The following is a 56881-nucleotide window of genomic DNA, read 5'->3' on the forward strand; positions in this document are numbered from 1 at the left end:
CAGCTTCTCGACGATGGTGCGGCGGCGACGGTCGAAGGCCTCGCGCATGCGTTCGACGGGCTCCGTCGGCCCGGTCAGTGCGGCGATCGCGGCGCGCTGGGCGATGTTGTTGACGTTGGAGGTCAGGTGGGACTGCAGATTGCCGGCCGCGGCGACGACGTCCCGCGGCCCGACCATCCAGCCCACGCGCCAGCCGGTCATCGCGAAGGATTTCGCCACTCCGCCGAGGATCACGGTGGTCTCGGCGAGTTCGGGGACCGCCGCGAGGATCGAGGTGAAGGCGACGCCCTCGTAGGTGAGGTGCTGGTAGATCTCGTCGGTGATCACCCACAGCCCGTGCTCCAGGGCCCAGGTGCCCAGCTCGCGCAGCTGCTGCTGGGTCATGACCGCGCCGGTCGGGTTCGACGGGGAGCACACGACGATCGCGCGGGTGCGCTCGGTGCGGGCCGCCTCGAGCTGAGCGATCGTGGGCACGTAGCCCTGGTCCGCGCCCGCCAGGACCGGCACGTCCGCGGCCCCGGCCAGGCGGATCGCCTCGGGGTAGGTCGTCCAGTACGGGGCCGGCAGCAGCACCTCGTCGCCCGGGTCCAGCAGCGTTGCGAAGGTCTGGTACACGGCCTGCTTGCCGCCGTTGGTCACGAGGGTCTGGGCCGGCTCGACGGTCAGACCGGTGGAGGCGGAGACGCTCTCGGCCAGGGCCTGCCGCAGCGCCGGCAGGCCGACGGCGGGGGAGTAGCGGTGGTTGACCGGATCCGATGCCGCCTCGATGGCCGCGTCGACGATGTGCCGGGGGGTGGGGAAGTCGGGCTCGCCGGCGCCGAAACCGATGACCGGGCGCCCGGCGGCCTTGAGCTCCTTGGCCTTGGCGTCGACCGCGAGGGTGGCCGACGGGGCGATCGCGCCGACCCGCTGCGAGATGCGGGCGCGCTGAGGAGTGCTGGCAGAGGTGGGGACGTCGTCGGTGATCACCCGCCTATCGTGGCAGAGCTCTCCCCGCGGTGCCAGGTCGCCCGAAGTGTGGATCACCGGCGATGGCGGGCTGCGCGAGTCGGCTCTGCGGCCCGGGCGCAGCGGTGCCGAGCCGTGGGCCGATGTGATCTGGCGCGGGCGGATTCGCACAGGGTCGCCCCGGCTTGTATGCTGATCGCTGGTCAGATTCGTGCCCGTTCTTCGAGGCGGTACGGACCAACCTCACGGGGGACTTTTCCCGCGTGGAGGGCAGTGGCGCAATTGGTAGCGCAGCGGTCTCCAAAACCGCAGGTTGCAGGTTCGAGCCCTGTCTGCCCTGCCGGCCCGGTCGGGTCCGCCCGGCCGGATACGGATGACCTCGAGGAGATCGGACAGTCCAGACGTGAATTCCAGCCAGAACGCCCCGTCGGCGCCCACCAGCGGCGACGCCCAGGGCTCCGGGTCCAGCAACCCGTTCGTGGCAATCGGTCTGTTCATCCGCCAGGTCATCGCGGAGCTCAGGAAGGTCGTCGTCCCGACCCGTAAGGAACTGGTCGTGTACTCGATCACGGTCCTGGTGTTCGTGATCGTGATGATCCTGCTGATCTTCGGCCTCGATGCCGGATTCAGCTGGCTGTCCCGGACTGCGTTCTCGTCTCCCGACGCGGGAGTCTGAGCGGGTCCGCGCCGAGCAGCACGCCGCACCGCGCCCGACCATTCCACAGCCGTCAGGAAGGCAGGTTCCCCGCTGATGAGCGACCAGACCTCATCCCCCGAAGAGTCCTACCAGGACGTCGACGACTCCCTGTCGTTCTCGTCGTCTCCCGAGACCGACGCAGCGCCCCAGGCGGCTGACGCCGAGGCGCAGAGCTCCGAGGCCGAGCTCGCCGAGGATGCCTCTGTGGATCAGCAGGCTCCCACCGAGGAGGGTGAGGACGCCGCGGAGACGGCCGCCGACCCGGACGACGGCGACGCCGAGCCGGCCACCGGTGACGAGGCCGCGGAGTCCGAAGCGCCCCAGGAATCCGAGGACTCCGAGGAATCCGAGCAAGAGGACCCGCTGGTCGAGCTGAAGCGTCATCTGCGCTCCGCTCCCGGCGAGTGGTACGTCGTCCATTCCTACTCCGGCCACGAGAACCGCGTGAAGTCCCAGCTCGCGACGCGTACCGAGACCCAGGACATGGAGGACTACATCTTCGAGGTCCAGGTCCCGATGGAGGACGCGACCGAGGTCAAGAACGGCCAGAAGAAGATCGTCCGCCGGGTGCGGGTGCCCGGGTACGTGCTGGTGCGCATGGACCTGACCACCGAATCGTGGCGTGTGGTCCGCGACACCCCGGGCGTGACCGGCTTCGTCGGCAACGCGACCGACCCGACGCCGCTGAGCTTCGACGAGATCTACTCGCTGCTGGAGCCCTCCGTCGGCCTGCCGGAGAAGAAGCGCTCCTCGGGCGGCACTCCGAGCAAGCCCGCCGCCGCGCAGAAGATGCCCGATTTCCACGTGGGCGAGTCCGTCACCGTCATGGACGGTCCGTTCGAGACCATGCCGGCGACGATCTCCGAGATCCACGCGGAGACCCAGAAGCTCCAGGTGCTCGTGTCCATCTTCGGGCGCGAGACCCCGGTCGAGCTCGGCTTCGATCAGGTCACCAAGATCTGATCGGACCCGTTCGGCGCCGCGGCCTGCGCCGCGGCAGTACGACCAGGATCACCCTTGATCCCGGTCGACGCCGACGCGACGTGCAGGTAGCGTCGCACCGGACCTGACGCCGCCCCCGGCGCGCCCAGGTCCTCGCAGTGGGAGGAGCATGATGAGCTCCGCCCGGACCACGACACAGAGAGAAGAGCAATGGCTCCCAAGAAGAAGATCGCGAGCGTCATCAAGCTCCAGATCCAGGCCGGCCAGGCCACACCTGCGCCGCCCGTGGGTCCCGCGCTCGGCGCTGCCGGCGTGAACATGATGGAGTTCGTCAAGGCGTACAACGATGCGACCGCCGATCAGCGCGGCAACATCATCCCGGTCGAGATCACGGTCTACGAGGATCGCTCGTTCACCTTCATCACGAAGACCCCGCCGGCCGCTGAGCTCATCAAGAAGGCCGCCGGCCTCCAGAAGGGCTCGGCCACTCCGCATACGGACAAGGTCGGCACGATCACCCAGGCTCAGGTCCGCGAGATCGCGGAGACCAAGATGCCTGATCTGAACGCGAACGACATGGATACCGCGGCGAAGATCGTCGCCGGGACCGCTCGTTCCATGGGCATCACGGTGGAGGACTGACGAGATGGTATTCCGTAGCAAGGGTTACAAGGACAGCGCGGCCAAGGTCGAAGCGGGCCGCGAGTACTCGCCGCTGGACGCCCTGCGTCTGGCCCAGAAGACCTCCCCGGCGAAGTTCGACGCGTCCGTCGAGGTCGCCATGCGTCTGGGCGTCGACCCGCGCAAGGCCGATCAGATGGTCCGCGGCACGGTCAACCTGCCCAACGGCACCGGTAAGACCTCCCGCGTCATCGTCTTCGCGACCGGTGCGCAGGCCGACGCGGCCCTCGAGGCCGGGGCCGACGAGGTCGGCGACGACGAGCTCATCGAGAAGGTCGCCGGCGGCTGGACCGACTTCGACTCGGCCGTCGCCACGCCGAACCTGATGGGCAAGGTCGGTCGACTGGGCCGCGTGCTCGGCCCCCGCGGCCTCATGCCGAACCCCAAGACCGGCACGGTCACGATGGACACCGCCAAGGCCGTGTCCGACATCAAGGGCGGCAAGATCGAGTTCCGCACCGACCGTGCAGCGAACCTGCACTACCTGATCGGCAAGGTCTCCTTCACCGATCAGCAGCTGGTCGAGAACTACGTCGCCGCCCTCGATGAGATCCTCCGGCTGAAGCCGTCCTCCTCGAAGGGCCGCTACATCTCGAAGATCACCGTGTCCACCACCATGGGCCCGGGCATCCCGGTCGACGTGAACCGCACGCGCAACCTCCTCGAGGACACCGACGAGGCCTGATCCGGCAGTCTGATCGGGCCTGATCGAGCTCCTGCGAGCTTGTGGCCGGTCGGAGATCAGTCAGTCCGGTCCGGCACGGCCGGCCCGTCGCGCCATAGTTCGGCACCTGGGATTCATGCTCACTCGAGCATGCGTCCCAGGTGCCGAACTGCATTCGTGGGGCGGTGCTGTGAGGCACTTCGCTCCACGCGGGGTAGTGGCTCGCGCCGCGTCCCGGTAGTCTGTAGGCACCGAAGACCGCCGGTCGTCGCCCTCGACCCCGAGAGCGACCGAAGAAATCCCGCACGGGATGGCCTGCGCAGGTGTAGAAGCGACCTCGCACGGTCGTGCCCATCCGGTATGTGCCGGAGCCCTCGCGGCGCGGGCATCACGTGCGAATGAGGCCTCGACACCTGCGTGTCGAGGCCTTTTCCGTGCCTGAGGACGACTTCACCCGTCGGCGAGAGACCTCTGGAAGGAGGGCCATGGCGAATCCCGACAAGGTGGACGCCGTCTCGGAGATCGCGGATCTGTTCCGCGAGTCCGATGCCGCCGTCATCACCGAATATCGCGGGCTCAGCGTGGGGGAGCTCCAGGAGCTCCGCCGCTCACTGGGTTCCGAGACGACGTACGCCGTGGTGAAGAACACGCTCACGGAGATCGCCGCCCGCGAGGCCGGCATCACCGCTCTCGATGGCACGCTCAGCGGTCCGACCGCTATCGCCTTCATCAAGGGTGAGCCGGTGGAGCCTGCGAAGGCTCTGCGTGACTTCGCCAAGACGCACGACAGGCTCGTGATCAAGTCCGGTCTCTTCGAGGGCAAGGCGCTCTCGAAGGAGGACGTCCAGAAGCTCGCGGACCTCGAGTCCCGCGAAGCGATGCTGGCCTCGGCCGCCGGCGCCATGAAGGCGTCGCTGTCCAAGGCTGCCGCAACGTTCGCCGCGCCGCTGTCCAAGACGGCACGCGCCGTGGACGCACTGCGCGCCAAGCAGGAGGCCTGAGGCCCTCGGGCCCCACGCTTCCGCAGTCCGCAGCCTCAGGGCTGCACCCGGAGCCCCTGAGCGGGGCACCGGACCGCAAGACCTGGCGCAGTGCGCCGCCTTACACCGCAGGGACCACGTCCCGCTTACAGGAAGGAACGCCACCATGGCGAAGCTCAGCAACGACGAGCTCATCGAGGCTTTCAAGGAAATGTCCCTCATCGAGCTCTCCGAGTTCGTGAAGCAGTTCGAGGACGTCTTCGACGTCACCGCCGCCGCTCCCGCGGCCGTTGCCGCCCCGGCCGGCGGTGGCGGCGAGGCTGCACCCGCCGAGGAGGAGAAGGACGAGTTCGACGTCATTCTCGATTCGGCCGGGTCCGCCAAGATCGCCGTCATCAAGGAGGTGCGCGCCCTGACCTCCCTCGGTCTGAAGGAGGCCAAGGCGCTCGTCGACGAGGCCCCCAAGCCCATCCTCGAGGGCGTCAAGAAGGACGACGCCGAGGCCGCCAAGGAGAAGCTCGAGGAGGCCGGCGCGACCATCAGCCTCAAGTGATCACCGGCGCTCGCCCTGGCGAGCGCCTGGCTTGAGGGCGGTCTCACCGCCTGCAGACTCGCTCTGCTGCCCGAAGGGCCGTCCCGCTTCCGCGGGGCGGCCCTTCGTCGTGCCTGCGGTCCACGCGCTCACGCGCTGCGTCGGCGCGGCCGCGGAGTGCGACCGTGCGCCCGCGTGGCGCGACCGCGCGACACGAGACCCCCGCATCGCGCGCGGCCTGCTTGACTCCGGCGGGATTTGCGTCCATTCTGTCTGCCGTACGGAGCTGTTCCTGCCGCATGCGCCCCGCTGAGCCGAGCTCGCGGAGGCCGGTCGAGCCAGACGGGCAGGAGGCACCGGACGAAAATTTCCGCGCCAGGCATATAGCGGCCGACGCGGATGGACCGGCCACGTCGCGGGCCTTGTGTCCATCCGCGATTTTGTGTATGCTCAGTCCTTGCGCTGCGCGTCGCCCGTAGGTTCTGCTGCTCTGCTCGTCTTCGACGTCATTGTTGGCTGCTCTGCCTGCTCCACTGCCCTGACGGGTGTTCGCCGCGCCTGGGATTCCGTCATCGGCCTGTGGAAGGACCCCCCTTGGCTGCCTCGAGCACCGATCGCACCACCGACATCGCACTTCGCACCGCCTCCCCTCGCGTCACCTTCGCGAAGCTCGGCGACCCCATCGACGTTCCGGATCTGCTGAGTCTGCAGACCACCTCGTTCGACTGGCTGCTGGGCAACGAGCGCTGGCAGGAGCGTGCCGCCGAGGCCGCTGCCGCCGGTCGCGAGGACGTCCCGCAGAGCTCCGGGCTCGCGGACATCCTCGAGGAGATCTCTCCTATCGAGGACTTCGCGGGCAACATGTCCCTCTCCTTCCGGGACCACACCTTCGACGACCCGAAGTACACGGTCGAGGAGTGCAAGGAGAAGGACCTCACCTACGCCGCTCCGCTGTACGTCATCGCGGAGTTCATGAACAACGAGACCGGTGAGATCAAGACCCAGACGGTCTTCATGGGCGAGTTCCCGCTCATGACCGACAAGGGCACCTTCATCATCAACGGCACCGAGCGCGTCGTCGTCTCGCAGCTGGTCCGCTCCCCGGGTGTGTACTTCGAGGAGAACGTCGACAAGACCAGCGACAAGCACGTCTTCAGCGCGAAGGTCATCCCCTCGCGCGGCGCCTGGCTCGATTTCGAGGTCGACAAGCGCGACCAGGTCGGCGTGCGCATCGACCGCAAGCGCAAGCAGTCGGTGACGACCCTGCTGCAGGCACTGGGCATGTCCCACAGCGACATCCTCGAGGAGTTCGGCGAGTTCGAGTCGATGCGCTCGACGCTGGAGAAGGACCGCATCTCCTCGCAGGACGAGGCGCTCATGGACATCTACCGCAAGCAGCGCCCGGGCGAGCCGCCCACGCGCGATGCGGGCGAGGCCATGCTCAACAACCTCTACTTCAACGCCAAGCGCTACGACCTCGCGAAGGTCGGTCGCTACAAGATCGGCAAGAAGCTCGGTCTCGAGGGCAGCCTGTCGGAGTCCACCCTCCGCCTCGAGGACATCGTCGCCACGATCAAGTACATCGTCGCCCTGCACGACGGCGTCGGGGAGTACACCAGCTCCGCCGGGAAGGCCGTGCGCGTCGAGACCGACGACATCGACCACTTCGGCAACCGTCGCATCCGTGCGGTGGGCGAACTGATCCAGAACCAGATCCGCACCGGTCTCTCCCGCATGGAGCGCGTCGTCCGCGAGCGCATGACCACGCAGGACGTCGAGGCGATCACCCCGCTCACGCTGATCAACATCCGGCCCGTCACCGCGGCGATCAAGGAGTTCTTCGGAACCTCCCAGCTCTCGCAGTTCATGGACCAGAACAACCCGCTGTCGGGCCTGACCCACAAGCGTCGCCTCTCGGCGCTCGGCCCGGGCGGCCTCTCCCGTGACCGCGCCGGCATGGAGGTCCGCGACGTCCACCCGTCGCACTACGGCCGCATGTGCCCGATCGAGACCCCTGAGGGCCCGAACATCGGCCTGATCGGCTCGCTGGCGACCTTCGCGCGGATCAACCCGTTCGGCTTCATCGAGACCCCGTACCGCAAGGTCGAGGGCGGCCTGGTCACCGACGAGATCGTCTACCTCACGGCGGACGACGAGGACCGGCACATCATCGCCCAGGCCAACGCCAAGATCGGCGAGGACGGGCGCTTCGTCGAGGACCAGGTGCTGGTGCGTCTGGCCGGCGGCGACCCCGACCTGGTCGATGCGGCCGACGTCGACTACATGGACGTCTCCGCGCGTCAGATGGTCTCCGTCGCCACCGCGATGATCCCGTTCCTCGAGCACGACGATGCCAACCGCGCCCTCATGGGCGCGAACATGCAGCGCCAGGCCGTGCCGCTGCTCCGCGCCGAGATGCCGCTGGTCGGCACCGGTATGGAGCGTCGCGCAGCGGTCGACGCGGGTGACGTGGTCGTCGCCGAGAAGGGCGGTGTCATCGAGGAGCTCTCGGCCGACCTCGTCGTCGTGATGGCCGACGACGGCACCCGGCAGACCTACCCGATCGGGAAGTTCCAGCGCTCCAACGCCGGCAACTCCTACAACCAGCGCGTGCTGTTCGACGAGGGTGACCGCGTCGAGGCCGGCTCGATCCTGGCCGACGGTCCCTCGACCGACCAGGGCGAGCTCTCGATGGGCAAGAACCTGCTGGTCGCCTTCATGTCGTGGGAGGGCCACAACTACGAGGACGGCATCATCCTGTCCTCGCGGCTGGTCCAGGACGACGTGCTCACCTCGATCCACATCGAGGAGCACGAGGTCGACGCCCGCGACACCAAGCTCGGCAAGGAGGAGATCACCCGGGACATCCCGAACGTCGGCGACGACGTGCTGGCCGATCTCGACGAGCGCGGCATCATCCGCATCGGCGCCGAGGTGGAGCCGGGCGACATCCTCGTCGGCAAGGTGACCCCGAAGGGCGAGACCGAGCTGACCCCGGAGGAGCGCCTGCTGCGCGCCATCTTCGGTGAGAAGGCCCGCGAGGTGCGCGACACCTCGCTGCGCGTTCCCCACGGCGAGTCCGGCACGGTCATCGGTGTGCGCGTGTTCACCGATGACGAGGACGGCGACATCCTCCCCACCGGTGTCAACGAGATGGTCCGCGTCTACGTGGCCCAGAAGCGCAAGATCACCGGCGGCGACAAGCTCGCCGGCCGCCACGGCAACAAGGGCGTCATCGCGAAGATCCTGCCGGTCGAGGACATGCCGTTCCTGGAGGACGGCACCCCGGTCGACATCATCCTCAACCCCATGGGCGTGCCCGGCCGCATGAACATCGGCCAGGTCATGGAGACCCACCTGGGCTGGATCGCGAAGTCCGGCTGGGACCTCGACCCCGAGGACGAGGCGTCGGCCGAGCTTCCCGAGGCGGCTCTGCACGGCGAGCCCGGCACCCCTGTGGCCGTCCCGGTCTTCGACGGCCTCTCGGCCGAGGAGGTCACCGGCCTGATCGCCAATCACAGCCCCAACCGGGACGGTGTGCGGATGGTCAAGGAGGACGGCAAGGCGCAGCTGTTCGACGGTCGCTCCGGCGAGCCGTTCCCGGAGCCGATCTCCGTGGGCTACATGTACATCCTGAAGCTCCACCACCTGGTGGACGACAAGCTGCACGCGCGGTCGACGGGCCCGTACTCGATGATCACGCAGCAGCCGCTGGGCGGTAAGGCCCAGTTCGGCGGCCAGCGCTTCGGTGAGATGGAGGTGTGGGCCCTCGAGGCCTACGGCGCCGCGTACGCCCTGCAGGAGCTGCTGACGATCAAGTCCGACGACATCTCCGGCCGCGTCAAGGTCTACGAGGCGATCGTCAAGGGCGAGAACATCCCGGAACCGGGTATCCCGGAGTCCTTCCGCGTGCTGCTGAAGGAAATGCAGTCGCTGTGCCTGAACGTGGAGGTGCTCTCCAGCGACGGCACCGCCCAGGAGGTGCGCGAGAGCGACGAGGAGGTCTTCCGGGCCGCCGAGGAGCTCGGCATCGACCTGTCCCGCCGGCCCCACGAGGGCGTCGGCTCCATCGAAGAGGTCTGAGCGACGGGAACCCGGGAGCGCGCAGCGGTCGCAGGAATCCCCGCACCTGCAGCGCCTCCCGGACCCCTCCCTCGGCCCCCCGTTCCCTCAGACCCCACGACTTCCGATCGAGAGAAGGACACCTGTGCTCGACGTCAACACCTTCGATGAGCTGCGCATCGGCCTCGCCACCGCCGATGACATCCGCGGCTGGTCCCACGGCGAGGTCAAGAAGCCGGAGACCATCAACTACCGCACCCTGAAGCCCGAGATGGACGGCCTGTTCTGCGAGCGCATCTTCGGCCCCACCCGGGACTGGGAGTGCTACTGCGGCAAGTACAAGCGCGTGCGCTTCAAGGGCATCGTCTGCGAGCGCTGCGGCGTGGAGGTCACCAAGTCCTCCGTGCGCCGTGAGCGCATGGGTCACGTGGAGCTCGCCGCTCCCGTCACCCACATCTGGTACTTCAAGGGCGTTCCCAGCCGTCTGGGCTACCTGCTCGATCTCGCGCCGAAGGATCTCGAGAAGATCATCTACTTCGCCGCGTACATGATCACCGCGGTGGACGAGCAGGCCCGCCACGAGGACATGCCGGAGCTGCAGGCCCGTTTCGACCTGGAGATCAAGGAGCTCGAGAACGAGCGCGACTCCGCGATCAACCAGCGTGCCGTCTCCGCCGAGAAGGACCTCGCCCAGCTCGAGGAGGAGGGCGCCAAGGCCGACGCGAAGCGCAAGGTCCGCGACTCCTCCGAGCGCGAGCAGTCCCAGATCCGCAAGAAGTACGACGCCGAGATCGCTCGCGTCACCGCGGTGTGGGAGCGCTTCAAGTCCCTGAAGGTCGCCGACCTCGAGGGTGACGAGCAGCTCTACCGTGCGATGAAGCTGCGCTACGGCACCTACTTCGAGGGCGGCATGGGCGCCGAGGCGCTCCAGAAGCGCCTGCAGGACTTCGACCTCGAGGGGGAGGCCCAGGCTCTCCGCGAGGTCATCGCCAACGGCAAGGGCCAGAAGAAGGCCCGCGCCCTGAAGCGCCTCAAGGTGGTCTCCGCCTTCCGCTCGACCACGAACTCGCCGGCCGGCATGGTCCTGGACTGCGTCCCGGTCATCCCCCCGGATCTGCGTCCGATGGTGCAGCTGGACGGTGGCCGTTTCGCGACCTCCGATCTCAACGATCTGTACCGTCGCGTGATCAACCGCAACAACCGCCTCAAGCGGCTGCTGGACCTCGGGGCTCCCGAGATCATCGTGAACAACGAGAAGCGCATGCTGCAGGAGTCGGTCGACTCGCTGTTCGACAACGGCCGGCGCGGCCGTCCGGTCACCGGACCGGGCAACCGCCCGCTGAAGTCGCTCTCGGACATGCTCAAGGGCAAGCAGGGGCGTTTCCGTCAGAACCTGCTGGGCAAGCGCGTGGACTACTCGGCGCGCTCGGTCATCGTCAACGGCCCGCAGCTGAGCCTGCACCAGTGCGGCCTGCCCAAGGGCATGGCGCTGGAGCTGTTCAAGCCCTTCGTCATGAAGCGCCTGGTCGAGCTCTCGCACGCGCAGAACGTGAAGGCGGCCAAGCGGATGGTCGAGCGGGCGCGTCCGGAGGTCTGGGACGTCCTCGAAGAGGTCATCACCGAGCACCCGGTGCTGCTGAACCGTGCCCCGACCCTGCACCGTCTGGGCATCCAGGCGTTCGAGCCGCAGCTCGTCGAGGGCAAGGCCATCCACCTCCACCCGCTCGTGTGCGCCGCGTTCAACGCGGACTTCGACGGTGACCAGATGGCTGTCCACCTGCCGCTGTCGGCCGAGGCCCAGGCCGAGGCCCGCATCCTGATGCTGTCCTCGAACAACATCCTCAAGCCCTCGGACGGCCGCCCGGTCACCATGCCCGCGCAGGACATGGTCATCGGTCTGTACCACCTCACCACCGTGCGCGAGGACGTCCCGGGCGCCGGGCGCTCCTTCGCCTCGGAGGCCGAGGCGATCATGGCCCATGATCGCGGCGAGCTGCACCTGAACGCCCCGGTGAAGATCCGCTTCACCGACATCGTTCCCGGCAACGACTGGGAGGCCCCGGAGGGGTGGACCGAGGGTGACCCGATCACCCTGGAGACCACTCTGGGCACCGTCTACTTCAACGAGGCGCTGCCGGAGGACTTCCCGTTCGTCCAGGGCCAGGTCGGCAAGAAGCGTCTGGGCGGCATCGTCAACGCGCTGGCCGAGAGCTACGACAAGGGTCAGGTCGCCGCGTCGCTGGACGCGCTGAAGTCCTACGGCTTCTCCTGGTCGACCCGCTCTGGTGCCTCCTTCGCGCTCTCGGACGTCGTCACCCCGCCGAACAAGGCGGAGATCGTCGCCCGCTTCGAGGCCAAGGCCGCCCAGGTCCAGGAGAACCGGGACCTCGGTCTGGTCTCCGAGGCCGAGCGCAACATGGAGCTCATCGACATCTGGACCGAGGCGACCAACGAGGTCGACAACGCCATGCGTGAGAACTTCGAGTCGACCAACACCATCTACCGGATGGTGGACTCGGGCGCCCGCGGCAACTGGATGCAGATCCGCCAGATCGCCGGCATGCGCGGCCTGGTGAACAACCCCAAGGGTGAGATCATCCCGCGCCCGATCCTCTCCAACTACAAGGAGGGGCTCTCGGTCCTGGAGTACTTCATCGCCTCGCACGGCTCCCGCAAGGGCCTGGCGGATACGGCGCTGAAGACGGCACAGTCCGGCTACCTCACCCGTCGTCTGGTCGACGTCTCGCAGGACGTCATCGTCCGCGAGGACGACTGCGGCACCACCAAGGGCCTGGTCATCCCGATCGCGGTCGAGGAGGCCGGCGCGCTGCGCACCCACGAGCACGTGGAGTCCACGGCGTACGGACGCGTCCTGGCCACTGCGGCCATCGGCGCCGACGGCGAGGAGGCGGCCCCGGCCGGCTTCGAGGTGGGCGACGTCCAGATCGAGCAGCTGGTCGCGGCCGGCGTGCGCGAGATCAAGATCCGCTCGGTGCTGACCTGCGATTCGGCAGTGGGCACCTGTGCCCAGTGCTACGGCCGCTCGCTCGCGACCGGCCAGCTGGTCGACATCGGCGAGGCCGTCGGCATCGTCGCGGCCCAGTCCATCGGTGAGCCCGGCACGCAGCTGACCATGCGTACGTTCCACTCCGGTGGTGTGGCCAGCGCCGACGGCGACATCACCCACGGTCTGCCCCGTGTCCAGGAGCTCTTCGAGGCCCGCACCCCGGCCGGCTTCGCGCCGATCACCGAGTTCGCGGGTCGCGCCGAGATCGAGGAGAACGACAAGCAGCGCCGGATCACCGTGACGCCGGACGACGGCTCCGACCCGGTCACCTACACGGTCTCCAAGCGTGTGACCCTGCTGATCGGCGACGGCGACCATGTCGCGGTCGGCCAGCAGCTCACGCAGGGCTCGGTGGACCCGAAGCAGGTCCTGCGCATCCTCGGCCCGCGCGCCGTGCAGCAGCACCTGGTCGACGAGGTGCAGAAGGTGTACATCTCGCAGGGCGTGGACATCCACGCCAAGCACATCGAGGTCATCGTGCGCCAGATGCTGCGTCGCGTGACGATCATCGAGTCCGGTGACACCGACCTGCTGCCCGGCGACTTCGCCGAGCGGGTCGCGTTCGAGCGCGAGAACCGCCGGATGCTCGCCGAGGGCGGGCAGCCCGCCTCCGGTCGTCCGGAGCTGATGGGCATCACCAAGGCGTCCCTCGCGACGGACTCGTGGCTGTCGGCGGCCTCCTTCCAGGAGACCACCCGCGTGCTCACCGAGGCCGCCCTGAACCGCAAGAGCGACTCGCTCATGGGGCTCAAGGAGAACGTCATCATCGGCAAGCTGATCCCCGCCGGGACCGGCCTGTCTCGGTTCCGCCGCATCGCGGTGGAGCCGACCGACGAGGCCAAGGCGCAGATGTACCAGGTGCCCGGATACGACGAGCTGGACTTCTCCGGCTTCGGTCAGACCGGTGCGGTGAACCTGGACGACATCGACTACGCCGATCCGTTCCGCACGGATTTCCGCTGAGTCGCTGACGGCTGCGGCGTCGTTGCGCTGAGGACCCTGCGGGGGTGCCCGGCGGACCGGCCCGCGTGACCGGCATGAGGGGCGGTCCCACTTCGGTGGGGCCGCCCCTCGTCGCGTCCGGGGACCCAGCGGAGCACTGTGCGGGCTGCGCAGTCCCTCCTGAGCCCGGCGTGGGCGTCGACGACGGGAACCGGGTTCGCGGGACCCGTGGGCGGGACCCGTGGGCGGGACCCGTGGGCGGCCCCGTGGGCGGCCCCGTGGGCGGCTCACGTGGGCGGATCCCGTGGGCGGGACGCGTGGGCGGGACCACGCGGCGCAGAGCCGACGGCCCGCCCGGCGTGACCTGTCGGACCCGGAAGTTCACGTGCGGGTAAAGACCTCTTGGGTGGGAGCCCAAACCCTCGTCGAACGCCTTCACAGCAGGCGAAAAGGACGAAACGATGGGTCCTGGCAGTTCCCGTGCGACCTTCCCCCGCTGCGCTTCGCCCCCGAACGCGCGCTCGTGCCGGAACGCCCGTGCCCCGCTCGGGGCACTCGCGCTCAGGCAACGACTGCCGCCCCGCTGTGGCGGCCGAGGAACAGGTGGAACAGTGAAGAAGACTCCGTGGATCATCGCGGCTGCGACCGCGGCCGTCGTCGGCGTCGGCGGCGGCGGAACGGCCTATGCCGTCTCCAACGAAGCCGCCGTGACGGTGTACGGCGAGCAGCAGCAGGTGCGTACGTTCAGCCCCACCGTCGCCGAGCTGCTCGAGGCCCAGGGCATCGAGGTCAAGGACACCGATATGGTCGTGCCCGGTCTCGGTGAGCAGGTCACTGACGGTATCGAGATCCAGATCATCGAGCGCACGCCGGTCACCGTGAGCATCGATGGCGAGGAGCAGGAGCTGCTGACCACCGGTGACACCGTCGCCGACGTGCTCGAGGAGGTCGACTACGACGCCGACGGCGCCGCCGTGACCCCGGCCCCCGAGACCGAGCTGTCCGAGGTGGAGGACGGCATCGACGTCGTCACCGCGAAGACCGTGACCTTCGTCGGCCAGCGCGGCCAGGACACCTTCACGATCGCTGCGAAGACGGTCGGCGAGGCGATGGAGCGTCTGCTCGGAGACATCGAGGACACCGACACGAGCGAGCCCGGCCGGGACACGGCTCTCGAGGACGGGGTGACGGTCCAGGTCACGCGCGTCCGCGAGGAAGAGCGGACCGAGACCGAGGAGATCCCGTTCGAGACCAAGACGGTTGAGGACGACGAGCTGCTCGAGGGCAAGACCAAGGTCACCACCGAGGGCAAGAAGGGCTCCAAGGAGAAGGTCTACGCCGAGAAGACCGTCGACGGGGAGGTCACCGAGTCCGAGCTGGTCTCGGAGGAGGTCGTCACCGAGCCGGTCACCGAGGTCATCGCCGAGGGCACCAAGCCGGCCCCGGAGCCCGAGCCCGAGCCGGAGCCCGAGAGCGACACCGAGGAGAAGTCGAGCAGCTCCGACTCCTCCGACGAGGCGAAGGAGCGCTCCGGCAGCAAGTCCAGCCGCAGCTCGGAGCGCGAGGAGAACGACGGGAACACCGGCGCGTCCGCACCGTCGGTGTCCTCCGGCTCCGTGTGGGACCGTCTCGCCCAGTGCGAGTCCGGTGGTGACTGGTCGATCAACACGGGCAACGGCTTCTACGGAGGCCTGCAGTTCACGAAGTCGACCTGGCGCGCGTTCGGTGGCGGCAAGTACGCCTCCTCGGCGCACCTGGCCACCCGCGAACAGCAGATCGAGATCGCCAAGAAGGTCCAGGCCGGCCAGGGCTGGGGCGCATGGCCGTCCTGCACCTCGAAGCTCGGCATCCGCTGACCCGAGGCGTCACGGCCGGTTCGCCCGAGACCGGCAGCACATCACGAGCGCGCCGCGAACTCCTCGCGGCGCGCTCGTGGTCTGTCGAGGCCGCCCGCGTCGGCGCCCATCTGCTAGGGCGCCCGCGTCGGCGCCCACCTGCTATGGCGCCCGCAAAAAGATGGTCGCCAGCGTCGGGTCACCCCCATTTTCGGACGTGCACCTGCGCTCACGGCCATTTTGTGGTGGGAGAAGCCGAGGCAGGCCGCCGCGCGCGCTGAGGCGTGCCCTCATCCCGGTGCCACCCCCGGGCGCCGGACCCTCCCGCGCCGTCACGAGCCGTGATGTGATCTGCGTCGGAACCAGGCACAAGCTTTGACCGCATGCACGCGGCCTCAGTAGACTGCCGTTGCGTCCGGAGTGCCCTCTGGTCGTGACCCGGGACGAGATCCGCGAAAACCCTTCGGGGCAGCCGCGGATTGGTGTCCCCCGCGAGGAGCGGATCCTTGCGGCGTGCCCGATTTACGGAACCGGCGGCCATGCCCGGCCCCGTCCCGCGGGCGCCGATCACGGTCCTTCCGGACGCCCGTCGGGTGCCATCACTCGTCGGGCGGGTCGAACCGCTGACCATCCTCGGGCATGGGGACGGCGATTCGGGTCGCCGACCGTGCGAGCGGTCGAAGAAGTCGATCCGTCGGTGCGAACAGCGCCGATGGCTGAACAGAAAGAGAAGCTGTGCCCACAATCCAGCAGTTGGTGCGCAAGGGGCGGGACGCCAAGTCCACCGCCTCGAAGACGCCCGCGCTCAAGGGTTCGCCCCAGCGCCGCGGCGTCTGCACGCGCGTCTACACCCAGACTCCCAAGAAGCCGAACTCGGCACTGCGCAAGATCGCGCGTGTGCGCCTCTCGAGCGGCATCGAGGTGACCGCCTACATCCCCGGCGTCGGCCACAACCTGCAGGAGCACTCCATCGTGCTCGTCCGCGGCGGCCGTGTGAAGGACCTGCCGGGCGTGCGCTACAAGATCGTGCGTGGCTCCCTCGACACCCAGGGCGTGCGCGGCCGTCAGCAGGCCCGCTCCCGCTACGGCGCGAAGAAGGAGAAGAAGTAATGCCTCGTAAGGGCCCCGCTCCCAAGCGCCAGCTGGTCGTCGACCCCGTCTACGGCTCGCCGATCGTCACCCAGCTCATCAACAAGATCCTCCTGGACGGCAAGAAGACCGTCGCCGAGGGGATCGTCTACGACGCCCTCGAGGGCTGCCGTGCCAAGAACGACCAGGATCCGGTCGTGACCCTGAAGAAGGCGCTGGACAACATCCGTCCCAGCCTCGAGGTCCGCTCCCGCCGCGTCGGCGGTGCGACCTACCAGGTCCCGATCGAGGTCAAGCCGGGCCGTGCGACCACGCTGGCGCTGCGCTGGCTGGTCAGCTACTCCCGCGCGCGTCGTGAGCACACGATGACCGAGCGTCTGATGAACGAGATCCTCGACGCCTCCAACGGCCTCGGCGCCGCTGTCAAGCGTCGCGAGGACACCCACAAGATGGCCGAGTCCAACCGGGCCTTCGCCCACTACCGCTGGTGAGTTCCGGTGGGGTCCGTCCCGTGCGGGCGGACCCCACCGACTGCCCTCCGGCACGTCGACCAGCTCCCGTTCTGCAGAAAGGCATAGCCCGTGGCACTCGCAGTGCTCAGTGACCTCACAAAGGTCCGAAACATCGGCATCATGGCCCACATCGATGCCGGTAAGACCACCACGACCGAGCGCATCCTGTACTACACCGGGGTCAACTACAAGATCGGTGAGACCCACGACGGCGCCGGCACGATGGACTGGATGGAGCAGGAGAAGGAGCGCGGCATCACCATCACGTCCGCCGCGACCACCTGCTACTGGCACGACAGCCAGATCAACATCATCGACACCCCGGGCCACGTCGACTTCACCGTCGAGGTGGAGCGCTCGCTGCGCGTGCTCGACGGTGCGGTCGCCGTGTTCGACGGCAAGGAGGGCGTGGAGCCCCAGTCGGAGACCGTGTGGCGCCAGGCCGACAAGTACGACGTCCCGCGCATCTGCTTCGTCAACAAGATGGACAAGCTCGGCGCCGACTTCTTCTTCACCGTCCAGACGATCATCGACCGTCTGAAGGCCAAGCCGCTGGTGATGCAGGTGCCGATCGGCTCGGAGAGCGACTTCAACGGCATCGTCGACCTGGTCGAGATGAAGGCCTACGAGTGGCCCGAGGTCTTCCCCGAGGACATGCCCAAGTTCGGCAAGAAGAAGGGCGACGCTGCTCTCGGCCAGTACCAGGTCGAGATCCCGATCCCCGAGGACGTCCAGGACACGGTCGACGAGTACCGCGCCAAGCTGGTCGAGGACGTCGCCGAGAGCTCCGAGGAGCTCATGGACAAGTACCTCGAGGAGGGCAACCTCACCGTCGACGAGCTCAAGTCCGGTATCCGGGCCCTGACCGTCAACTCCGAGGCGTACCCGATCTTCCTGGGCTCCGCGTTCAAGAACAAGGGCGTCCAGCCCATGCTCGACGCGGTCATCGACTACCTGCCCTCCCCGCTGGACGTGCCCCCGATGGTCGGCCACAAGCCGGGCGACGAGGACACCGAGCTGACCCGTAAGCCCGACTGGGACGAGCCCTTCTCCGGCCTCGCCTTCAAGGTCGCCGCGCACCCGTTCTTCGGGACGCTGACTTACGTGCGCGTCTACTCCGGCCAGGTCAAGACCGGCGAGCAGATCCTCAATGCCACCACCGGCAAGAAGGAGCGCGTCGGGAAGCTGTTCCAGATGCACTCGAACCAGGAGAACCCGGTCGAGGAGGCCTTCGCGGGCCACATCTACGCGTTCGTCGGCCTGAAGGACACCACCACCGGTGACACCCTGACCGACTCGTCGAACCCGATCCAGCTCGAGTCCATGAGCTTCCCCGACCCGGTCATCAACGTGGCCATCGAGCCCAAGACCAAGGGCGACCAGGAGAAGCTGGGCGTGGCCATCCAGAAGCTCGCCAAGGAGGACCCCACCTTCCAGGTGGAGCTGGACGAGGAGACCGGCCAGACGGTCATCAAGGGCATGGGCGAGCTGCACCTCGACATCCTCGTGGACCGCATGCGCCGCGAGTTCAAGGTCGAGGCCAACATCGGCAAGCCCCAGGTGGCCTACCGCGAGACGATCAAGCGCACGGTGGAGAAGTACGACTTCACCCACAAGAAGCAGACCGGCGGCTCCGGCCAGTTCGCGAAGGTGCAGATCACCTTCGAGCCTCTGACCGATGCCGAGGAGGGCGTGTTCTACGAGTTCGAGAACAAGGTCACCGGCGGTCGCATCCCGCGCGAGTACATCCCGAGCGTGGACGCGGGCATCCAGGACGCGCTGGAATCCGGCATCATCGCCGGCTACCCGGTGGTCAACGTCAAGGCCAGCCTGATCGACGGCGCCTTCCACGACGTCGACTCCTCGGAGATGGCGTTCAAGATCGCCGGCTCCATGGCTGCCAAGGAAGCCCTCCGCCAGGCGAAGCCCGTGCTCCTCGAGCCGGTCATGAGCGTCGAGGTCCGCACTCCGGAGGACTACATGGGAGAAGTCATCGGCGACCTGAACGCGCGACGCGGTCAGGTGCAGTCGATGGAGGACGTGAGCGGGATCAAGGCCATCCGTGCTCTCGTCCCGCTGTCCGAGATGTTCGGGTACGTCGGCGACCTGCGGTCCAGGACCCAGGGGCGTGCGATGTACACGATGCAGTTCGACAGCTACGCGGAGGTCCCCTCCAGCATCTCGGAAGAGATCGTCGCGAAGACCCGGGGCGAGTGAGAAGCCGAGGGAACGGGTAGGCTCCTTCTCCTGTTCCCCCGCGCTTCCATCGGACCTCCGTCCTCGTGGACGGAACCCGATCCCGATCCAGAAGTACCACGATAAGAAGTCCTAGGAGGACACCACCATGGCGAAGGCCAAGTTCGAGCGGAACAAGCCGCACGTCAACATCGGCACCATCGGTCACGTCGACCACGGCAAGACCACGCTGACCGCTGCGATCTCCAAGGTCCTGTACGAGCAGTACCCGGACCTGAACGAGCGTCGAGACTTCGATCAGATCGATAACGCGCCGGAAGAGAAGCAGCGCGGCATCACGATCAACATCTCGCACATCGAGTACCAGACGGAGAAGCGTCACTACGCGCACGTCGACGCTCCCGGCCACGCCGACTACATCAAGAACATGATCACCGGTGCGGCCCAGATGGACGGTTCGATCCTCGTGGTCGCCGCCACCGACGGTCCGATGGCGCAGACCCGCGAGCACGTGCTGCTCGCCCGCCAGGTCGGCGTGCCCTACATCGTCGTCGCCCTGAACAAGGCCGACATGGTGGAGGACGAGGAGATCCTCGAGCTCGTCGAGATGGAGGTCCGCGAGCTGCTGGCTTCCCAGGACTTCGACGAGGACGCCCCCGTCATCCAGGTCTCCGCGCTCAAGGCCCTCGAGGGCGACGAGAAGTGGGTCAAGTCCGTCCAGGACCTGATGGCCGCTGTGGACGACAACGTTCCGGATCCGGAGCGCGACATGGACAAGCCGTTCCTCATGCCCGTCGAGGACGTCTTCACCATCACCGGTCGCGGCACCGTCGTCACCGGCAAGGTCGATCGCGGCAAGCTCGCCATCAACTCGGAGGTCGAGATCCTCGGCATCCGTGAGGCGCAGAAGACGATCGTCACCGGTATCGAGATGTTCCACAAGCAGATGGACGAGGCGTGGGCCGGCGAGAACTGCGGTCTGCTCCTGCGCGGTACCAAGCGCGAGGACGTCGAGCGCGGCCAGGTCGTCGTGAAGCCGGGCACCATCACCCCGCACACGAACTTCGAGGCGCAGGTCTACATCCTCTCCAAGGACGAGGGCGGGCGTCACAACCCGTTCTACTCGAACTACCGCCCGCAGTTCTACTTCCGCACCACCGACGTCACCGGCGTCATCACGCTGCCCGAGGGCACCGAGATGGTCATGCCCGGCGACAACACCGAGATGTCGGTCGAGCTGATCCAGCCGATCGCCATGGAGGAGGGCCTCGGCTTCGCCATCCGTGAGGGTGGCCGCACCGTGGGCTCCGGCCGGGTCACCTCGATCCAGAAGTGATCTGCGCGGGGGAGACCCCGTTGCGGTGAGGCGGCCGTGCACACGGTCGCCGCATCATCCAGAAGGCCCCGGACCGGGTTGACCGGTCCGGGGCCTTCTGCATGCCCGGCTGTCCGTGCCGTCCCCGGCCCCGGTTCCGCCGGGCTTCGCGCGGTGGGTGTCTGCGTCCCGAGGCCGCAGATGAGACTGGGAGGCCATACCCCGTCGGTCCGGAAAGCGGTGGGTGGTCACGTCCTGCCGGTCACAGCGTCCTGCCGGTCACAGAAGAGCCCCTGGCCCGCCGCTAAGCGGGGCAGGGGCTCTCGTCGGTGGAGGAGGCCGATCGGCACGTCAGCTCAGCGCTCCGAGCTGCCACGCTCCTGGTTCTCCTGCGCCTCCTGCCCGTGCTCCGGCGGCCGGTCGGCATCGAACTGGCCGTAGCCGCGGCCGCCGGCGGCGTCGAACTGCCCGGCGTCCGGCTGCGGGACCCCGTACTCCTCACCGGACGCGGCCTGTGTCTGCGGAGCCTGGCCGGACCCGGCCTCACCCTGCACGGACTCGCCCTGCATGGACTGGCCGTGCATCGGAGTGCCGGCGGGCTGGCCGAAGCTGGGGCGGCCGCTGCGGGAGCGGCCCTCCGCGGTCGGCTGAGGCGCTGCGGCCGGAGCCGGCTGACCGTAGGTGGGGCGGGAGCGCCCGCCGGGCTGCGGTGACCCTGGCTGCTGGGCGTCCGGCTGCTGGGAGCCCGACGGCGGGCCTGCGGCCTGTCCGGGCCCAGGGTGCTGCGGCGAGGGCTGCTGCGGGGAGGGCTGCTGCGGGGACTGCCAGGACTGGCCGTACCCGGCGGCCGGCGGCGTCTGACCGCCGTGCCCGGGCAGTGCGGTGGCCGGCGACTGCGGCGCCGCCGCGGGGGAGGCGCCGGTCTCGGCCAGCAGGCGGCGCGCCTGATCAGCGTGCTTGTGCTCGACCAGGAGCTCGTACTGCATCGGGATCGTGGCGGTCATGGAGGTGAAGTCCCGCCGGCCACCGGTCATGGCGTACCCGATCACGGCCCACACCGTGAAGAACACGATGCCCATCAGGATGCTGGTCAGGATGACCATGACGTTGCTGGGCGTGATCAGCATCAGCAGCAGTCCCAGGAACAGGCCCATCCACAGTCCCGACAGCACGCCCTGGCCCACCACGCGGCCCCAGGTCTTGCGTCCCGTGACGCGCTCCATGAGCTTGAGATCGGTGCCGACGATCAGGGTGCTCTGGACGGGGAACTGGTTGTCGGCGAGGGTGTCGACGACGGACTGCACTTCCTGGTACGTGCTGTAGACACCGAGGGACCGCGGGTACTCCAGGTCGTACAGGCGCGCGGTCAGGGGGGAGGCGGTGTGCGGTGGCTGACTCATGGCCCCACGGTAGAACAGGGGGCCGCGCCCGGGCTGAAGCTTGTCCGAACGGTCGCTGGACACGTCAGGGCGTGCGTCGGTGGCATCACCGGGGCGGAGCAGCCGATTACGATCGGGACTCGCTCCGAGCGTATGAGGCTCACGTCACACGCGCTGTGGGTATGGTCCGTGCCACTGCATCACGTCCCTGACACCACTCGACGAAGAGGCCACGATGAACGACTCCGAGAGCTCCTCGCTGGAGACCCCGCTGGACCGCCTGGGCGCCTCGCGCCGTCGGTTCCTCGCACTCGCTTCCTCCGGTACCGGTGCGGCCGCGCTGAGCGCCTGCGCCGCGGGCGGTGGCGGGGGAGACGATGACAGTGGCGGTGCTGCCCCGGAGGGCGGTGGGGACGTCAGCGACGACAACCCCTTCGGCGTCGCGGGCTCCGACCCCGTCGAGGTGATCGTCTTCGACGGTGGCTACGGGGACCAGTACGCCGTCGATGCGGGGGAGAAGTACTCCGAGCTGTACCCCGACGCCGAGGTCGACGTCAGCTCGACCGTGAACATCCAATCCGACCTCCAGACCCGGTTCATCGGCGGGGACCCGCCGGACCTGTTCGACAACGCCGGCGCCCAGTCGATGAACGCCAGCGCTCTGATCTCCGAGGGCAGCATCGCCGACATCGGCGCCCTGATCGAGGCACCGTCGCTGGATGGCGGCACCGTCGGGGAGTCGCTGCTTCCCGGCGTGCTGGATCCGGGCACGTACTCCGGCACGGTCTACGCGATCAACTACGTCTACGAGATCTTCGCCCTGTGGTACTCGGCCAGCCAGTTCGAGGAGAAGGGCTGGGAGCCGCCCCGCACGTGGGACGAGGTGATGACCATCGCCGAGGCCGCGGCGAGCGAGGACCTGGCGATGTTCCCCTGGGGTGGTCAGAACGCCGCGGACTACTACCACGAGCTCGCGCTGTCGATGGCGATCAAGGAGGCCGGCCCGGACCTGTCCCGCAAACTCGACCTGCTCGAGGACGATGTCTATCACCAGGACGCCGTCGTCGCCGCCTTCACCGCCATCGAGGACGCCGTCTCGGCCGGCTACTTCATGGCCGGCGGGGCCGGGATCCAGCACACCGAGGCCCAGACCCAATGGGTCACCGGCAATGCCGTCATGTACCCGTCGGGGTCCTGGATCGAGAACGAGCAGGCCGGTGTCACGCCCGAGGACTACCGGATGACGGGTGTGCCGGCTCCGATGCTCACGGACGCCGCCGCCATGGGCGAGGCCGCGGTCCACGGCACCGCCGGCGAGCCCTTCTTCGTCCCCGCCGAGGCCGCCAACGGCGCCGGGGGCATGGAGTTCCTGCGCATCATGCTGTCGAAGCAGCAGTGCCAGAACTTCTCGGAGATCACGTCGTCCATGACCGTCGTCAAGGACACCATTCCCGAGGACGCCTTCGGCTCCACGGCGCTCGCTTCGGTCAACGAGATGATCACGGCTGCCGGCGAGGACGTCTTCAACTACAACTTCGCTGCCTGGTACAACATGGGCACCGTGTTCAAGCCGCTGTGGGCGGAGTTCCTCAACGGCGACATCACCGCCGACCAGGCCATCGAGCGGTCGCAGGCCGCCATCGACGAGGTCCGCGAGGACGACGGTATCGAGAAGTTCGACGTCGAGTGATGGCAGCGGTCCCCACCTCCGCGCCCCCGGCGGGCCCCAGGCGCTCGCAGGGGGCGCGGAACCGCCTCACCCCCGGTCGGCTCCTGTTCTTCGCACTCTTCCTGGGCCTGCCACTGCTGGTCTACGTGCTGTTCGTGGTCTCCCCGTTCCTGCAGGCGTTCTACTACTCGCTGACCGACTGGCGCGGCCTGTCCCAGGCTCCGCGATTCATCGGGCTGGACAACTACGTCTCCCTGTTCCAGGACCCGGGGTTCCGCAGGGCCCTGGCCAACAACCTGATCTACATGATCGTGCTGCCCACGATCACCATCACGCTCGCCTTCGCGCTCGCCGTGCTGGTCACCGTGGGCGGGGACAGCCGCGGCCGGATCCAGGGCATCCGGGGCGCCACCATCTATCGGGTGGTCAGCTTCTTCCCCTACGTGATCCCCGCGGTCGTCGTCGGCATCCTGTTCGCCTTCATCTACTCGCCCAACGGCGGCCTGCTCAACGGCATCCTCAACGTGCCGCTGGGCCTGTTCGGCCAGGAGGTGCACATCGGCTGGCTCGGCGATCGGCGATTCGCGCTCGCCGCGATCATCGCGGCAGTGGTCTGGAGCCTCGTCGGCTTCTACATGGTGCTGTTCGTCGCCGCCATCAAGTCGGTCCCGGCCGAGGTCATCGAGGCGGCCCGCATCGACGGGGCGGGGCGCCTGCGCCTCGCGGTCGGCGTCATCCTGCCGATGGTGCGGGAGAACGTCTCCACCGCCGCCGTGTACATGGGGATCCTGGCGCTGGACATGTTCGTCTACGTCAGCGTCATGACGCCCACCGGCGGCATCGGCAAGAGCACCGACGTGGTCTCGCGCCTGCTGTACGAGACGGCCTTCACCAGCTCGCAGTTCGGGCGCGCCTCGGCGATGGGCGTGGTCATGGCGCTGCTGACGATGCTGATGGCCGTGATCGTGCTGTTCTCCACCCGGGAGAGGGAGCGCCGATGAGCACCGAGACCCCGACGCAGAACGCCCCGTCGGCCCCCGATCTTGCCGTGCCCGCCTCGCGGCGGACGAAGCGCACGGGCGGCGATCGCGCCTTCGGCATCCTCGCGCAGACGATCCTGGCCGCGTGGGCGCTGGTGGTGGTGCTGCCACTGATCTGGACGGTCTTCAGCTCGTTCAAGACCTCGCGCGGCATCCTCGCCTCCCCGTTCGCGCTGCCCGAACGGCTGAACCTCGACAACTTCGTGCGGGCGTGGGAGCAGGCGGGCATCGGCCGGTTCTTCGGGAACACGGTGCTCGTGGTCGGCTGCGCCCTGGTGCTGGTGATGCTGCTGGGAGCGATGTGCGCCTACGTGCTCGCGCGCTACGAGTTCCCCGGCCGGCGGATCATCTACTACGCCCTGATCGCGGGGCTGACGTTCCCGCTCTTCCTGGCCGTGGTGCCGCTGTTCTTCATCATGGAGTCGATGCAGATCCGGGGCACCTACTTCGGGCTGATCATGGCCTACGTGGGCTTCGCCCTCCCGTTCACGGTCTTCTTCCTCTACGCCTTCTTCCGGCAGCTGCCCGAGGAGATCTCGGAGGCCGCGGCGATCGACGGGGCGGGGGATTTCCGCACCTTCTTCCAGGTGATGCTGCCGATGGCGGGCCCCGGGATGGCCAGTGTGACCATCTTCAACTTCCTCGGGCTGTGGAACCAGTTCCTCATCCCCGTGGTGCTCAACACCGACCGCGACAAGTTCGTGCTCGCCCAAGGCCTCGTCAACATGCAGGCCCAGCAGGGCTACAACTCGGACTGGGCGGCGATGTTCGCCTCCGTGACGATCACGATCCTGCCGGTGCTGATCGTCTACATGATCTTCCAGCGTCAGCTGCAGGGCGGGATGGACCCCAGCACGAACAAGTGACCGCCTCCGCGCTGGACGTCGGGCGCCGCGCCGTCGACGAGGCCCGACGTCCTCCTGCTCCGCCGACGGGCGCGATGCCCGTGTGACCGGGTGCACCCGGGGTCCTCTTGTGGCCTCGAGTGCGCGTCTGGCAGACTGTTCGAGTTGTCTGCGCGGGCCGACATGCCCGGTTCCGTTCTCCATGATCTCCGGATCACGGCGAATGATCACCGGATGAGGTCCGTCCCGAGGATGCGAACGATGCACCTGCATCGAGTGCGCATCGTCAGAGGGAAGAAGTCGCAGAAGCAGCCGATCCTCGGTGGCCGAACGCTGGATTCTTATGTCCCGCGGAGGCCGACACGCCCGTCCTCGGGTGCCGGGGTCGGGTGCATCCATGCCAGACGAAGAAGAGAGACAGGACGCCATGGCGGGACAGAAGATCCGCATCCGGCTCAAGTCGTACGACCACGAAGTGATCGACAGCTCGGCGCGCAAGATCGTCGACACGGTCTCCAGCGCGGGCGCGACTGTTGTGGGCCCGGTGCCGCTGCCGACCGAGAAGAACGTGTTCGTCGTCATTCGGTCGCCGCACAAGTACAAGGACTCCCGTGAGCACTTCGAGATGCGCACGCACAAGCGACTGATCGACATCGTCGATCCCACGCCCAAGGCCGTGGACTCGCTCATGCGCCTCGATCTGCCGGCGGACGTCAACATCGAGATCAAGCTCTGAGGCAGGTGGACATGAGCAACGAACTGACGGGTCAGAGCGCCCGCCCCGTGTCCGGCGTGCTCGGCACCAAGCTCGGCATGACCCAGGTCTGGGACGAGAACGGAAAGCTCGTCCCCGTGACCGTCGTGCAGACCGGTGCGAACGTCGTCACCCAGATCCGCTCCGTCGAGAACGACGGATACGACGCCGTGCAGATCGCCTACGGGCAGATCGATCCGCGCAAGGTCTCGCAGCCGCTGCGCGGCCACTTCGACAAGGCCGGCGTGACCCCGCGCCGTCACCTGGTCGAGCTGCGCACCGCTGACGCCACCGACTACTCGCTGGGTCAGGAGATCGACGCGTCGATCTTCGAGGCCGGCCAGAAGGTCGACGTCGTCGGCACCTCCAAGGGCAAGGGCACCGCGGGCGTCATGAAGCGCCACGGCTTCGCCGGTGTCGGTGCCTCCCACGGTGCGCACCGCAACCACCGCAAGCCCGGTTCCATCGGCGGCGCCGCCACGCCCGGTCGCGTCTTCAAGGGCCAGCGCATGGCCGGCCGCATGGGCAGCGCCCGAACCAGTGTCCAGAACCTGACCGTTCACGCGGTCGACGTCGAGAAGGGCCTCGTGCTCGTCAAGGGTGCCGTTCCCGGCCCCAAGGGCGGGCTCGTGCTGGTCCGCTCGGCCGTCAAGAGCCCCGCGAAGGAGGCCTGAGCCCGATGGCAGCGAATCTGACTGTCGACGTGCTCGATCCGGCCGGCACCAAGTCCGGCACCGTCGAGCTGCCCGCGTCGATCTTCGACGTGCAGACCAACGTGCCCCTGATCCACCAGGTGGTCGTCGCCCAGCAGGCGGCGTCCCGTCAGGGCACTCACAAGGCCAAGACCCGCGCCGAGGTGCGTGGCGGCGGCAAGAAGCCCTGGAAGCAGAAGGGCACCGGTCGTGCCCGTCAGGGCTCCCTCCGCGCCCCGCAGTTCACCGGTGGCGGCACCGTCCACGGCCCCGTCCCCCGCGAGTACAGCCAGCGCACCCCGAAGAAGATGAAGGCTGCCGCTCTGCGCGGTGCCCTCTCGGATCGGGCCCGCAACGGCCGCGTCCACGTGGTCTCGTCCCTCCTCGACGGCAATGCGCCGTCGACGAAGGCCGTCCGCACCACCCTGTCCCACGTCTCCGACCGCCGGCACGTGCTGGTCGTCGTGCGTCGTGACGACGACCTGGGCGCGCTGAGCTCGCGCAACCTGCCCACCGCGCACGTCCTGTACGCGGACCAGGTGAACACCTACGACGTCATGCTCTCCGACGACGTGGTCTTCACCGCCGGTGCGCTGGAGGACTTCGTCGCCCAGGCCACCGTGTCCCTGCCCACCTCGTCCTTCGCCGCGGCGAAGAACGCGTCGTCGGCCCCGGCCGCCGCCGCGCAGGAGGCCCCGGCCTCCGACGACGAGGACGGCGCCCAGGCCGCTGAGGCCGCCGAGCCCGCCAAGGAGGAGTCGAAGTGACCGTGCTGAACAAGGATCCCCGCGACGTCCTGCTGGCCCCGGTCGTCTCCGAGAAGAGCTACGGGCTGATGGACGAGGGCAAGTACACCTTCCTGGTGGACGCCCGCGCCAACAAGACCGAGATCAAGATCGCCGTCGAGTCCATCTTCGACGTCAAGGTCTCCTCGGTGAACACGATCAACCGTCAGGGCAAGTCGCGCCGCACGCGCTTCGGGACCGGCAAGCGCAAGGACACCAAGCGCGCCGTGGTCACCCTGACTGACGGAGCCATCGACATCTTCGGAGGGTCGGTCGCCTGAGGCGGCCGATATCCGAGGAGCCGAAGAGAGTCTGAGGGAAACCCACATGGCAATTCGTAAGAGCAAGCCGACCACGCCCGGTCGTCGCGGCTCGAGTGGCGCCGACTTCGTCGAGGTCACCCGCGACACCCCTGAGAAGTCGCTGGTCCGCCCGCTGTCCAAGTCGGGCGGGCGCAACAGCAACGGCCGCATCACCTCCCGTCACCGGGGCGGCGGCCACAAGCGTGCCTACCGTGTCATCGACTTCCGTCGCCACGACAAGGACGGCGTCGGTGCCAAGGTCGCACACATCGAGTACGACCCCAACCGCACCGCGCGCATCGCGCTGCTGCACTACACCGACGGCGAGAAGCGCTACATCCTCGCCCCGGCGAAGCTGCGTCAGGGCGACTGGATCGAGAACGGTCCGGAGTCGGACATCAAGCCCGGCAACAATCTGCCGCTGCGCAACATCCCGCTGGGCACCGTGATCCACGCGATCGAGCTGCGCCCCGGCGGCGGTGCCAAGATCGCCCGCAGCGCCGGCGCCTCCGTGCAGCTGGTCGCCAAGGAAGGACCGTACGCGCAGCTGCGCATGCCGTCCGGCGAGATCCGCAACGTCGATGCCCGCTGCCGCGCCACCATCGGTGAGGTCGGCAACGCGGAGCAGTCCAACATCAACTGGGGCAAGGCCGGCCGCATGCGCTGGAAGGGCAAGCGCCCTCACGTGCGTGGCGTCGTCATGAACCCCATCGACCATCCGCACGGCGGCGGCGAGGGCCGCACCTCCGGTGGTCGGCATCCGGTGTCGCCCTGGGGTCAGCCCGAGGGCCGTACCCGGCGACCCGGCAAGGAGAGCGACAAGCTCATCGTGCGCCGCCGCCGGACCGGCAAGAAGCGCTGATAGGGAGAACCACAGACTATGCCTCGCAGTATCGCCAAGGGCCCGTTCGTCGACGATCACCTCCAGAAGAAGGTGGACGCTCAGAACGAGAAGGGCACCAAGAACCTCATCAAGACCTGGTCGCGTCGTTCGGTCATCACGCCGGACTTCCTCGGCCACACCTTCGCAGTGCACGACGGCCGCAAGCACGTCACGGTGTTCGTCACCGAGGCCATGGTCGGCCACAAGCTCGGCGAGTTCGCTCCCACGCGGACTTTCAAGGGCCACGAGAAGGACGACAAGAAGGGCCGCCGCCGCTGACCTCGGTCACGCGGCAGCACCATCAGCAATCCGAAGAAAGCAGGACAGCAATGGAAGCCAAGGCGCAGGTGCGGTACCTCCGCATGTCGCCCATGAAGGCTCGCCGCGTTGTGGACCTGATTCGTGGCAAGAGCACGGCCGAGGCCCTGGACACCCTGCGGTTCGCCCCGCAGGGAGCCAGCGAGCCCGTCCTCAAGCTCGTCGAGTCCGCGATCGCCAACGCGCGGGTGAAGGCAGATCAGGCGGGGGAGCGCTTCGATGAGCGCGAACTCGTCGTCTCCTCCGCATTCGTCGATGAGGGCCCGACCATGAAGCGGTTCCAGCCGCGCGCACAGGGTCGAGCCTTCCAGATCAAGAAGCGCACCAGCCACGTCACCGTGGTGGTCGCTCCCGTGAACAAGTAAGGAGTCCCGAATGGGCCAGAAGGTCAATCCGAACGGGTTCCGCCTCGGGATCACCACGGAGCACAGCAGCCGGTGGTTCGCCGACTCCTCCAAGGAGGGTCAGCGTTATCGCGACTACGTGAAGGAAGACGTCGCGATCCGCAAGCTCATGTCCAAGGGGCTCGAGCGCGCCGGCATCTCCAAGGTCGAGATCGAGCGCACCCGTGATCGTGTCCGCGTCGACCTCCACACCGCCCGCCCGGGCATCGTCATCGGGCGCCGGGGTGCCGAGGCCGAGCGTCTGCGCGGCGAGCTGGAGAAGCTCACCGGCAAGCAGATCCAGCTGAACATCCTCGAGGTCAAGAACCCCGAGAACGACGCTCAGCTGGTCGCCCAGGGCATCGCCGAGCAGCTCGCCGCCCGCGTCTCCTTCCGTCGTGCGATGCGCAAGGGCATGCAGTCCGCGCAGCGCGCCGGCGCGAAGGGCATCCGAGTGGCCGTCTCCGGCCGCCTCGGCGGCGCCGAGATGAGCCGCAACGAGTTCTACCGCGAGGGGCGCGTGCCGCTGCACACCCTCCGCGCGAACATCGACTACGGCTTCTACGAGGCCCGCACCGCCTTCGGCCGCATCGGCGTGAAGGTGTGGATCTACAAGGGCGACGTCACCGCCAAGGAGCTCGCGGCCCAGGCCGCCACGCAGGGTCCCCGCTCCGGCGGCCGCGGCCCCCGTGCCGAGCGCCCGCGCGGCCGTCGCAACGAGCGCAACGCCAACGCCCGTCGTGAGGGTGGCAGCACCGAGGGAGCAGCCCAGGCTGCCGCTCCGGCCGCCGCCCCCACGGAGCAGCCGGCGTCCGCTCCCGCACAGCAGTCCGGAACGGAGGCCTGAGCGACATGCTGATCCCCCGCAGGACCAAGCACCGCAAGCAGCACCACCCGACCCGCAGCGGCATGGCCAAGGGCGGCACCGAGCTGGCGTTCGGCGACTACGGCATCCAGGCGCTCGCGCCGGCCTACGTCACCAACCGTCAGATCGAGGCGGCACGAATCGCCATGACGCGCTACATGAAGCGTGGCGGCAAGGTGTACATCAACATCTACCCCGACCGGCCGCTGACCAAGAAGCCTGCCGAGGTCCGCATGGGCTCCGGTAAGGGTTCGGTCGAGTGGTGGGTCGCCAACATCAAGCCCGGCCGTGTCCTCTTCGAGGTCGCGGGCGTGTCCGAGGAAGTGTCCCGCGAGGCGCTGCGCCTGGCGATGCACAAGCTCCCCATGAAGTGCCGCATTCTGAGCCGAGAGGGTGGTGACATCTGATGGCAGCGACCAAGCTCACCGCCGATGAACTGGACAAGCTGGACGACGCCAAGCTGGCCGACGAGCTGGCGAAGGCGAAGGACGAGCTGTTCAAGCTCCGTTTCCAGTCCGCCACCGGTCAGCTCGAGAGCTCCGGCCGCCTGCGGTCCGTCAAGAAGGACATCGCACGGATCTACACGATCCTGCGCGAGCGCGAGCTGGGCATCCGACAGGCGCCCGGCGCCGCCGAGTGACCGCGAAGCGAGGAACAGACATGACTGAGAACAGCAAGGCCGAGGCCCCGGCCGTCGACGAGGTCGAGGTGCTCGACAAGGAAGGCGCGCACGCGTCGTCCCATGAGCGCCCGTACCGCAAGACCGTCCGCGGCTTCGTGGTCTCCGACAAGATGGACAAGACCGTCGTCGTCGAGGTCGAGGAGCGCGTCAAGCACGCTCGCTACGGCAAGGTCACGACCAAGACGAGCAAGTTCAAGGCCCACGACGAGGAGAACACCGCCGGTATCGGCGACCGTGTCCTCATCATGGAGACCCGACCGCTCTCCGCCTCCAAGCGGTGGCGCCTGGTCGAGATCCTCGAGCGAGCCAAGTGATCCAACGGTCCTGGTGACCGCAGCAGGATCGACGTGAAGGGTCGGCCTTCCCCCTGGGGGAGGCCGGCCCTTTCGCTATACCCGGGGCCGCTGCGTCAGGGGCTGGCGTGTCCGGGCTGCTGCCGGAGTCCGCTGCGCCCGGGCCCGCCCGTCGGGCGCTCCGGTACGTCGCGCCTCCGTTCCACTGATTCGTCTCGTCACTGCAACGGATCAGTGGAACGAGCCCGCGTGTCGCCGGACGGTCGTCGCCCGAGTGCCCGTATACGGCAGTGGTGGTGGCCGAGGGACGGATCAGGCGCGCGTGAGACGGTCAGGCGCGCGCGGGTCGGGTCAGGAGCGCGAGACGCTCAGGCGCGCGTGAGACGGGTCAGGAGCGCGCCCGCGTAGGCGTCCTCAGCATGAGGTGCCCGGACCTCGCGCAGGCCACCGGCGTCAGCATCGGCACCGAGTGCAGTGCCAGTGCCAGTGCCAGTGCCGGCGCCAGCGCCAGGGTCAGCGTCGGTATCGGTGCCAGGTGCAGCACCGCTGCCAGGGTCGGCGTCGCCCGCCGGCGCGAACCTCACCACGTAGGCGCCCGACTGCTCCCGGTGCAGCGACACGAAGGCGTCGCCGAGCGCATCGCGGAGCTGCTCCTCGCGGGGAATCCAGATGGCCTCGTGCTGCTCGACCGTGTCCAGCGCCCACTCGGTGGTGCCGTTGAAGCGGAAGACATGCTGGCCCGACCGGCTGATGCCCCGCTCGACCACCATCGGGGAGAGCATGAACGCCTCGTCGCGCAGCAGCTCGGTGTCGATCGAGAACAGGTCGCCGTCCGCCGGTTCCCAGGGCAGCCCCGCGTCCTTGAGTCGTCGTGCCACATCGATGTCGATCATGGATCGAGTGTAGGGGCGGCGGGAGAGCAAGCCCACACCCTTCGCAGGGCTCGCATGGGGTGACAGCGACTGCTGCGGGGACGTAGTCTTGAACGGTTGCCGGACGACCATGCCCACCAGCCCTCGCGGTGAGTGCGGGATCGGGAGTCCGCGGCAGGATCCGGAAGCACCAGATCCGTCCTCGCCGGAGACCTCGCACGAGAAGCGAACGCTGAGGCGTTCTCCACGCTAGTGCCTGAGTCCGGCCGAGGGTTTTTTGGTGCCCGGAGCCCGCCGCCGGTGATGCTCATGGCCACGTTCGTGACCTGGGCGGACGTCCGGGCATGGTCCATATTCCGTTCCGCCAGGCTCGGCCGGCCCGCTCCCGCGGACCGGAAGAGAACCGGTGAGACGATAGGAGAACGAGTGATTCAGCAGGAGTCGCGACTGAAGGTCGCCGACAACACAGGTGCCAAGGAGATTCTCTGCATCCGTGTTCTCGGTGGCTCCGGTCGCCGTTACGCCAGCATCGGCGACACCATCGTGGCGACCGTCAAGGACGCCATCCCCGGTGGCAACGTCAAGAAGGGCGATGTCATCAAGGCTGTCGTCGTCCGTACGTCCAAGGAGCGTCGGCGCGCCGACGGGTCCTACATCCGCTTCGACGAGAACGCGGCGGTGATCCTCAAGGCCGATGGCGAGCCGCGCGGAACGCGCATCTTCGGCCCCGTCGGGCGCGAACTGCGCGACAAGCGCTTCATGAAGATCATCTCGCTGGCACCGGAGGTGCTGTGACATGGCAAAGATGAAGATCAAGAAGGGCGACCTCGTCCAGGTCATCACCGGCCGCACGAGCGACGCCGACAAGGTCGCCGCACGTGGCCTCGAGGCCGGCGACAAGGGCAAGCAGGGCCGCGTCCTGCAGGTGTTCCCCGATACCGAGCGCGTGCTCGTCGAGGGCATCAACCGCCGCACCCACCACATCAAGCCCAACCAGGCCGGTGGCGCGGGCGGCATCGAGCAGCGCGAGGCCCCCATCCACATCTCCAACGTGGCTCTGGTCGACCCGGAGGACAACAAGCCGACCAAGGTCGGCTACCGCGTCGAGACCCTCGAGCTCGAGAACGGCCGCTCCAAGCAGGTGCGCGTCCGCTTCGCCAAGCGCTCCGGGAAGGACATCTGATGAGCGAGACTGCTATCCAGGCGCCCACCCCGCGCCTGAAGGCCCGGTACAACGAGACCATCAAGGCGGAGCTGACCGACCAGTTCGGTTACGAGAACGTCATGCTGGTGCCCGGTCTGACCAAGATCGTCGTGAACATGGGCGTCGGCGACGCCGCTCGCGACTCCAAGGTCATCGACGGCGCCGTGCGCGACCTCGCCGCCATCACCGGACAGAAGCCGCAGGTCACCAAGGCCCGCAAGTCGATCGCGCAGTTCAAGCTGCGTGAGGGAATGCCGATCGGTGCGCACGTCACCCTCCGTGGCGCTCGCATGTGGGAATTCCTGGACCGGCTGCTGTCGACCGCTCTGCCGCGCATCCGCGACTTCCGTGGTCTGTCGCCGAAGCACTTCGACGGCAACGGCAACTACACGTTCGGCCTCACGGAGCAGGTCATGTTCCACGAGATCGACCAGGACAAGATCGACCGCGTCCGCGGTATGGACATCACGGTCGTGACCACCGCGAAGACCGACGACGAGGGACGCGCGCTGCTGAAGCTGCTCGGCTTCCCCTTCAAGGAGAACTGATATGGCCAAGACAGCCCTGATCAAGAAGTCGGAGCGCAAGCCGAAGTTCGCCGTGCGCGCTTACTCCCGGTGCCAGCGTTGCGGCCGCCCGCACTCCGTGTACCGCAAGTTCGGCCTCTGCCGAGTCTGCCTTCGCGACATGGCTCACCGTGGTGAGCTCCCCGGCGTCACCAAGAGCAGCTGGTAAGGACTACCGCCAGAGGTCCCGGGGCACAGCGATGATGCCGCGGGAAACCAGGTGAGGAAGAAGCAACAGACATGACCATGACCGACCCGATCGCGGACATGCTCACGCGCATCCGTAACGCCTCAGGGGCGTACCACGAGAGCGCGTCCATGCCGTATTCGAAGTTGAAGAGCCGTATCGCGGACATCCTGAAGGCCGAGGGCTACATCCTCGGCTGGCACGAGGAGGAGGCCGAGGTGGGCAAGAAGCTCGTCCTCGAGCTGAAGTACTCCGACAGCCGTGAGCGCGCCATCTCCGGGGTGCGCCGCGTCTCGAAGCCCGGCCTGCGTGTGTACGCGAAGTCCACCAATCTGCCCAAGGTCCTCGGCGGCCTGGGCGTGGCGATCCTGTCCACGTCCTCCGGCCTCCTGACCGACCGGCAGGCAGCCAAGAAGGGTGTAGGTGGGGAAGTCCTCGCCTACATCTGGTGAGCGGGAGAGGAGAAACACTATGTCCCGCATCGGAGTCCGCCCGGTTCCCGTTCCGGCGGCCGTGCAGAACGTCACCATCGAAGACCGCACCGTCACGGTGACCGGTCCCAAGGGCGAGCTGAAGCACGTCGTGCCCGAGCCCATCGCCGTCGAGCGCGATGAGTCCGGCGCCATCGTGGTGAGCCGCCCCGACGACGAGCGCGAGAACAGGTCGCTTCACGGCCTGACCCGCACTCTCATCAACAACATGGTCCTCGGCGTCACCGAGGGCTTCACGAAGAAGCTGGAGATCGTGGGCACGGGCTACCGTGTGACCGCGAAGGGCACCGACCTCGAGTTCGCCCTCGGCTTCTCCCACCCCGTCGTGGTGAAGGCGCCCCAGGGCATCACCTTCACCGTCGAGACCCCGAGCAAGTTCTCGGTCAGCGGCATCGACAAGCAGCAGGTGGGAGAGGTCGCCGCGAACATCCGCAAGATCCGTCGGCCCGAGCCCTACAAGGGCAAGGGCGTGCGGTACGCGGACGAGACCGTGGTGCGCAAGGCCGGAAAGGCTGGTAAGTGATCATGGGTTACGCACTCAAGCACACCAAGGGCAAGCCCGGCAGCCGGCTGCGTACGCGCGGCCGTCGCCACCTGCGCGTCCGTCGTCGTGTCATCGGCACGCCCCAGCGTCCGCGTCTGGTCGTCACCCGTTCGGCCCGTCACGTCTTCGTGCAGGTCGTCGACGACGATGCCGGCGTCACGCTGGCGTCGGCCTCGACCATGGAGGCCGATCTGCGCGCCGCCTCCACCACGAAGTCGGACAAGGCCCGCACCGTCGGCGCCCTGGTCGCCGAGCGCACCAAGGCAGCCGGGATCGACTCCGTCGTGTTCGACCGCGGCGGCAACAAGTACCACGGTCGCGTGGCCGCCGTCGCCGACGGCGCTCGCGAGGCCGGCCTGGCGCTGTGATCGCCCCCCGGACACAGGACGAGAAGAGGATCTGAATATGGCTGCACAGCAGCGGAACAATGGTCCCGCGGCCTCCGGCCGGCGGGGCGACAACTCCACCAACACCAGCAGCAGCTCCGATGATCGCGGAGGCCGTCGCAGCGACGACCGCGGCGGTCGTCAGGGCCGCGGGCGCGGTCAGGACGCCGAGAAGTCGGCATTCCTCGAGCGCGTCGTGAGCATCAACCGCGTCTCCAAGGTCGTCAAGGGCGGCCGTCGCTTCTCCTTCACCGCCCTCGTGGTGGTCGGTGACGGCGACGGAACCGTCGGAGTCGGCTACGGAAAGGCCAAGGAGGTCCCCTCGGCGATCTCCAAGGGTGTCGAGGAGGCGAAGAAGAACTTCTTCCGCGTCCCGCGCATCCAGGGCACCGTCGTGCACAAGGTCCAGGGTGAGGATGCGGCAGGCGTCGTCCTGCTGCGTCCCGCCGCCCCGGGTACCGGTGTGATCGCCGGCGGTCCGGTCCGCGCCGTGCTCGAGTGCGCCGGAGTGCACGATGTGCTCTCCAAGTCGCTCGGCTCGACCAACGCGATCAACATCGTGCGGGCCACCGTCGATGCGCTCAAGCAGCTCGAGGAGCCGGAAGCCGTGGCCGCGCGCCGCGGTCTCGCGGTCGAGGACATCGCCCCGGCGGCTCTCCTGCGGGCCCAGGCCGAAGGCCGCGCCGCGGCCCGCGCCGAGAAGGTGGGTGCCTGATGCAGATCAAGGTCACCCAGGTCCGTTCCGACATCGGCGGCAACCAGACCCAGCGTGCCACCCTGCGCGGCCTCGGCCTCAAGCGCATCGGTGACACGGCGGTGAAGGACGACCGCCCCGAGATCCGCGGCATGATCCGCGCCGTCACCCACCTGGTGACGGTCGAAGAGGTGGACTGACTCCATGAACGACACCGAGAACAAGAGCGCCGAGAGCACGGGACCCGCTTCCGGCTCTCCGCTGAAGCTGCACGACCTGCGCCCCGCGCCGGGCTCCAATACCCGTCGCACCCGCGTCGGCCGTGGTGAGGCTTCCAAGGGCAAGACCGCCGGTCGCGGCACCAAGGGCACCAAGGCCCGCAACCAGGTGCCGTTCGGCTTCGAGGGCGGGCAGATGCCGCTGCACATGCGGCTGCCCAAGCTGCGCGGCTTCACCAACCCCTTCCGCGTCGAGTACCAGGTCGTGAACCTGGCGACCCTGCAGGAGCTGTTCCCCGAGGGCGGCACCGTGACGGTCGAGGACCTCGTCGCCCGGGGCGCCGTGCGCAAGAACCAGCCCGTCAAGGTGCTGGGCACCGGCGACGTCAGCGTCAAGCTGGACGTCACCGCACAGAAGTTCTCCGCCTCGGCGGAGCAGAAGATCGCGGCGGCTGGCGGGTCCGTCACCACCGCGTGAGTCATTTTGACGGGGCACCGCGGCGCAGAATAATCTGTGCCGCGGTGCCCCGTCGTCATATCGGGGCCGGTCCGAAGGCCGTACGACACACACGGCACCGGGACGGACCGGGACGTCCAACGGTCCTGTCCCCGGACCTCCAGGAGGGAAACTGGTGAACTCGTTCGTGCGCGCGCTGCGCACCCCCGAGCTGAGGAACAAGATCCTCTTCACGCTCGGCATGATCGCGATCTACCGTCTCGGTGTCTTCATCCCCACCCCGGGATTCGACTACACCAACGTGATGGTGTGCGCAGATCAGGCCATGACGGGGCAGGGCGCCAACGTGATGGGCATGGTCAACATGTTCTCCGGCGGCGCGCTGTTGCAGCTGTCCATCTTCTCGCTGGGCGTCATGCCCTACATCACGGCATCGATCATCGTGCAGCTGCTGCGCGTGGTCATCCCGCGGTTCGAGGCCCTCCACAAGGAAGGGGCCTCGGGCACCCAGAAACTGACGCAGTACACGCGGTATCTGACCATCGGTCTGGCCGTGCTGCAGGCGACCACCATCATCACGCTGGTCCGTTCCGGGCAGTTCTTCGTCGGCTGCCAGCTCGAACTGGTGCCCGACCAGTCGATCCACACCCTGCTGCTGATGGTCGTGACCATGACGGTGGGCACCGTCCTGATCATGTTCATGGGCGAGATGATCACCGAGCGCGGCATCGGCAACGGCATGTCGCTGATGATCTTCTCGTCGATCGCGGCCTCGTTCCCCTCCGCCATGGCGCAGATCTGGGAGCTGCAGGGCTGGCTCGTGTTCGCCCTGGTGATCCTGGTGGCGCTGCTGGTCATGATCGGCATCGTCTTCGTCGAGCAGTCCCAGCGGCGCATCCCGGTGCAGTACGCCAAGCGCATGGTGGGACGGCGCATGTACGGCGGCACCTCGACCTACATCCCGATCAAGGTCAACCAGGCCGGCGTCATCCCGGTCATCTTCGCGGCCTCGATCCTCGCACTGCCGCAGATGGCCGCGTCCTTCGGCAGCCCGGAGTCCGGGTGGGTCCAGTGGATCAACGCCCACCTCGTGATGGGCGCGTCGTTCTCCTGGATCTACGCCCTGGTCTACGTGGCCCTGATCGTGTTCTTCGCGTTCTTCTACGTCTCGATCACCTTCAACGCGGAGGAGATCGCCGACAACATGAAGAAGTACGGCGGGTTCGTGCCCAATGTGCGCGCCGGCAAGCCCACCGAGAACTACCTGCGGTACGTGATCAATCGGATCCAGACCCCCGGCGCCATCTACCTCGCGGTGATCTCGCTGATCCCGCTGTTCGCACTCGTCTACCTCGGTGCCTCGCAGAACTTCCCGCTCGGCGGGGTCTCGGTGCTGATCATCATCGGCGTCGGCCTCGACACCGTGAAGCAGATCGATGCGAAGCTCCAGCAGCACCACTACGAAGGGATTCTCCGGTGACCAGCCCCGACCTCTCGACCGACCCCACCGCGACGCAGGACGACGGCGGCCAGGCCGCCCGCCGTCTGCTGATCGTGGGCCCGCCCGGGGCGGGCAAGGGCACCCAGGCCGTGCGCATCGCCGAGGAGCTGTCCATCCCGGCGATCTCCACCGGGGACATCTTCCGCGCCAACGTCTCGCAGGAGACCGAGCTCGGCGTGCTGGCGAAGTCCTACATGGATGCCGGTGAGTACGTTCCCGACTCCGTCACCAACGACATGGTCCGCTCCCGTCTGGCCGAGGCGGATGCCCGTGACGGCTTCCTGCTGGACGGCTACCCGCGCACCCTCGACCAGGTCGAGGCGCTGGACTCGATCCTCACCGAGCTCGGCACCGCGCTGGACCTGGTGCTGCTGCTCGAGGTCGAGACCGACGAGGTCGTCGGCCGCCTGCTCGCCCGCGGGGCCGAGCAGGGCCGCAGCGACGACACCGAGGAGACCATCCGGCGCCGCCTCGACGTCTACGCGGAGCAGACGGCACCGCTGATCGACGTCTACGACTCCCGCGGCCTCGTGCGCCGCGTGGACGGCTCGGCGCCGATCGACGAGGTCACCGTCGCGCTGCGGGAGGCGCTCAGGGCACGATGAGCATCCTCCCCGAGCGGGTGGAGCTGAAGACCCCCGAACAGATCCTGGTGATGCGGCGCAGCGGGCTGCTGCTGGACCGTGTCCACGCGATGCTCGAGGAGAACATCCGCCCCGGCATCACCACGGCCGAGCTGGATCGTCTCGCCCACGAGATGATCCGCGACGAGGGGGCCACGCCGAACTTCCTCGGCTACCACGGGTTCCCCGCGACGCTGTGCATCAGCGTCAACGAGATCGTCGTCCACGGGATCCCCGGCTCGCGCCGGCTCGCCGAGGGCGACATCGTCTCCATCGACGGTGGTCTGATCATCGACGGCTGGCACTCCGACGCCGCCCGCACCCACATCGTGGGTGCCCCGCGCTCGGTGGGGGACGAGGACCTGGTCCGGATCACCCGGGAGGCGCTGTGGGCGGGTATAGCCGCGCTCGCCTCGGCCGACCGGGTCGGTGACGTCGGAGCAGCCATCGAGGATCACGTCACCGAGGCGGCGGGGGAGTCCCTCGCCCACCTCGAGGGCTTCGGCGGGCACGGCATCGGGACCGCCATGCACCAGGCGCCCGACGTCATGAACTACCGCACCCGCTCCCGTGGGCCGCGGGTGAAGGCGGGCATGTGCCTGGCCATCGAGCCGATGCTGATCCAGGGCTCGGGAGACTGGGTGCTGGAGGACGACGACTGGACGGTGCGGGCCACCGGGGGCGGCCGGGCCGCCCACGCCGAGAACTCCGTGGCCGTGACCGATGAGGGTCTGCTCGTCCTGACGGAGGCCGACGGCGGCGCTGCCGAGCTCGCCCGGCGCGGCATCGTCGCCGCCCCGGATCCCCTCGCGTAGTGATGGGCATCATCACGGGGACTATCGCGGTTCCCGGAAAGGCCGTGTAGGCTGGTCGATCGGGTGTGCTCCGCGCGCGATGTCCATCGTGTGCTGTGGCCCGGCGCTGTCCGCAGCGCCGTCGCGCAGTCCCCGTCGTGCTGACGTCGTCGACCGGCTCCTGCCGTGTGGCCGGTGAGGCCGACGGCGCGCTGGTGGCGCCACCCTCATCGACCACCGTACTCGTCACCCGACGGGCGGTGCGCAAGAGACGATAATGCGGAACTCGACCCCCGGTCCGCCGGTGGCGAGAGATTGGGGAGGCATGGCGAAGAAGGACGGCGTGATCGAAGTCGAGGGCACGGTCACGGAGGCGCTCGCGAACGCGCGCTTCCGCGTGGAGCTCGACAACGGGCACAAGGTGCTCGCGCACATCTCCGGGAAGATGCGCCAGCACTACATCCGTATCCTTCCCGAGGACCGCGTGGTCGTCGAGCTGAGCCCCTATGACCTCGACCGGGGCCGCATCGTCTACCGCTACAAGTGATCGTCCCGGGAGAAGGAAGCTATGAAGGTCAAGCCGAGCGTCAAGCCGATCTGTGACAACTGCAAGGTGATCCGTCGCCACTCGCGCGTCATGGTCATCTGCTCGAACCCGCGTCACAAGCAGCGTCAGGGTTGAGCGCCGTGCTGCGAGGAGGAGGGGCCGACGAGGAACGAGTCGTCCCCGAGACCGAGCGGCACGAGCTCAGCACCGCACAGCAGGGCTGAACGGAGCACGTCGTTCGTCCCGACGACTGTCGTGACATCGCCGCCCCTGAGCGGCCGCCCTGCGTGCAGGGCACCGTCCGGGACACCGGACACACACAAGTAAAGAGTCGACACCACCGGCCCACGGGCCGGCCACCCGCAGTACGGAGGCTGCGGCGTCCCGGGAACAGACCCGAGGACGAGGTGTCGGATCAGGCCTCCGAGACAGTAGGAGAATGCACATGGCACGTCTGGTGGGAGTCGACCTCCCGCGCGAGAAGCGCCTCGAGGTCGCCCTGACGTACATCTTCGGCGTGGGACGCACCCGCGCCCTGGAGACCCTGGCCGCAACCGGCGTCTCCGGTGACAAGCGCGTGCGCGAGCTGACTGACGACGATCTCGTCAAGATCCGCGATCACATCGAGAACAACTACCGGGTCGAGGGTGACCTCCGCCGCGAGGTGGCAGCCGACATCCGCCGCAAGGTGGAGATCGGCAGCTACCAGGGGCTGCGCCACCGCCGCGGCCTTCCCGTGCACGGTCAGCGCACGAAGACCAACGCGCGCACCCGCAAGGGCCCCAAGCGCACCGTCGCCGGCAAGAAGAAGTCCCGCTGATCCACGGCATCGCCGTGGGATCGCGTCCGTCTTCCGCCGCACCCACTTCGCGCCGCTGAGGGATCCGGCGCACCCGAAACCCACCAGAGGAGTTCCGCCGCATGGCAACCAAGACCCGTCAGGCCGCTGCGCGCAAGCCGCGCCGCAAGGACAAGAAGAACGTCGTCAACGGCCAGGCCCACATCAAGAGCACGTTCAACAACACCATCGTCTCCATCACGGACCCGGTCGGCGCCGTCATCTCCTGGGCTTCGTCCGGGCAGGTCGGCTTCAAGGGCTCGCGCAAGTCGACCCCGTACGCCGCGCAGATGGCCGCCGAGGCAGCTGCCCGCCAGGCGCAGGAGCACGGCATGAAGAAGGTCGACGTCTTCGTCAAGGGCCCGGGCTCCGGTCGTGAGACCGCCATCCGCTCGCTGACCGCGGCCGGCCTCGAGGTCGGTTCGATCCAGGACGTCACCCCGCAGCCGCACAACGGCACCCGCCCGGCCAAGCGCCGCCGCGTCTGACCTCGCCGGCCGCTGCGGGGCCGCAGCCCCGTCGGCGCGGCCGGCGCCCGTGCCGGGACGGCCCTCGCCGCCCCGGCACCCTGGACACCACTCATCCTCTAGGCCCATCGCCCCCTTCTGAGCGTCATATGGCGGACGCTCGCTGAAAGGATCCACAGTGCTCATTGCACAGCGCCCCACGCTGACCGAAGAGGTCGTGTCGGAGAACCGTTCCCGGTTCGTCATCGAGCCGCTCGAGCCGGGCTTCGGCTACACCCTCGGCAACTCGATGCGTCGCACCCTGCTGTCCTCCATCCCCGGCGCCGCGGTCACCTCGATCCGCATCGACGGGGTCCTGCACGAGTTCAGCACCGTGCCCGGCGTGAAGGAGGATGTCACCGAGATCATCCTCAACGTCAAGAACCTCGTGGTCTCCTCGGAGAACGACGAGCCGGTCGTGATGTACCTGCGTCGCGAGGAGGCCGGCCGCGTCACCGCTGCCGACATCACCCCGCCCGCCGGCGTGGAGATCCACAATCCCGACCTCCACATCGCGACCCTGAACGAGAAGGGCCGCCTGGAGATCGAGCTGACCGTCGAGCGGGGTCGCGGCTACGTCTCCGCTGCGCAGAACAAGGGCCTTGACGCGGAGATCGGTCGGGTCCCGGTCGACTCCATCTACTCGCCCGTGCTGAAGGTGACCTACAAGGTCGAGGCGACGCGTGTCGAGCAGCGCACGGACTTCGACAAGCTGATCGTCGACGTCGAGACCAAGCCGGCCATCAGCCCGCGCGACGCGATGGCATCGGCCGGCAAGACGCTGGTGGAGCTGTTCGGCCTGGCGCGCGAGCTGAACCAGGAGGCCGAGGGCATCGAGATCGGCCCGTCGCCGACGGACCAGGCGCTGGCCGCCGATCTGGCACTGCCGATCAACGACCTCAACCTCACGGTGCGCTCGTACAACTGCCTCATGCGCGAGGGCGTCCACACCGTCGGTGAGCTGACCGCCCGTTCCGAGGCCGATCTGCTCGACATCCGCAACTTCGGGCAGAAGTCCATCGACGAGGTCAAGGCCAAGCTCGCCGACCTCGGGCTGTCGCTGAAGGATTCCCCGGCCGGTTTCGATCCGTCGGCCATCGAGTCCTACTCCGACGATTTCGGCGACCAGTACTGACCTTCATTTGAACTAGGAGAACGACCATGCCTGCACCCACCAAGGGCGCGCGCCTCGGCGGATCCCCCTCGCATGAGCGGATGATCCTCGCCAACCTCGCCACCGAGCTGTTCCGCCACAAGGCGATCACCACGACGGAGTCGAAGGCCAAGCGCCTGCGTCCGTACGCGGAGCGCCTGGTCACCTTCGCCAAGAAGGGCGACCTCGCCTCGCGTCGCCGCGTGATGCGCACCATCCGCGACCGCGGCGTCGTCTACTCGCTGTTCGAGGAGATCGCCCCGACGTTCGCCGAGCGTCCCGGCGGATACACCCGCATCACGAAGATCGGCCCCCGCAAGGGTGACAACGCGCCGATGGCCGTGATCGAGCTCGTCCAGGAGGAGTACTCCCCGAAGCAGGCCGTGGTGAAGGAGGCCGAGGGCGCCGCCAAGAACGCGTCCCGGACCGAGAGCGCCGACGAGGCCGCTGCCGAGGACACCGCCACCGAGGCGACCGCATCCGACGACACCGACGCCGAGGCGACCGCATCCGACGACACCGCGTCCGAGGAGGCTGCTTCCGAGGACGCCGCTTCCGAGGACACGGCCGCTGAGAGCGACGACGAGCAGGCCGACAAGGCCTGATCGCGCACGACGCGCCACGCCGAGGGCGGGCCGACGGGAGAGATCCCGTCGGCCCGCCCTTCTCGTTCCCCCGGCGCCTTGGATCCTCCGTCGACGACGTACGCCGTCTTCCCCGTGCCCCTGGTCGGGGGTGAACGGCGGGGCAACGCCCGATGAACTCTGGAGCAGCCCGGGTGAGACCCCTCCCGGGGAGGCTGGTCGTTCCGGCGCCGGTGAGATCGGGGGGCGGAGGCCACGCGGTGCGGCGCCGCGCCTCCGGGATGTCCGACGCCGGCCGGTATATGGTTAGGCCCGGAAGCCGCCGGTGGGGGCCGGCGACCTCACGGGGAGGTCGCGGACCGGGTCCTGCAGCGCTGTCCGGCACTTCCGCGCCCCCGCTTCCGCGCCTTCCCCTACGATCCGGAGCCCCTCATGTCTCAGCGGAATCTTCCCCCCGCCACCGACTCCACCGCCGATTCCCGCCCTCGCTCGGGCATGACCCGCCGCACGCTGTTCGCCGCCACGGCCGTCGGCGTCCCGGCGGCGACGGCTGCGCTGTCCATGTCTCCGGCCGTCGCCGACCCCTCGGTCACGGACGGGGAGACCCGCATCCTGGACGTACCGCTCGCGGACTACGCGCTGATCGACGTCGACGGCGGGCAGGCACGCGATCTTCCCGAGCAGCCGGCGACGATGGTCGGCCTCACCTGGCCGGCGGATTCAGAGGCCCCGGCCGTGCACGCGCGCGGTCTCGGGCAGGACGGGAACTGGACCCCGTGGTGCGAACTCGAGATCGCCGAGGACCCGGACAGCGGCGAGGAGGCCCCCGGCACGGAGCTGGCGTGGCTGGGCGTGGTCTCGGCGCTGCAGATCCGCGCCGAACTGGACGGCGGGGACGTGACCTCCGAGGCCACGGCGCACATCGTCACCACCTCGCCGACCGAGGGCGACGAGATGGTCGGAGACTTCAGCGGGCCGTACACCTCCCAGTCGCAGTCACAGGACCTGCAGGCACAACCGCGGATGATGTCGACCCGCGCCGCGGCGAACCCTGCCACTCCACTGCTTCCCGGCTCGACACCCTCCTTCGTCGCGCGTGCGACCTGGGGTGCCGATGAGGGCAGGACAGGAGCCACGTACGGGCGCGACGAGCTCAAAGCCGTGATCATCCACCACACCGCGGGCACCAACAGCTACAGCAGCAGTGAGTCCGCGCAGATCGTCCGGGGCATTCACACGTACCACACGCGCACCCTGGGGTGGGCGGACATCGGGTACAACATCCTGGTCGACAAGTACGGTCGGATCTTCGAGGGCCGCAGCGGCGGCCTCCACCGCAACATCCAGGGTGCCCACGCCACGGGATTCAACCGCGGCTCCTTCGGCATCTCCGTGCTGGGCCACTACAGCTCCACCGAACCTTCCGCCGCGGCGCGGGACGCGGTCTCCCGGATCGTGGCGTGGAAGCTCCTGAGCACGTTCGAAGAGCGCGTGTGGAGCACGTCCACCTGGAGTTCGATCGCCAGCGGCACCCGCTTCGACGCCGGTTCCACGCAGACCCTCGCGAAGGTGATGGGCCACCGGGATGTGAACCACACCGAGTGCCCCGGGTACCAGCTGTACCAGGAGTTCGACCGGATCCGTGGCGATGCGCAGTACTACATGGACCACGGGTGGAAGCATCACCTGACGGCGTTCAACGCCGCTGGGGGAGCGGCGAAGCTCGGCACCGTGGTCCGCAGCGCCTACAGCACGGGAACCTACTGGGTCACGGTGCTCACCAAGGGGCTCGTGATGCACAGGGGTGCGGAGAAGGCCGTCGGCTACGTCAGCGAGGTGGCCCAGGAGTGGCAGCCCTCCTGGGGGCGCCCGACCAGCTCCGTCTCCCACCGGGGCGGCAAGAGCTACCAGTCCTTCGAGAACGGCGTGGCCGTCAAGTCGGGCAGCTCTGTGAGCTTCCAGGAGTCCCGCTTCGTCGACGTCCCCCCGGGCATGATGTACCGCGAGGAGATCGAGGAGCTCGCCGAGCGCGGTATCACCACCGGCTGGCCGGACGGCACCTACCGTCCGCTGGACCCGATCCAGCGTGATGCGATGGTCGCCTTCGTCTACCGCGCTCTCGGATCCCCGCGCTTCACCCCGCCCAGCCGATCACCGTTCTCGGACATGCCACCGAGCCGCATGTACTACAAGGAGATCACGTGGGCGCATGCGGAGGGCATCGTCGAGGGCTGGTCCGACGGCACGTTCCGTCCCACCGCCTCGATCGAGCGCGGCGCGGTCGCGGCATTCCTGTACCGTGCCTCCGGGCGGCCGTCCTCGGGGACCTCGAACCCGTTCCGGGACGTCCCCTCGAACCATCAGTTCGCGAAGGAGATCAGCTGGCTGGCCTCCACGGGCATCAGCACCGGCTGGTCGGACGGCACCTTCCGCCCGGTGGAGCCGATCGCCCGGGACGCGATGGCCGCCTTCATGATCCGCTGGATGGAAGAGCGCGGGCTCTGAGGCGACGAACTGGCTGCCCGCCGGGAAGGAGATGCCGGTGAAGGTCGCCGTGCTGTGCGATGTCGATCAGACCGTCTACCACGTGGGGGACGAGGCCATCGCGACGATGACCTCCCGGCGGCTGGCCGATCGAGGGTTCGACGTCGTGCGCATCTCCCGGCACGAGAAGTACGGGCCCGACGGCACGGCCCCGGCGTCGGCCATCCCGGCGCTCACCTTCCCGTGGCCGCTCGAGGATCGGGCGAGGTACCTCGAGGAGATCCGGGCCGTGCTCGCGGGCGACCTCGATGCCCTTCCGGCTGAGGACAAGCTGTTCGGCATCATCGAGCGTCTCCGTGCCGTGGATGCGCTGGTGATCGGCGGCGGCGGGAGCCTCACCTCCCGCTACGGCTGGCTGCTCGACGAGCGCGTGGCCACCGCCGAGGTGGCGCACTCGCTCGGCAAGCCGGTGATCCTCAGCGGCCAGAGCCTGGGCCCGGAGCTGACCGACACCGACCGCGACAGCGTGCGCCGGCTGCTCGAGCTGTGCTCGGTCGTCGGCCTGCGGGACCACCACAGCGTGGGGATCGCCCGCCGGCTGTGCCCGGGCCACCCGGCGGTCGTGCAGACTCTCGATGACGCCGTCGGCCTCGAGCCGGAGACTCCGCTGGACCCCGAGCTGATCAGCGTCACGCTGGGCGGGGACGGTGATCCGTTCCCGCGGGCCGACTACGTCGCGGTGGCCGCCGCGGTGATCGAGGAGCTCGCCCGGCGCACCGGCGCCCGCGTCGAGCTGGTTCCCCACATGGCGGACCCCGATACCGGCGGGGGCGATCTGCAGGTCCACCGCGAGGTCGCCGACCTGCTGACGGTGCCGGCCACCGTGTGCCCGATAGAGCCCGACACCGCGGCCACCGCACGCACCGCCCGCGCCGCCTGGGTGGTCACCACGCGTTTCCACCCGGTCGTCTTCGGAGCCGCCGCCGGGGCCTCGGTGCTGGCGATGCCACTGAACCGCTACGGCGCCTCCCGCATGGACGGGGCCCTGCGGAACCTGGGCCTCGCCGGCGGAGTGGTCCCGCTGGCCGCCCTCTGGGACCCCGTCGGCGCCGGCCCGTCCGATCTGGTCGGTTCCGTGGTCGACGCCCTCGTCGCGGCCCGGGAGAGCGAGCGCGCCCATCTCGAGGCGGTGCGCCCTGCGCTGCTCCAGGCCGCCGCGGACTGGTGGGACACCGTGGCCTCGGTGCTGCGCGCACAGGACGGGTCAGCCGGGCGGGGCAGCGCCACCGCGGTCGAGGCCTCCAGCATGCCGGCTGTCGCCGACCCTGTCGGGGCCGGGATCGAGCCGCACCAGCGCTGGCCCCACGAACTGCGGGAAGAGCTCGCACCGTGGATGACCATGACCGGGACGCCGGCCCCGGAGCCGTCGGTCTCCATCATCATGCGCACCCGCGACCGGGCCCGGATGCTGGATCGGGCCCTGCAGGACGTCCTGGCCCAGACGCGGCAGGACTGGGAGCTGGTGATCGTCAACGACGCCGGGGATCGCCGCGGCGTCGACGAGGCCGTCGCACGCTATGAGGCGGAGAGCGGCGGACGCATCCGGGTGCTGCACCGCGAGCGCTCCACCGGGATGGAAGCGGCGAGCAACCACGGCCTGCGCGAGTCCACCGCGCCCGTGGTCTCCGTCCATGACGACGACGACACCTGGCACGCGACGTTCCTCCAGGAGACTCTCGCCCATCTCGCGGCGCATCCGGAGCAGGACGCCGTCGTGGTGCGCACCCTGGTGGTCTACGAGCACGAGACGCCCAGCGGCTTCGTGGAGGACGAGGCGTTCCGCTCGTGGCCGGAGCTGGAGGGCGCGCGTCTGCTGGACTACATCGCGGTCAACCGCCACGCGCCGATCGCGATCCTGCACCGCCGCCGCGTCCACGAGAGCGTCGGCGAGTTCGACGAATCCCTGCCCGTGGTGGGTGACTACGCGTTCCATCTCGAGCTGCTGCAGCGCTTCGACGTCGGATTCCTCGACCGTCCCCTCGCGCAGTGGCGGCACCGGCCCACCGCCACCGGGCCCAGCAGCAACTCGATGTTCAGCCTCAGCCACGGCCACCGCCACTTCGACGCGGAGCTGCGCGAGCGGTACTTCCGCGAGTGGACCCGCGAGCACGGGATCGGGCTGCCGATGTTCCTCTCGAAGAACACCGAGACCCTCCTGGGCCGCAGCGAGGAACGCGTCCTCGAGGAACTGCGCGCCGTGCGCGAGGAGCTCGGCGCCACCCGGGCGGAGCTTGCCGAGCTCCGTGAGGAACGGGCCGGCGCCGAGCTGACCGGGACGGGTGGCCGGGCCGTACGGGCGGCCGGACGCCTGGGCCGACGTGCCCTCGACGACGCTCGACGTGCCCTCGGTGATGGCCGGCGCGCTCTCCGGCGACGTCCGCCCGGCTGAGGGAGCCGGCTCTCGGGCGACGTCCGCCCGGCTGAGGGAGCCGGCTCTCGGGCCCTAGCCCTGTCTGGTCTGCCCACGCCGTTCGTGCCCCGTCAATCCATCGCGCCACGCCGCGCAGTTCCACTGATCTGTGCCGAGCTCGGCACGTTTCGGTGGAACGGATCGGCGAGTCGGGATGGTGCGGGCCGAGCGAGGCCGACGAGTCGGGATGGTGCGGGCTGAGCGAGGCCGGCGAGCGATGTGAGGTGAGCGCGATGGGTGCTGAGGCGCAGCTCAGCCGAAGTGACGCGGCAGCGTCGCCCCGCGCAGGTCCTGCAGCTCGCGCAGCGGGAAGGCGGCGACGCCCTGGATGTCGAGCGTGTCGCCGCCGGTGGAGCCGAGGCGCAGCTGCGGCACCCCGTGCTCGGCGCACAGCGCCGCCAGGCGCTCCTCACGCTCTGCCGGGACCGCGACCAGGGCCCGAGCCTGGGACTCGGAGAACAGTGCCGTGGGCAGATCGACTCCGTCCCGTGCCCGCAGCGCCTCCAGATCGACGGTGGCGCCCGTGCCGAAGCGCGTCGCGGCCTCGACCAGGGCCTGCGCGAGCCCGCCGTCGGAGAGGTCGTGGGTCGCGGCGGCGAGGCCTTCCTGGGAGGCGGCCACCAGGACCTGGGCGAGGGCCCGCTCCGCCTCCAGGTCGACCTGCGGGGGCAGCCCGCCGAGGTGGCCGTGGATGACGTCGGCCCAGGCCGAGCCGGACAGCTCCTCGCCAGTGGTGCCGAGCAGCAGCACCGAGAGTCCGTCCTCCTGCCAGCCAGCGGGCACGCGCCGGGCGACGTCCTCCAGCACGCCCAGCACGCCGACGACCGGAGTGGGGTGGATGGCGGAGTCGATGCGGCCGGGCTCGCCCGTGGAGTTGTACAGCGAGACGTTGCCGCCGGTGACCGGGACGCCGAGGATCTCGCAGGCCTCCGCGAGGCCGCCGATGGCCTCGACCAGCTGCCACATGGGGCCCGGGTCCTCGGGGGAGCCGAAGTTCAGGCAGTCGGTGACCGCCAGCGGCGTCGCGCCGGCAGCGGCGACGTTGCGATAGGCCTCTGCGAGGGCCAGCTGCGCGCCGGTGCGGGGGTCGAGCTTGGTGTAGCGGCCGTTGGCGTCGGTCGCCAGGGCGACGCCGCGGCCGGTGGTCTCGTCGACGCGGATCACGCCCGCGTCGTCGGGCATCGCCAGCGCCGTGTTCCCGCCGACGTAGCGGTCGTACTGGTCGGTGACCCAGCCCGTCGCGGCCAGATTGGGGGAGGAGATCAGGTCGCGCAGAGCCTGGGCGATCTCCGGGGCGCCCTGCGGCCGGGGGAGGGCCTCGGCACGATCGGCCTGCAGGGCGTCCTGCCAGTCGGGGCGGGAGTACGGGCGGTCGTAGACGGGGCCGTCGACCGCGACCGTCGAGGGGTCGACGTCGACGATGCGGCGACCGTGGTGATCGATCGTCAGCCGTCCTTCGCCGGTGACCTCGCCGATCACGGCGGCCTCGACGTCCCACTTGGCGGTGATCGCCTCGAACTCGGCCAGCTTCTCGGGGCGCACCACGGCCATCATGCGCTCCTGCGACTCGCTCATGAGGATTTCGCCGGCGTTCAGGGTGGGATCACGCAGCAGCACGTTCTCCAGATCGATGTGCATGCCGGAGTTCCCGTTGGCCGCGAGCTCGCTGGTGGCGCACGAGATGCCGGCGGCGCCGAGGTCCTGGATGCCCTCGACGGTGTGGGCGGAGAACAGCTCCAGGCAGCACTCGATGAGCACCTTCTCCATGAAGGGGTCGCCCACCTGGACGCTGGGTCGCTTGACGGGCCCGCCCTCGTCGAAGGTCTCCGAGGCCAGGATCGAGGCGCCGCCGATGCCGTCACCGCCGGTGCGGGCACCGAACAGCACGACCTTGTTGCCGGGTCCGGTGGCCGAGGCCAGATGGATGTCCTCGTGCCGCAGCACGCCCAGGCACAGGGCGTTGACCAGGGGATTGGTCTGGTAGGCGGGGTCGAACACGGTCTCCCCGCCGATGTTGGGCAGGCCCAGGGAGTTGCCGTAGCCGCCGACGCCGGAGACCACGCCGTGGACCACGCGGGCGGTGTCGGGATGGTCGATGGCACCGAAGCGCAGCTGGTCCATGACGGCGACGGGTCGCGCGCCCATGGAGATGATGTCACGCACGATGCCGCCGACGCCGGTGGCCGCGCCCTGGTACGGCTCGACGTAGGAGGGGTGGTTGTGGGACTCGACCTTGAAGGTGACCGCCCAGCCGTCGCCGATGTCGACGACGCCGGCGTTCTCGCCCATGCCCACCAGCAGCTTCTCCCGCATCGCGGCGGTGGTGCGCTCGCCGAAGGTGCGCAGATGCTTCTTGGAGGACTTGTACGAGCAGTGCTCCGACCACATCACCGAGTACATGGCCAGCTCCGCGTTCGTCGGTCGCCGCCCGAGGATCTCGCGAATGCTGGCGTACTCCTCGTCCTTGAGGCCCAGCGCCGCGAAGGGCTGCGCCTGCTCGGGGGTCGAGGCGGCGACGTCGACGGTGTCGACGTCGCCGTCCCCGGGTCGGCTTCCCGAGGGGACGGTCGCAGAGGCGTGGGCGTGGTCAGCGGTCATCGCGGGATCGGATCCGTTCATCACGGGGACAAGGAGAGCCGGCGCGACCTCACGGGAGCCGTCGCGGCCCGCCCAGTCTACGAGCGTTCGCGCGCAGCCGAGCCGCGGCCGCGCGCCTCGCGCCGGGCCTTCTTCTCCTTATCGCGCAGCGCCTTCTCGCTGACCGGCGCGTCGTGGGCGGCCCGCTGGGCGCGGTAGTAGGCGGCGGCCTCGTCCTGGCGCTCCTGCTCCCCGCCGAGGGCGATCGGAGCGCGGACATGACCGGGACGGATGTCGAAGGCCGCGACCAGGTCCAGCGCGTGCGGGCGCAGCCGCCACAGCAGCCGCCGCACATCGGAGCCGATCTGACGTCCGCGCTGGGAGGAGATCATCCCGCTGAGCAGGAACCAGGCCAGGTCGTCCTCGATGGTGCTGAGGCCGTAGAGGTCGCGCACGTCCGTCAGCACGGCGCGGGAGCCCTCATCCTCGAGATCTTCGATGCCCGCGGTGAAGGCGCGCCAGCGCACCAGATCGGCGTGGGCGCGTGCCGCCTCCAGCATCTCCACCTGGTGCTTGTTGACCTCGGCGGCCGCGTCGGCGGGATCCATCTTCGCCGCGGGGCGCAGCGCGAGGGCGACCTCCTCGACCTTCACCCGCGCGCGGGCGGTGAGCATCTCCTCCTGGAAATCGCGCGATCGCATCGAGTCGAACGCACGACGGGTGCTGCCGCGGTCGCTGAGGTCCTGGGCGAGCCGTGCCCAGGGAGTGTGCCGCTTGGCCAGCACCTCGGCGCGCTTGGCGATGAAGCGGCCGATGCCGGCGCGGTCCACGCTGCGCAGCTCGGAGGTGTAGTCGCTGAGCAGGCGCTTGGCGACCAGCTGCAGCAGGACGGTGTTGTCACCCTCGAAGGTGGCGTACACATCGAGGTCCTGGTGCAGGCCCACCAGCTGGTTCTCGGCCATGAAGCCGGCACCGCCGCAGGCCTCGCGGCACTCCTGGATGGTGTCCAGGGCGAGACGCGTCGAGGTGGGCTTCAGCGCCGCGGCCAGGGTCTCGAGGTCCTCACGGGCCTCGGGCTCCTCGGTGCGTCCGGAGAAGACGTCGTCGAAGGCCTGCAGCAGCTGCTCATGGGCGAAGGCGCCCGCGTAGGTCGAGGCCAGCTTGGGCAGCAGGCGCTGCAGATGCGCCTGGTAGTCCAGCAGAACGGTGTCCTGGGTGGGGTCGGCCGCGGTGAACTGGCGGCGCTGGCTCGCGTAGGTGATGGCGATGTGCAGGGCGAGCTGGCCGGCGCGCACCGCGGACCCGTCCAGCGACACGCGCCCCTGGACGAGGGTGCCGAGCATGGTGAAGAAGCGGCGCCCGGGGGACTCGATGGGCGAGCTGTAGGTCCCGTCGGGGGCGACGTCCCCGTAGCGGTTCAGCAGGTTGGTGCGGGGCACGCGCACGTCCTCGAAGGCCAGGCGCCCGTTGTCGATCCCGTTCAGACCGCCCTTGGGGCCGTCGTCCTCGCTCGAGACCCCGGGCAGCAGCCGGCCGTGCTCGTCCCGCACCGGCACGTAGAAGCAGTGGACGCCGTGGTCGACGCCGCGGGTGATCAGTCGTGCGAACACGGTGGCGGCGCGCGCGTGGATCGCGGCGTTGCCCAGGAAGTCCTTCCAGGCGGCGCGGAACGGGGTGTTGATGACCCATTCCTCGGTGGCGGGGTCGTAGGTGGCGGTGGTGGCCAGGGACTGCACGTCCGAGCCGTGGCCGATCTCCGTCATCGCGAAGGCACCGGGGGTGGTCAGGTCCATCGCATCCGGCACCCACCGCCGCTGCTGCTCCTCGTCACCCAGCTGGACGATCGCGGCGGTGAACAGTCCCCACTGCACCCCGGCCTTGATCTGCAGGGAGGGGTCGGCGACCACGAGCTCCTCGAAGGCCGCGACGTTGGCACCGTTGTCGTTGGGACCGCCGAGGTGCTCGGGGAGCATCGGCCAGGAGACGTTCTCCGCGGCGAGGCTCTGCAGCTGGGTGAAGACCCGCTCGCGATGCTCGGCGACGGTGTGGTCCAGCGGCCGGTGCAGCTCGGGGCGGGCGGCGCGCTCGCGGGCGGTGCGGCGGGTCTCGGCCCAGCGGCCCAGGAGCGCCTCGGAGACCGCCTCGACGTCCAGGCGGGCGGAGCCCTCCGGCGGCACCGGGATGGGGCCGGTGGGTGCGGCGGTGGTGGCGCCCGTGGGGACGGTCGTCGGCCCGGTGGCGGTATCGCTGCTGCTGGAGGCGGTGGTGCCAGCGCTCGCGCGGGAGTGCGGAGTGCGCTGGGCGGGACCGGTGTGCTCGGTGCGAATGGTCATGCGTGCATTCCCTTCATGAGCCAGGTGACGAGGTAGGTGACGAGCTGGTCGGAGGTGATGGGTGCGGGGACAGCGGCGTCGCCGTCGGCGGCCTCGCCGCGCTCCCGCTGCGTGCTGTGCTTCTCGCGCCTGTCGTGGTGCTCGTGGTTCCCGTGCTTGTCGTACTCCTCGAGCTCGGTCATCCAGGTGTCGACCGCGCCCTCGACGAAGCCGACCGCTCCGTGGGCCCACAGCTGCGGGGAGGGGACCTCCTCGGGCAGGAACGTGGTCACCAGGCGCGCCACGGCGTGCAGGAAGTGGTTCAGCCCGTCGCTGGGGCGGGTGACGAAGCGGTAGACGCCGGGGGAGCGCTGCGTGGTCTCGACATAGGCGCGGATCATCGCGCGGATGCGCTCGTCGGCGTCCGGTTTGCGCCCGGCGTCGGACTCGAGCGCCCGCAGCTCCGCGACCAGCTTGCGATGCATGGTGGACAGGATGCTGCGGCCCAGGGCACGTTGCAGGTGCGCCTTGTCCTCGAAGTAGCGGTAGACGATCGACTTCGAGGTGCCGGAGGCCGCGGCGATGTCCTCCATGGTCACGTCCGGGCCCTGCTCGTGGATCAGGTGCCGGGCCACGTCGAGCAGCTCGGCGCGGCGCTGTTCCCGGTGCTGGGCCCAGCGGGCCGACCGTCCGTCCACGGGGGCTTGCGTCGTCGCGTTCACGGAACCTACGGTATCAAGTACCGGCGGTCCTAGGTAAAGTTCTCCGCAGAATCTGGTTCCGCGTCTCCCGACGACCCGACGAGACGTTCTCTGACGAAGAGTCCCACGAAGAGGTGCACAGCAGTGAATGATTTCCCGCGCGAGGCTCTGATCCTCGGTGGCAACCGCATCCCGTTCGCCCGCGCCGGCGGCGCCTACGCTGGCATCTCCAACCAGGATCTGCTCACCGCGACCCTCGAGGGCCTGGTGGCGCGCTTCGGCCTGCAGGGCGCGAAGCTCGGCGAGGTCGCCGGGGGCGCGGTCCTCAAGCTGGCCGGCGACCTGAACCTCACCCGCGAGAGCGCGCTGGGCACGCCGCTGGATCCCCGCACCCCGGCGATCGACCTGTCCAAGGCGTGCGCGACCAGCCTGGAGACGGTCGTCCACATCTCCAACCGGATCCAGTTGGGACAGATCGACTCCGGCATCGCCTGCGGCGTCGACTCCGCCTCGGATTCCCCGATCGAGGTCACCCCGCGCCTGCGCCGGATCCTGCACCGCGCGTTCTCCGCCAAGACCGCCGTGCAGCGCCTCAAGGCACTCGGTGCGATCCGCCCGGCGGACCTCGCCCCGGTCCCGCCGCGCAACGGAGAGCCCCGTACCGGGCTCTCGATGGGTGAGCACATGGCTCTGACCGCTGCTCAGTGGGGCATCGACCGCCAGGCCCAGGACGAGCTCGCGCTCGCCTCCCATCAGCATCTTGCCGCGGCCTACGACGCCGGCTTCTTCGACGACCTGGTCACCGGGTACCGCGGTCTCGCCCGCGACCAGAACCTCCGCCCGGACTCGTCGCTCGAGAAGCTCGCCTCGCTCAAGCCCGTCTTCGGGACGAAGTCCCCGCAGGTCGCCGAACCGACCATGACGGCCGGGAACTCGACGCCCCTGACCGACGGCGCCTCCTCCGTGCTGATGGGCAGCCGGGAATGGGCCGACGAGCGCGGCCTGCGGCCGCTGGCCCGCGTGGTCGATGCCCGCACCGCGGCGGTCGACTTCGTCCACGGTCAGGAAGGGCTGCTGATGGCACCCGTCTACGCGGTGCCGGAGCTGCTCGACGACCACGGCCTGACCCTGCAGGATCTGGACTTCTACGAGATCCACGAGGCCTTCGCCGCCACCGTGCTGGCGACCCTGAAGGCCTGGGAGTCCGACGAGTTCTGCCGCGAGCGGCTCGACCGGGGCGGCGCGCTGGGCGCCATCGACCGCAGCAAGCTCAACGTCGCCGGCTCCTCGCTCGCGGCCGGGCACCCCTTCGCCGCCACCGGCGGGCGCATCGTGGCGACCCTGGCGAAGCTTCTCGACGAGCGTGCCCGGGAGACCGGCCGCGTCCAGCGCGGCCTGGTCTCGGTGTGCGCCGCCGCCGGCCAGGGCACCGTCGCGCTGCTGGAGTCCGTCGCGCCCTGATCCGCCCGCGCGCCGGCCCGGTCATGCGCCGGCCCGGCCGCGCACCGACCCCGCCCCGGCGCCGCCGAGCGCGCCCCACGCCTCCTGGAGGACTCATGACCGACGCCTACACCCGCTTCGTCCGCTCCGGCCCGGGCAGGTTCATCGCCTCCCGCGCCGGCCTGCCCCGGCCCGCGCCGCTGCCGCGCCGCGGCGACCGGCCCGAACCCGTGCTGGGGCCGGTCGTCGTGCTCGGGGAATCGGAGGGCGCCGACGCCGTGGCGCACCTGCTGCTGTCCTGGGGAGCCGATGTCCGGCGCCGCTTCGAGGAGCTGCGCACCGTCGGCTCCGTGGTCGCCGTGCTCGACGAGGTCTCCACCCCCTCGGACCTCGGCCGGATCCTGCTGCCGCTGGCCGGCGCGATGCGCTCGCTCGCGCCCGGCGCCCGCGTGGTGACGATCTCCCGGCCCGCGCGCGGTGAGGACCCGGCCCGTGACGCCGCCCGTGGCGGGGTCGAAGGGTTCCTGCGCTCACTCGCCCACGAGATGCGCGGCGGGGCCACCGCCAACGGCATCCTGGTCGCGGACGGGGTCGGCCTGGACGCGCCGGGCGTGACGGGCGCCCTGAGGTTCCTGCTCTCGGCCCGCAGCGCCTTCGTCGCCGGCCAGTTCCTCACCGTCTCGAGCGAGGCCGGCTCGGCCACCGGGGACGCCGCCGCGCCGCTGGCCGGACGCACCGCCCTGGTCACCGGCGCCGCCCGCGGCATCGGCGCGGCCATCGCCCGCACCCTTGCGGCCGACGGCGCCCGGCTCGTGGTCCTGGACGTGCCCGCCGCCGGCACCGAGCTCTCCCGTCTGGCCAATGAGCTCCGCGCCGTACCGATCCAGCTCGACGTCACCTCCGACGGTGCCGGGGACCGGCTGATCTCGTTCCTGCGCGAGCGCTCCCTGGTGCTGGACGCGGTGGTGCTGAATGCCGGCATCACCCGCGACAAGCTCTTCGCCAACATGACCCCGCAGAAGTGGGACCCCGTGCTCGCGGTGAACATCGCCAGCCAGATCACCCTCACCGAGGCACTGATCGAGGCCGGTGATGTGCTCGGCGATCAGCCTCGCGTGGTCTCGCTGGCCTCGACCAGCGGAATCGCCGGCAACCGGGGTCAGACGAACTATGCGGCCTCCAAGGCCGGCGTGATCGCCTTCGTCGAGGCGCTCGCCGCCCGCCTGGAGCCCGTCGGCGGCACCGCGAACGCCGTCGCCCCCGGGTTCATCGAGACGGAGATGACCGCGCGGATGCCGGCGGTCTCCCGGGAGGTCGCCCGGCGTCTGAACTCCCTGCAGCAGGGCGGCCTGCCGGTGGACGTGGCCGAGGCGATCTCGT

At 69.0% G+C, this 56881-nt stretch carries 56 protein-coding genes and 1 tRNA gene (2 of these 57 running past the window's edge); 51 read left to right on the forward strand and 6 right to left on the reverse strand.

From position 1 onward, the window contains the following. A protein-coding gene (locus ACFQRD_RS11985; RefSeq protein WP_377020013.1) for a pyridoxal phosphate-dependent aminotransferase crosses the window boundary here: on the reverse strand, window positions 1-969 show its 5' portion. Its footprint begins 267 nt before the window's first position; only the first 969 of its 1236 coding nucleotides appear in the window; the start codon lies at window positions 967-969; its stop codon lies beyond the left edge, outside the window. Window positions 970-1215: 246 nt separating this feature from the next. On the opposite strand from ACFQRD_RS11985, the gene ACFQRD_RS11990 reads away from it, so the two are divergent. The 14 genes from ACFQRD_RS11990 to tuf all read left to right on the forward strand — a co-directional run bounded on the left by ACFQRD_RS11990 (window position 1216) and on the right by tuf (window position 20483). Beyond that, a tRNA-Trp gene (locus tag ACFQRD_RS11990) sits at window positions 1216-1288 on the forward strand. Between the two features lie 63 nt (window positions 1289-1351). After that, a complete protein-coding gene (gene secE / locus ACFQRD_RS11995; protein WP_377020012.1) occupies window positions 1352-1624 on the forward strand; it encodes a preprotein translocase subunit SecE in 273 nt (90 codons plus the stop codon). A 75-nt stretch (window positions 1625-1699) separates the two neighbouring features. Beyond that, entirely contained in the window at window positions 1700-2608 is a 909-nt protein-coding gene (gene nusG, locus ACFQRD_RS12000) for a transcription termination/antitermination protein NusG (RefSeq protein WP_377020011.1), read from the forward strand. 189 nt (window positions 2609-2797) lie between these two features. Beyond that, complete coding sequence (gene rplK / locus ACFQRD_RS12005; protein ID WP_377020010.1) at window positions 2798-3229, forward strand: 50S ribosomal protein L11; 432 nt, start codon at window positions 2798-2800, stop codon at window positions 3227-3229. Window positions 3230-3233: 4 nt separating this feature from the next. Continuing rightward, window positions 3234-3953: a 50S ribosomal protein L1 gene (gene rplA / locus ACFQRD_RS12010; RefSeq protein WP_377020009.1), complete on the forward strand. Its 720-nt coding sequence runs from the start codon at window positions 3234-3236 to the stop codon at window positions 3951-3953. Between the two features lie 464 nt (window positions 3954-4417). Beyond that, the gene (gene rplJ, locus ACFQRD_RS12015) at window positions 4418-4933 is read left to right on the forward strand and encodes a 50S ribosomal protein L10 (protein ID WP_377020008.1); all 516 of its coding nucleotides are present in this window, start codon (window positions 4418-4420) and stop codon (window positions 4931-4933) included. A 145-nt stretch (window positions 4934-5078) separates the two neighbouring features. After that, complete coding sequence (rplL, locus tag ACFQRD_RS12020; protein WP_377020007.1) at window positions 5079-5465, forward strand: 50S ribosomal protein L7/L12; 387 nt, start codon at window positions 5079-5081, stop codon at window positions 5463-5465. 573 nt (window positions 5466-6038) lie between these two features. Continuing rightward, window positions 6039-9527 (forward strand): DNA-directed RNA polymerase subunit beta, encoded by a 3489-nt coding sequence (rpoB, locus tag ACFQRD_RS12025; protein ID WP_377804346.1) that lies wholly within the window; start codon window positions 6039-6041, stop codon window positions 9525-9527. Between the two features lie 124 nt (window positions 9528-9651). Further along, window positions 9652-13536, forward strand: coding sequence for a DNA-directed RNA polymerase subunit beta' (locus tag ACFQRD_RS12030; RefSeq protein ID WP_377020005.1), 3885 nt, complete (start codon window positions 9652-9654; stop codon window positions 13534-13536). Between the two features lie 590 nt (window positions 13537-14126). Next, window positions 14127-15371, forward strand: a complete 1245-nt coding sequence (locus tag ACFQRD_RS12035) for a resuscitation-promoting factor (RefSeq protein ID WP_377804348.1) — start codon at window positions 14127-14129, stop codon at window positions 15369-15371. 714 nt (window positions 15372-16085) lie between these two features. After that, complete coding sequence (gene rpsL / locus ACFQRD_RS12040; RefSeq protein ID WP_377020002.1) at window positions 16086-16460, forward strand: 30S ribosomal protein S12; 375 nt, start codon at window positions 16086-16088, stop codon at window positions 16458-16460. Further along, window positions 16460-16930, forward strand: a complete 471-nt coding sequence (gene rpsG, locus ACFQRD_RS12045) for a 30S ribosomal protein S7 (protein WP_377020000.1) — start codon at window positions 16460-16462, stop codon at window positions 16928-16930. Before rpsL ends, rpsG begins: the two co-directional genes overlap by 1 nt. Window positions 16931-17020: 90 nt before the next feature. Next, on the forward strand, window positions 17021-19168 hold the full coding sequence (gene fusA / locus ACFQRD_RS12050) for an elongation factor G (protein WP_377804350.1): 2148 nt from the start codon (window positions 17021-17023) through the stop codon (window positions 19166-19168). Between the two features lie 127 nt (window positions 19169-19295). After that, entirely contained in the window at window positions 19296-20483 is a 1188-nt protein-coding gene (gene tuf, locus ACFQRD_RS12055) for an elongation factor Tu (protein ID WP_377019998.1), read from the forward strand. A gap of 335 nt (window positions 20484-20818) precedes the next feature. On the opposite strand, the gene ACFQRD_RS12060 is transcribed toward tuf, so the two are convergent. Beyond that, a complete protein-coding gene (locus tag ACFQRD_RS12060) occupies window positions 20819-21862 on the reverse strand; it encodes a general stress protein (RefSeq protein WP_377019997.1) in 1044 nt (347 codons plus the stop codon). 214 nt (window positions 21863-22076) lie between these two features. Between ACFQRD_RS12060 and ngcE the strand changes: the two genes are divergently transcribed. From ngcE to rpsQ, 14 genes are all read left to right on the forward strand, one after another. Continuing rightward, entirely contained in the window at window positions 22077-23531 is a 1455-nt protein-coding gene (ngcE, locus tag ACFQRD_RS12065; protein WP_377804352.1) for an N-acetylglucosamine/diacetylchitobiose ABC transporter substrate-binding protein, read from the forward strand. Then, window positions 23531-24511 (forward strand): carbohydrate ABC transporter permease, encoded by a 981-nt coding sequence (locus tag ACFQRD_RS12070; protein ID WP_377804354.1) that lies wholly within the window; start codon window positions 23531-23533, stop codon window positions 24509-24511. Before ngcE ends, ACFQRD_RS12070 begins: the two co-directional genes overlap by 1 nt. Next, a complete protein-coding gene (locus ACFQRD_RS12075) occupies window positions 24508-25416 on the forward strand; it encodes a carbohydrate ABC transporter permease (protein WP_377019993.1) in 909 nt (302 codons plus the stop codon). Before ACFQRD_RS12070 ends, ACFQRD_RS12075 begins: the two co-directional genes overlap by 4 nt. Window positions 25417-25822: 406 nt before the next feature. After that, complete coding sequence (rpsJ, locus tag ACFQRD_RS12080; protein ID WP_038371325.1) at window positions 25823-26131, forward strand: 30S ribosomal protein S10; 309 nt, start codon at window positions 25823-25825, stop codon at window positions 26129-26131. Between the two features lie 11 nt (window positions 26132-26142). Then, window positions 26143-26823 (forward strand): 50S ribosomal protein L3, encoded by a 681-nt coding sequence (gene rplC, locus ACFQRD_RS12085; RefSeq protein WP_377019991.1) that lies wholly within the window; start codon window positions 26143-26145, stop codon window positions 26821-26823. A 5-nt stretch (window positions 26824-26828) separates the two neighbouring features. After that, the gene (gene rplD, locus ACFQRD_RS12090) at window positions 26829-27608 is read left to right on the forward strand and encodes a 50S ribosomal protein L4 (protein ID WP_377019990.1); all 780 of its coding nucleotides are present in this window, start codon (window positions 26829-26831) and stop codon (window positions 27606-27608) included. Then, the gene (gene rplW, locus ACFQRD_RS12095; RefSeq protein ID WP_377019989.1) at window positions 27605-27907 is read left to right on the forward strand and encodes a 50S ribosomal protein L23; all 303 of its coding nucleotides are present in this window, start codon (window positions 27605-27607) and stop codon (window positions 27905-27907) included. The genes rplD and rplW overlap by 4 nt, the downstream gene beginning before the upstream one ends. Window positions 27908-27953: 46 nt before the next feature. Next, window positions 27954-28790, forward strand: a complete 837-nt coding sequence (gene rplB / locus ACFQRD_RS12100; protein ID WP_377019988.1) for a 50S ribosomal protein L2 — start codon at window positions 27954-27956, stop codon at window positions 28788-28790. Window positions 28791-28808: 18 nt separating this feature from the next. Continuing rightward, complete coding sequence (gene rpsS, locus ACFQRD_RS12105; protein ID WP_377019987.1) at window positions 28809-29090, forward strand: 30S ribosomal protein S19; 282 nt, start codon at window positions 28809-28811, stop codon at window positions 29088-29090. Window positions 29091-29140: 50 nt separating this feature from the next. Then, window positions 29141-29494, forward strand: a complete 354-nt coding sequence (gene rplV, locus ACFQRD_RS12110) for a 50S ribosomal protein L22 (protein ID WP_377019986.1) — start codon at window positions 29141-29143, stop codon at window positions 29492-29494. 10 nt (window positions 29495-29504) lie between these two features. Continuing rightward, the gene (gene rpsC / locus ACFQRD_RS12115; RefSeq protein WP_377019985.1) at window positions 29505-30359 is read left to right on the forward strand and encodes a 30S ribosomal protein S3; all 855 of its coding nucleotides are present in this window, start codon (window positions 29505-29507) and stop codon (window positions 30357-30359) included. Window positions 30360-30364: 5 nt separating this feature from the next. Then, window positions 30365-30784 (forward strand): 50S ribosomal protein L16, encoded by a 420-nt coding sequence (rplP, locus tag ACFQRD_RS12120; protein WP_377019983.1) that lies wholly within the window; start codon window positions 30365-30367, stop codon window positions 30782-30784. Beyond that, window positions 30784-31017, forward strand: coding sequence for a 50S ribosomal protein L29 (gene rpmC, locus ACFQRD_RS12125; RefSeq protein ID WP_377019982.1), 234 nt, complete (start codon window positions 30784-30786; stop codon window positions 31015-31017). The genes rplP and rpmC overlap by 1 nt, the downstream gene beginning before the upstream one ends. A gap of 20 nt (window positions 31018-31037) precedes the next feature. Beyond that, window positions 31038-31373, forward strand: coding sequence for a 30S ribosomal protein S17 (gene rpsQ, locus ACFQRD_RS12130; RefSeq protein WP_377019981.1), 336 nt, complete (start codon window positions 31038-31040; stop codon window positions 31371-31373). 347 nt (window positions 31374-31720) lie between these two features. Here rpsQ and ACFQRD_RS12135 read toward each other — a convergent pair whose 3' ends face one another. Then, entirely contained in the window at window positions 31721-32245 is a 525-nt protein-coding gene (locus ACFQRD_RS12135) for a hypothetical protein (RefSeq protein ID WP_377019980.1), read from the reverse strand. Between the two features lie 405 nt (window positions 32246-32650). Between ACFQRD_RS12135 and rplN the strand changes: the two genes are divergently transcribed. The 21 genes from rplN (at window position 32651) to ACFQRD_RS12240 (ending at window position 48450) form a co-directional block, all read left to right on the forward strand. Then, window positions 32651-33019, forward strand: a complete 369-nt coding sequence (gene rplN, locus ACFQRD_RS12140; RefSeq protein WP_193116799.1) for a 50S ribosomal protein L14 — start codon at window positions 32651-32653, stop codon at window positions 33017-33019. A gap of 1 nt (window position 33020) precedes the next feature. Then, complete coding sequence (gene rplX, locus ACFQRD_RS12145; RefSeq protein WP_377019979.1) at window positions 33021-33407, forward strand: 50S ribosomal protein L24; 387 nt, start codon at window positions 33021-33023, stop codon at window positions 33405-33407. After that, window positions 33407-33976 carry a 50S ribosomal protein L5 gene (gene rplE / locus ACFQRD_RS12150; protein WP_377019978.1) on the forward strand — a complete coding sequence of 190 codons (570 nt, stop codon included), beginning with the start codon at window positions 33407-33409 and terminating at the stop codon, window positions 33974-33976. Before rplX ends, rplE begins: the two co-directional genes overlap by 1 nt. A 1-nt stretch (window position 33977) precedes the next feature. Further along, complete coding sequence (locus ACFQRD_RS12155; RefSeq protein WP_377019977.1) at window positions 33978-34163, forward strand: type Z 30S ribosomal protein S14; 186 nt, start codon at window positions 33978-33980, stop codon at window positions 34161-34163. Between the two features lie 71 nt (window positions 34164-34234). After that, on the forward strand, window positions 34235-34633 hold the full coding sequence (rpsH, locus tag ACFQRD_RS12160; protein WP_377019976.1) for a 30S ribosomal protein S8: 399 nt from the start codon (window positions 34235-34237) through the stop codon (window positions 34631-34633). 19 nt (window positions 34634-34652) lie between these two features. Continuing rightward, entirely contained in the window at window positions 34653-35195 is a 543-nt protein-coding gene (gene rplF, locus ACFQRD_RS12165) for a 50S ribosomal protein L6 (RefSeq protein ID WP_377793089.1), read from the forward strand. A gap of 2 nt (window positions 35196-35197) precedes the next feature. Then, the gene (gene rplR, locus ACFQRD_RS12170; RefSeq protein WP_377019973.1) at window positions 35198-35584 is read left to right on the forward strand and encodes a 50S ribosomal protein L18; all 387 of its coding nucleotides are present in this window, start codon (window positions 35198-35200) and stop codon (window positions 35582-35584) included. Window positions 35585-35621: 37 nt separating this feature from the next. Beyond that, window positions 35622-36317 carry a 30S ribosomal protein S5 gene (rpsE, locus tag ACFQRD_RS12175; protein ID WP_377019971.1) on the forward strand — a complete coding sequence of 232 codons (696 nt, stop codon included), beginning with the start codon at window positions 35622-35624 and terminating at the stop codon, window positions 36315-36317. Next, window positions 36314-36496, forward strand: a complete 183-nt coding sequence (gene rpmD / locus ACFQRD_RS12180; RefSeq protein WP_377020017.1) for a 50S ribosomal protein L30 — start codon at window positions 36314-36316, stop codon at window positions 36494-36496. Before rpsE ends, rpmD begins: the two co-directional genes overlap by 4 nt. 4 nt (window positions 36497-36500) lie before the next feature. Further along, window positions 36501-36992 carry a 50S ribosomal protein L15 gene (rplO, locus tag ACFQRD_RS12185; RefSeq protein ID WP_377804356.1) on the forward strand — a complete coding sequence of 164 codons (492 nt, stop codon included), beginning with the start codon at window positions 36501-36503 and terminating at the stop codon, window positions 36990-36992. Window positions 36993-37146: 154 nt separating this feature from the next. Then, window positions 37147-38451: a preprotein translocase subunit SecY gene (secY, locus tag ACFQRD_RS12190; RefSeq protein ID WP_377793090.1), complete on the forward strand. Its 1305-nt coding sequence runs from the start codon at window positions 37147-37149 to the stop codon at window positions 38449-38451. Beyond that, the gene (locus ACFQRD_RS12195; protein WP_377804358.1) at window positions 38448-39077 is read left to right on the forward strand and encodes an adenylate kinase; all 630 of its coding nucleotides are present in this window, start codon (window positions 38448-38450) and stop codon (window positions 39075-39077) included. The genes secY and ACFQRD_RS12195 overlap by 4 nt, the downstream gene beginning before the upstream one ends. After that, window positions 39074-39910 (forward strand): type I methionyl aminopeptidase, encoded by an 837-nt coding sequence (gene map / locus ACFQRD_RS12200; protein ID WP_377804360.1) that lies wholly within the window; start codon window positions 39074-39076, stop codon window positions 39908-39910. Before ACFQRD_RS12195 ends, map begins: the two co-directional genes overlap by 4 nt. Window positions 39911-40214: 304 nt before the next feature. Beyond that, a complete protein-coding gene (gene infA / locus ACFQRD_RS12205) occupies window positions 40215-40436 on the forward strand; it encodes a translation initiation factor IF-1 (RefSeq protein WP_010532507.1) in 222 nt (73 codons plus the stop codon). A gap of 21 nt (window positions 40437-40457) precedes the next feature. Then, window positions 40458-40571, forward strand: a complete 114-nt coding sequence (gene rpmJ, locus ACFQRD_RS12210; RefSeq protein ID WP_010532506.1) for a 50S ribosomal protein L36 — start codon at window positions 40458-40460, stop codon at window positions 40569-40571. 310 nt (window positions 40572-40881) lie between these two features. Beyond that, window positions 40882-41256: a 30S ribosomal protein S13 gene (gene rpsM / locus ACFQRD_RS12215; RefSeq protein WP_377019964.1), complete on the forward strand. Its 375-nt coding sequence runs from the start codon at window positions 40882-40884 to the stop codon at window positions 41254-41256. Between the two features lie 101 nt (window positions 41257-41357). Further along, a complete protein-coding gene (gene rpsK / locus ACFQRD_RS12220) occupies window positions 41358-41762 on the forward strand; it encodes a 30S ribosomal protein S11 (protein ID WP_377019963.1) in 405 nt (134 codons plus the stop codon). Window positions 41763-41919: 157 nt separating this feature from the next. Further along, on the forward strand, window positions 41920-42915 hold the full coding sequence (locus tag ACFQRD_RS12225) for a DNA-directed RNA polymerase subunit alpha (RefSeq protein ID WP_377019962.1): 996 nt from the start codon (window positions 41920-41922) through the stop codon (window positions 42913-42915). Between the two features lie 26 nt (window positions 42916-42941). Beyond that, complete coding sequence (gene rplQ / locus ACFQRD_RS12230; RefSeq protein WP_377804362.1) at window positions 42942-43538, forward strand: 50S ribosomal protein L17; 597 nt, start codon at window positions 42942-42944, stop codon at window positions 43536-43538. Between the two features lie 411 nt (window positions 43539-43949). Beyond that, window positions 43950-46022: an S-layer homology domain-containing protein gene (locus tag ACFQRD_RS12235; RefSeq protein ID WP_377019960.1), complete on the forward strand. Its 2073-nt coding sequence runs from the start codon at window positions 43950-43952 to the stop codon at window positions 46020-46022. A gap of 37 nt (window positions 46023-46059) precedes the next feature. Then, window positions 46060-48450 carry a polysaccharide pyruvyl transferase family protein gene (locus ACFQRD_RS12240; RefSeq protein WP_377019958.1) on the forward strand — a complete coding sequence of 797 codons (2391 nt, stop codon included), beginning with the start codon at window positions 46060-46062 and terminating at the stop codon, window positions 48448-48450. A gap of 273 nt (window positions 48451-48723) precedes the next feature. On the opposite strand, the gene purL is transcribed toward ACFQRD_RS12240, so the two are convergent. The 3 genes from purL to ACFQRD_RS12255 form a co-directional block, all read right to left on the reverse strand. Then, window positions 48724-51069 carry a phosphoribosylformylglycinamidine synthase subunit PurL gene (gene purL / locus ACFQRD_RS12245; protein ID WP_377804364.1) on the reverse strand — a complete coding sequence of 782 codons (2346 nt, stop codon included), beginning with the start codon at window positions 51067-51069 and terminating at the stop codon, window positions 48724-48726. A 77-nt stretch (window positions 51070-51146) separates the two neighbouring features. Beyond that, window positions 51147-53381: an acyl-CoA dehydrogenase gene (locus ACFQRD_RS12250; protein WP_377793093.1), complete on the reverse strand. Its 2235-nt coding sequence runs from the start codon at window positions 53379-53381 to the stop codon at window positions 51147-51149. Continuing rightward, window positions 53378-54082, reverse strand: a complete 705-nt coding sequence (locus ACFQRD_RS12255) for a TetR/AcrR family transcriptional regulator (RefSeq protein WP_377793094.1) — start codon at window positions 54080-54082, stop codon at window positions 53378-53380. The genes ACFQRD_RS12250 and ACFQRD_RS12255 overlap by 4 nt, the downstream gene beginning before the upstream one ends. Before the next feature lie 123 nt (window positions 54083-54205). Here ACFQRD_RS12255 and ACFQRD_RS12260 point away from each other — a divergent pair, with 123 nt between their 5' ends. Both ACFQRD_RS12260 and ACFQRD_RS12265 read left to right on the forward strand, forming a co-directional pair. Beyond that, window positions 54206-55522, forward strand: a complete 1317-nt coding sequence (locus ACFQRD_RS12260; RefSeq protein WP_377019954.1) for an acetyl-CoA C-acetyltransferase — start codon at window positions 54206-54208, stop codon at window positions 55520-55522. A gap of 95 nt (window positions 55523-55617) precedes the next feature. Next, on the forward strand, window positions 55618-56881 hold the 5' portion of the coding sequence (locus tag ACFQRD_RS12265; protein ID WP_377793097.1) for a 3-oxoacyl-ACP reductase. Its footprint extends 77 nt past the window's final position; 1264 of the gene's 1341 nt are visible here — the first part of the coding sequence; it begins with the start codon at window positions 55618-55620; its stop codon lies off the right edge, out of view.

The sequence above is a fragment of the Brachybacterium sp. GCM10030268 genome (assembly GCF_042666305.1).
Taxonomy (GTDB): domain Bacteria; phylum Actinomycetota; class Actinomycetes; order Actinomycetales; family Dermabacteraceae; genus Brachybacterium.

Excerpts from the sequence above, each read along its gene's own strand:
- rplX (WP_377019979.1), top strand. The coding sequence starts at position 33,021 with ATGGCAAAGATGAAGATCAAGAAGGGCGACCTCGTCCAGGTCATCACC.
- ngcE (WP_377804352.1), top strand. The coding sequence starts at position 22,077 with ATGAACGACTCCGAGAGCTCCTCGCTGGAGACCCCGCTGGACCGCCTG.
- rpsS (WP_377019987.1), top strand. The coding sequence starts at position 28,809 with ATGCCTCGCAGTATCGCCAAGGGCCCGTTCGTCGACGATCACCTCCAG.
- rpsE (WP_377019971.1), top strand. The coding sequence starts at position 35,622 with ATGGCTGCACAGCAGCGGAACAATGGTCCCGCGGCCTCCGGCCGGCGG.
- rplO (WP_377804356.1), top strand. The coding sequence starts at position 36,501 with ATGAACGACACCGAGAACAAGAGCGCCGAGAGCACGGGACCCGCTTCC.
- nusG (WP_377020011.1), top strand. The coding sequence starts at position 1,700 with ATGAGCGACCAGACCTCATCCCCCGAAGAGTCCTACCAGGACGTCGAC.
- rpmC (WP_377019982.1), top strand. The coding sequence starts at position 30,784 with ATGGCAGCGACCAAGCTCACCGCCGATGAACTGGACAAGCTGGACGAC.
- infA (WP_010532507.1), top strand. The coding sequence starts at position 40,215 with ATGGCGAAGAAGGACGGCGTGATCGAAGTCGAGGGCACGGTCACGGAG.
- rplJ (WP_377020008.1), top strand. The coding sequence starts at position 4,418 with ATGGCGAATCCCGACAAGGTGGACGCCGTCTCGGAGATCGCGGATCTG.
- rplF (WP_377793089.1), top strand. The coding sequence starts at position 34,653 with ATGTCCCGCATCGGAGTCCGCCCGGTTCCCGTTCCGGCGGCCGTGCAG.
- rplK (WP_377020010.1), top strand. The coding sequence starts at position 2,798 with ATGGCTCCCAAGAAGAAGATCGCGAGCGTCATCAAGCTCCAGATCCAG.
- rplP (WP_377019983.1), top strand. The coding sequence starts at position 30,365 with ATGCTGATCCCCCGCAGGACCAAGCACCGCAAGCAGCACCACCCGACC.
- ACFQRD_RS12135 (WP_377019980.1), bottom strand. The coding sequence starts at position 32,245 with ATGATCGACATCGATGTGGCACGACGACTCAAGGACGCGGGGCTGCCC.
- rpsQ (WP_377019981.1), top strand. The coding sequence starts at position 31,038 with ATGACTGAGAACAGCAAGGCCGAGGCCCCGGCCGTCGACGAGGTCGAG.
- ACFQRD_RS12155 (WP_377019977.1), top strand. The coding sequence starts at position 33,978 with ATGGCCAAGACAGCCCTGATCAAGAAGTCGGAGCGCAAGCCGAAGTTC.
- rplE (WP_377019978.1), top strand. The coding sequence starts at position 33,407 with ATGAGCGAGACTGCTATCCAGGCGCCCACCCCGCGCCTGAAGGCCCGG.
- tuf (WP_377019998.1), top strand. The coding sequence starts at position 19,296 with ATGGCGAAGGCCAAGTTCGAGCGGAACAAGCCGCACGTCAACATCGGC.
- ACFQRD_RS12250 (WP_377793093.1), bottom strand. The coding sequence starts at position 53,381 with ATGACCATTCGCACCGAGCACACCGGTCCCGCCCAGCGCACTCCGCAC.
- rplA (WP_377020009.1), top strand. The coding sequence starts at position 3,234 with ATGGTATTCCGTAGCAAGGGTTACAAGGACAGCGCGGCCAAGGTCGAA.
- rpsC (WP_377019985.1), top strand. The coding sequence starts at position 29,505 with ATGGGCCAGAAGGTCAATCCGAACGGGTTCCGCCTCGGGATCACCACG.
- rplC (WP_377019991.1), top strand. The coding sequence starts at position 26,143 with ATGAGCAACGAACTGACGGGTCAGAGCGCCCGCCCCGTGTCCGGCGTG.
- ACFQRD_RS12235 (WP_377019960.1), top strand. The coding sequence starts at position 43,950 with ATGTCTCAGCGGAATCTTCCCCCCGCCACCGACTCCACCGCCGATTCC.
- rplR (WP_377019973.1), top strand. The coding sequence starts at position 35,198 with ATGGGTTACGCACTCAAGCACACCAAGGGCAAGCCCGGCAGCCGGCTG.
- ACFQRD_RS12060 (WP_377019997.1), bottom strand. The coding sequence starts at position 21,862 with ATGAGTCAGCCACCGCACACCGCCTCCCCCCTGACCGCGCGCCTGTAC.
- rpsK (WP_377019963.1), top strand. The coding sequence starts at position 41,358 with ATGGCAACCAAGACCCGTCAGGCCGCTGCGCGCAAGCCGCGCCGCAAG.
- map (WP_377804360.1), top strand. The coding sequence starts at position 39,074 with ATGAGCATCCTCCCCGAGCGGGTGGAGCTGAAGACCCCCGAACAGATC.
- purL (WP_377804364.1), bottom strand. The coding sequence starts at position 51,069 with ATGACCGCTGACCACGCCCACGCCTCTGCGACCGTCCCCTCGGGAAGC.
- rpmJ (WP_010532506.1), top strand. The coding sequence starts at position 40,458 with ATGAAGGTCAAGCCGAGCGTCAAGCCGATCTGTGACAACTGCAAGGTG.
- rpsM (WP_377019964.1), top strand. The coding sequence starts at position 40,882 with ATGGCACGTCTGGTGGGAGTCGACCTCCCGCGCGAGAAGCGCCTCGAG.
- rpsG (WP_377020000.1), top strand. The coding sequence starts at position 16,460 with ATGCCTCGTAAGGGCCCCGCTCCCAAGCGCCAGCTGGTCGTCGACCCC.
- ACFQRD_RS12070 (WP_377804354.1), top strand. The coding sequence starts at position 23,531 with ATGGCAGCGGTCCCCACCTCCGCGCCCCCGGCGGGCCCCAGGCGCTCG.
- rpsJ (WP_038371325.1), top strand. The coding sequence starts at position 25,823 with ATGGCGGGACAGAAGATCCGCATCCGGCTCAAGTCGTACGACCACGAA.
- rpsH (WP_377019976.1), top strand. The coding sequence starts at position 34,235 with ATGACCATGACCGACCCGATCGCGGACATGCTCACGCGCATCCGTAAC.
- rplB (WP_377019988.1), top strand. The coding sequence starts at position 27,954 with ATGGCAATTCGTAAGAGCAAGCCGACCACGCCCGGTCGTCGCGGCTCG.
- rplQ (WP_377804362.1), top strand. The coding sequence starts at position 42,942 with ATGCCTGCACCCACCAAGGGCGCGCGCCTCGGCGGATCCCCCTCGCAT.
- ACFQRD_RS12075 (WP_377019993.1), top strand. The coding sequence starts at position 24,508 with ATGAGCACCGAGACCCCGACGCAGAACGCCCCGTCGGCCCCCGATCTT.
- rplV (WP_377019986.1), top strand. The coding sequence starts at position 29,141 with ATGGAAGCCAAGGCGCAGGTGCGGTACCTCCGCATGTCGCCCATGAAG.
- rplD (WP_377019990.1), top strand. The coding sequence starts at position 26,829 with ATGGCAGCGAATCTGACTGTCGACGTGCTCGATCCGGCCGGCACCAAG.
- rplL (WP_377020007.1), top strand. The coding sequence starts at position 5,079 with ATGGCGAAGCTCAGCAACGACGAGCTCATCGAGGCTTTCAAGGAAATG.